Source organism: Nonomuraea sp. NPDC049421 (genome assembly GCF_040677005.1).
Taxonomy (GTDB): domain Bacteria; phylum Actinomycetota; class Actinomycetes; order Streptosporangiales; family Streptosporangiaceae; genus Nonomuraea; species Nonomuraea salmonea.
Genome location: NZ_JBFAQA010000014.1, coordinates 1 through 57,071 on the forward strand (window position 1 = coordinate 1; position 57,071 = coordinate 57,071).

Genomic DNA, 57,071 nt, shown 5'->3' on the forward strand with positions numbered 1-57,071 from the left:
GATGACCAAGCCACCGGACGAACGATCGGAAACATCCTCGCCGCCGGGCCGGCGGAGCGGTGAAACGCCTGTGGAGCTGGTGTAAGACCTCAACGAGAGTTCCTTTCCCGGGCGGGCGACCGGCGGTGAAGCAGGAAGCCCCACGGGCAACCGTGGGAATCCCCCCTCGTTCACAGGGGGGGAGGAGGTCAAGAGGTTGCTTCCTCCCAGTTGGGCTGGGCCGCGGTGCCCCCGGCGGCACGGGTGGAGAGGGTGCCGCAGGTCACGGCCACGGTCATGGCCTGCTTGAGCGGCAGGCCGCGCAGGAGCGCGGCGAGCAGGCCGGCGTTGAAGCTGTCGCCCGCGCCGACGGCGTCCACGACGGTAGCGGGGGTGGCGGGCACCTCGGCGGGCTCTCCGTCGGCGAAGGCGAGCGCGCCGAGCGCGCCGCGCTTGACGACGGGCAGCGTGCCGAGGGCGGCCATTTGCCGTACGGCCCAGAGCAGCGGATCGGGCTCGCCGTGCTCGCCGGCGGCCGGTGGGGGGCCGGCGACGGCGGTGGCGATGGCGAGGGCTTCGGCTTCGTTGGGGAGCAGGACGTCGGTGACGGGCAGGACCTCGGCGAGGCCCGCCCACCGTCCCGCCGGGTCGTCGTTGGTGTCGAGCGAGGTGGACGCCCCGGCCGCCCTGGCCAGTCCGAACAGCCCGGCGAGCCCGGCGGCGAGCCGCGGCTGGAGGAAGTACGACGACACGTGGACGTGCGCGGCCCGTTCCAGCAGCCCGCGCGGCACGTCGCCGGCGCCGAGCCGGTCGAGGCAGCCGGAGGCGGTGAGGATGGCCCGGTCGTCGCCGTCCACGAGCACCACGGTCATGGCGGTGGGCACGTCGGGGTCGACGACGCAGGCGGAGACGTCGACGCCGCCGGAGCGCAGGGCGTCCAGGACGAAGGCCCCGGCGGGGTCGTCCCCCACCCGGCCGACGAACGCGGTGCGCAGGCCGAGCCGGGCGGCGCCGTACGCGGTGATCGCACCGGAGCCGCCGAGCACCAGGCCGGCCGCGGGGACGAGTTGTTCCCGCTGGCCGAACTCGGGATGGCGAGGCGCGCCGGAGACGATCACGTCCGGGTTGGCGTCGCCGACGACAAGCAGGTCGAAGGTCGTTCTGGACACCACGGCACCGTTTCAGGTGTTGTGAAAGCTTGTCAAGCCTTGCGATTTTTCGAAGGTATTGACAAGACTTCGAAAGTAACCATGATTGGCTCCAATCATTCCGGGAGGAGCATCCACAGTGCGAAGAAGAACCGCGGCGGCCCTGGTCGCGGCGATCGTCCTGGCGGCCGGGGGCTGCGGGGGGTCGGCGCAGGAGGGCGCGAAGACGGTGGACCCGCAGGCGAAGGTGAAGCTCACCTGGTGGACGGGCCAGACGGCGGACGCCGAGAAAGTCCTGGAAGGGCTGGCGGCGAAGTTCACCCAGCAGCACCCCAACGTGACGATCGAGGTCTCCTCCGGCGCCTCGACCACCGACGACCTGCTGCAGAAGCTCTCCGCCGGCTTCGCCAGCGGCGTCTACCCCGACATCTCCTACGCTTTCGGAAGCTGGGCCTCACAACTGCAGGAGTCGGGCAAGACGCTCGACCTGACCGAGAAAGTGAAGGACCCGGCGGTCAAGTGGGCGGAGTTCCCCGAGGCGGCCCGCTCGACCGCGACGCCGAACGGGCAGGTCATCGGCTTCCCCGCGATCGTGGACAACCTCTCGCTGCTCTACAACAAGAAGCTCTTCGACGCCAAGGGCGTGGCGTACCCGACCGACGAGTGGACCTGGGACGACTTCCGCGCGGCGGCCAAGAAGCTGACCGACCCGGCGGAGAAGATCTACGGCACCGCGTACTCGGTGAGCGCCTCCGAGGACACGACCTGGCACTTCTGGCCGCTGCTGTGGCAGCGCGGCGGCAGCATCCTGTCGCAGGACCAGAAGAAGGCCGCGTTCAACTCGCAGGCCGGGGTGGACGCGCTGGAGTTCCTGCGGGCGATGGCGGTGGACGACAAGAGCGTCTACCTCGACCAGACCGACGAGCGCTACGCGCCGCTGTTCGCGGACGGCCGCATCGGCATGATCATCAACGGGCCGTGGTCGCTGTACGACCTCAAGCAGAAGAAGACCGACTACGGCGTGGCCTTCCTGCCCGGCACGAACGGCGACCACCAGACCGTCTCAGGACCCGACCTGTGGACGCTGTTCGACAACGGCGACGCCAACCGGGCCTACTGGTCGTTCGAGCTGATCAAGTGGCTCACCTCGGCCGAGGGCGACGCCCAGTGGAACCTGACGCAGGGCAACCTGCCGCTGCGCAACTCGGAGACGAAGCTGCCCGAGTACGAGAAGTACGTCAAGGAGTACCCGGGCGTCGAGAAGATGGTCGCCAACCTGGCCAACGCCAAGCAGGCCAGGCCCACGGTCAGCGGCTACGTGGAGATGTCGCGGCACGTCGGCGAGGCCATCGCCAAGGCCATGCAGGGCGCGGCGCCGCCCAAGCAGGCCCTCGACGAGGCGGCGCAGAAGTCGGCCGTCGCGCTGGCCGGGGGCTGACGATGTCGGTGTTGTTCGCCGGGCGCCGGCGACCGGCCGCCCACGTCTCGGCGCCGCCGTCCGGCAGGGTGCGGTGGCTGCACCGCACCCTGACCGGATGGGGCTTCGCCGGCCCGGCCACCGTGCTCGTGGTGGGCCTGTCGATCTTCCCGGCGGTGTGGGCGTTCCTCATCTCGCGGCAGAAGTGGAACGGCATCTCCCCCGCCAAGCCGATCGGCTGGCTGAACTACGAGCTCATGGCCCAGGACCCGGACCTGCTCGCGGCGGTGCGGCACACGCTGGTGTTCACGGTGCTGTTCGTGCCGGCGTCGATCTTCCTCGGCATGCTCGTCGCCGTCGCCCTGAACCGGCCGATCAAGCTGGTCGGCTTCTACCGTACGTGCATCTTCATCCCGTTCGTGGCGTCGGCGGCGGCCACCGGCATCCTGGCGAGCTTCGTCTTCAACCCGCAGTACGGCGCCGCCAACAGCGTCCTGCGGACGCTCGGCCTGCCGCAGCAGCAGTTCCTGGAGAGCCAGTCGCAGGCGCTCGCGGTGATCTGCCTGATCGCGCTGTGGGGGCAGGTCGGCTTCACCGTGGTGGTCTATCTGGCCGCGCTGCAGGACATCCCGAAGGACGTGGTGGAGGCGGCCCGCATGGACGGCGCCAACCGCTGGCAGGTCTTCCGGCACGTCACGATGCCGCAGCTCGGCCCGGTGACCGTCTTCACCTCCATCTGGCAGACGATCACCGCGCTGCAGTTGTTCGACCTGGTCTTCACCACCACCAGGGGCGGCCCGCTCGGCGCCACCCAGACGATCGTCTACTACGTCTACACCCAGGCGTTCAAGCTCACGAAGTTCGGCTACGGCTCGGCCGTCGCGTACGGGCTGTTCGCCGCCACCATGCTCATCACCGTCGGGATGATCCTCTACTCCCGGCGCAGCAAGATCGAGGCCTTCTGATGCGACGCCTGCCGTTCAGCCCGTGGCATCTGCTGCTGATGCCGCTGGCGCTGCTGTTCGCGCTGCCGCTGGTGCAGATGGTGCTGACCGCGTTCATGCCGGACAGCGACATCAACCGCTTCCCGCCCCGCTTCATCCCGAGCCGGCTGACCCTCGACGGGTTCGCCGGCCTGTTCAGTCAGTCGTCGGCGCTGCTGTGGCTGCTCAACACGGTGATCGTGGCCGCGGTCGGGGTGGTGTCGCACCTGGTCCTGTGCTCGATGGCCGGGTACGGCTTCGCCCGGCTGAAATTCTTCGGCAAGCAGGCCGGTTTCCTGATGATCCTGGCGACCATCATGATCCCGACGCAGCTGCTGATGATCCCGACGTACGTGATGTTCAGCCGGCTCGGCCTGATCGACACGCTGGCGGCGGCGTTCGTGCCGTGGCTGGCGTCGGCGTTCGGGATCTTCCTGATGCGGCAGTTCTTCCTGTCGCTGCCCGCCGAGCTGGAGGACGCCGCCCGCATCGACGGGTGCACGACGTTCGGCGTGTTCTGGCGGGTGGTGCTGCCGCTGGCCAAGCCCGCGCTGGCCACGCTGACCGTGTTCACGCTGCTCGGCTCGTGGAACGACCTCATCTGGCCGCTCATCGCCATCAGCGACGAGAGCAACTACACGATCCAGCTCGGCCTGGCCAACTTCCAGGGCACCAGGCACACCCAGTGGTCGCTGCTCATGGCCGGGAACGTGGTGGCGACGCTGCCGCTGATCGTCGGGTTCGTCGCGGCGCAGCGGCAGTTCGTCGCCACCATGACGTTCACGGGGCTCAAGGGCTGAGCGTTACCAGGCGACGGGGAGCGAGGTGAGGCCGTACACGATGTTGAAGGAGCGGAACTCCGCGGGCGGGCCCTCCTCGCGCAGCCCGGGGAACCGCTCGAACAGCGCCGGGAAGGCCATGCCCATCTCCATCCTGGCCAGCGGCGCGCCGAGGCAGTGGTGCACGCCGTGGCCGAAGGCGACGTGGCCCATCTCGCCGCGCGCGACGTCGAGCCGGTCGGGGTCGGGCACGAGCGCGGGGTCGCGGTTGGCGGCCGGCAGCACGCAGACCACCAGCTCGCCCTCCGGGATGCGCACGCCCGCCACCTCCACGTCCGTGGTGGTCACCTTGAACGTGCCCGAGTGCACGATGCTGAGCCAGCGCAGCAGCTCCTCGACCGCCGCGCCCCACCGCTCTGGCTCCTTGCGCAGCAGGTCGAGCTGGGCGGGGTGGCGCAGCAGCGCCAGCGTGCCGAGGCCGATCATGTTCGAGGTGGTCTCGTGGCCGGCCAGCAGGAGCAGGCCGCCGATGCCGATCAGCTCGTCGGCGGACAGGTCGTCGCCATGTTCGCGGACGAGCATGCCGAGCAGGTCGTCGCCGGGGTCCTTGAGTGCGCGGCCGACCAGCTCGGTCATGTAGGCGCGCGACTCCAGCTGGGCCGCGACCCGCTGGTCCACCGGCAGCGACAGGTCGAGCGTGGTGCCGCTGCGGCGCTGGAAGTCGTCACGGTCCTCGTACGGGACGCCGAGCAGCTCGCAGATCACCAGCGACGGGATCGGCAGCGCGAACGCCGACACCAGGTCGGCCGGCGGGCCCGCCGCCTCCATGGCGTCGAGGTGGGCGGTGACGATGTCCTTGACGCGCGGCTCCAGGCGGCGCATGCGGCGCATCGTGAACTCGGGGGTGAGCATGCGGCGCAGCCGCGTGTGCTCGGGCGGGTCGAACATCAGCAGGTTGCCCGCCCGCATGCGCCGCACCTCGTCGTCGCTGAACTCCGGCGCGCCCGGCGGCCGGTAGCCGGGCTGGCGGGCGTTGCTGAACCGCGCGGGATCGCCCAGCACCTCCCTGACGTCGGCGAACCTGGTCACCATCCAGACGTCGATGCCGAACGAGGTGCTGACCTTGCGCACGCCCTCCTCCTCGCGGATCCGCGCGAGGCCGGGATCCGGGGTGAAGGTCGAGCGGCGCATGTAGACGGGCATCTCCGCCGCGGTTTCAGTCATCAGATAGGTCTCCTCCCTGACCTCATTAAACGTCCGGGAGGCGGCGGGCGCGGCGGCGGGTCCCCGGCCGGTTCGCCCGCGGCGGCCCGCGATCCCGGCCGTGACCGGGCCCGGCCGGGATCGCTCGAAGGTTTCCTACTCGCGCGTGGCGGGGTCGCAGAACGCCACGGCGGCGGGCCGCTCGCAGGTGCTCTCGACGTCCACGGAACGGCCGGAGTGCGCCGAGGCGAGCAGCGACTCCATGACGTCCAGGACGTGGAACGCCATCGCGCCGCCCGCCCTGGGCTCCCGCTCGGACAGGAAGTCGATGAGGCCCACGCCGCGTCCCGCCTCGGCGTACCCGGCCGAGACCGGCAGCTCCCGCGCGGCCTGGTCGCCGAGCTTGGTCAGCAGCACCGGCCCGTCGAACCGGTTGGGGTCGGGGACGACGAGCGAGCCCCGCTCCCCGTGCACCTCGATGTTGGGCGCGCGGGTCGCGACCGCGTCGAAGCTCATGACCAGCGTGGACAGCACGCCCGACTCGTGCACGAGCACGCCGGTGACGTGGGTGTCCACGGTGACCGGGATCGCCTCGCCCTGGCGCGGCCCCGAGCCGATCGTGCGCTTGGCCCGCGTCCTGCTGGCCGCCCCGATGACCGTGGCCACCGGGCCGAGCATGGTGATCAGGCTGCTGATGTAGTACGGGCCCATGTCCAGGAGCGGCCCGCCGCCCGGCACGTAGTAGAAGTCGGGGTTGGGGTGCCAGCGCTCGTGGCCGGGCGTCATCATCGTCGCCGTGGCCGCGATGGGACGGCCGATGAGGCCCTCGTCGATGGCGACCCTGGCCGTCTGGACGCCGGTGCCGAGCACGGTGTCGGGCGCGCAGCCCACCCGCACCCCGGCCTGGCCGGCGGCCTCCAGCACCCGCTTGGCGTCCTCGCCCGTCGCGGCCAGCGGCTTCTCGCAGTAGACGTCCTTGCCCGCGGCGATGGCCCGCAGCGCGATCTCCGCGTGCGCGGCCGGGATGGTGAGGTTGATCACCACCTGGATGCGCGGGTCCGTGAGCAGCGCGGCCACGTCCAGCACCTCGACGCCCTCGTACGGCTCCGCCGCCGCCCGCGCCCGCTCCGGGTCGAGGTCGGCCACCGCCACCAGCCGGACCTGGGGCAGGCGGGCGATGGTCGTCAGGTATTGGGCCGAGATGGCGCCGCAGCCCACGATGCCGACGGTCAGCGGCTGGCCCACAGCATGCCCCTCTCGACGATCGTCCGCACGCTGTCCTGCTCCAGCACGTCCAGGCTGTGCCCGGGAGTCGCCACGAAGATCTTCCCCTTGCCCCAGCGGCGGGTCCAGATGGCCGGCGAGGTCACCTCGCGGTGCCACGGATCCCACGGCCGCACCTTCTGCGTCGTGGTGGCCAGCACGTCGATGTAGTCGTCGGTCAGCACCCAGTACTGCTCGGTGACCAGGTCGAAGTCCTCGATGCCCTGCGTGATCGGGTGCGCGGCCGCCTCGGGCAGCATGTTCACCGTGTACGGGACGAAGTTGTGCCGCTCGGTGCCCGCGTCGGGGTCGTCGGGGTGCTTGCCCGGGTGGCAGGCGAACTGGCCGCCGATGAGGTGCAGGTAGTCGGAGGAGTTGCGGAAGGAGTCGGCGATGCCGCCGTGCCAGCCGGCCATCCCCGTGCCCGCCTCGATGGCCGCCCGCAGGCCCTTGAGCTGGTCCGCCTCGATCGTGCCCATCGTGTAGCACTGCACGACGAGGTCGATCTCGGCCATGAGTGCGCTGTCGGCGTACGGGGCAGGGCTGTCCGCCAGCTGCACCTCGAAGCCGTTCTTCTCCAGGAAGGGCACGAAGAGGTCGGTGGCCGCCACCGGGACGTGGCCCTCCCAGCCGCCTCGTACCACGAGTACCTTGCGCGTGTGCTCGCCCGCCATGCAATCGCCAATCACTCGATGAACCATAAATCGGCCGTGCACCGCCCAATCCTCAAATAGCGGCACACTTCGCCAATTCTGTCTGACTTCCCCCAAAACCCCCACCCCCATTTTGGCGAGCCTCGCGCCCGGGCCGTCCGCCGGGGCACGAGCGACCCCCGGCGTGGCCCTCGTCAGGAGGAGCAGGCGATGATCTTCGCGATGAGGTCGCGCATCGGCGTCAGGAGGCCGGGGCAGGCGGCGGCGTCGAGCTCGTACAGGCGCAGGGCGCCGCTGCGCCGCACCCTCAGCAGGCCCGCCTGGCGCAGGATCTTCAGGTGGTGGCTGGTGGCGGGCTGCGACAGCTCCAGGTGCGCGGCGATGTCGCCGACGGTGCGCGGGGCCGCGGCCTCCAGGAGGAAGACCACGATCTCCTGGCGGCGCTCGTCGCCCAGGGCGGTGAACAGCGGCCGGGTCGTGGCGAACAGCGCCGCCACGTCAGCCGCCTCGATCGGGCCGCCGCTCATGCCGGCAGCGCGTCGCGCAGGGCGGACAGGGCGCCCACCGGCAGCGCCCTGGCCTCGCCTACGGCGATCCAGCCGGCCAGCATGAGCCGCGTCTGGGCGCGGACCTTCGTGAAGTGCGCCTCCAGGTAGCGGCGCAGGTCGAAGGGGAGCAACCAGGGCAGGACGCGCAACGCCGGCCCCACGGCCCACGACGGAACCGAGGCGGGCGCGCGCCGCCCGTGCCGGGCGGACACCACGGCGACGGCCTCCCTCACCGCGTCGCCGGCGGCGCGCAGCCGAGCCCCTTTCAGGGGCAGCCGCCAGCCGGAGATCTCCAGCGCGGCGATGTACGGGATCATGCGGGCGGCGGCCAGCTCGGCCGCACCGGCCCGCGTCACCCGCCTGGCCCGCAGGCCACCGGCGCGCAGCGCGGCGACGACCCGCGGGGCGCGCTCCCCCTCGACGCCCATCGCCGAGCCAGGCGGCACCCAGTACGCCACCCCCTGCCCCGGCACCCCACTCCCCAGGGGCGCCTGGTAGGCGAGCAGCCTGGGGATCACCTGCACGATCTGCTCCTGCGGCCAGACCTCGGCGAGGGCGTCCAGGTCGCCCGGGTCCTGACCGATGGTGACCACCGTCGCCGCGCCGGTCGCCGCGCGCAGCGCCGCCGTCCACGTGCCGCGCAGCGCGGTCGAGTCGACGCACAACCACACCATGTCCCAGTGCTCGTCGCGCGCCTCGCTCATCACCTCGTACGGTTCGAGCCGCTCGTGCACCGGCGCCCTGCCCCGCCTGAGCCGGTACAGCGAACCTCCTCCCCAGCTCTCCCGCCCCGGCCGCACGAGATACCCGACCTTGGCCCCTCCCGCGGCCAGCCGCACCCCGAACACCTGCCCCAACGCCCCGGCCCCGACGATCAGCACCTTCACCATGCTCTCCTCATCCATCCAAATATTTGGATAAACGAATGTTAGCCGAAGGTGAGGGCGCGGCGAGCGGCCGACCGCGGCCTCCTGGCGGCGCTCGCGGGTGGCGCGGCGGGCGACGACGGCCGTCCCGACCGTCCCGGGCACGACCGGCTCGGCGGGGACGGGCGTGACCTCCTCGACCGGCACCACGTACGGCTCCACGGGCCGCTTGACGAACTCCATGGCCCCGTCGCCGCGCGACCTCGGCGCGGCGCATCAGCTCATGCGGGGTGCGCGCCCCCATGGCGGCGGTCTCGTCGCGCATCCGCTCGAACGACTCCAGCGCGATCTCCAGCTTGGCCGCGGTCTTGGGCGGCGCGACGTGGTCGTTGACGCCTGGCCTTGTTCTGGGCCCGCTCGGGGCGGGGCGTCTCACGAGCCGTTCCAGGCGTCGGCGAGCAGCTCGTACGAGCGCACGCGGTCTTCGTGGTCGTGGGTAGTGGTGGTGACCAGTAGCTCGTCGGCCCCGGTCACCCGCCGCAGGGTGCGCAGCCGCTCGGCGACCTGGCCCGGCGTGCCGACGAACTGGGTGTCGACGCGGTCCTTGACCAGGGCGCGGTCCTCGCCGGTCCAGACGTGCGCGGCGGCCTCGGCGGGCGTGGCGAAGCGCATGGCGCCCCCGCCGGTCCTGATGCTGCGCCCCTCCTCCAGCGTGCCGTGCCCGGTGAAGACGCGGCGGGCCGGCTCGTACGGCTCGTTGAAGGTGGCGTTGACGGTGCCGGCCAGGCCGAGCCGGTCGGTGACGGCGGCGATAGGCGGTGCGGTCGACGGGACTGGCGCAGGCGGGGGTCCCCGTCCTGGTGGAAGGCCCGGTGTAAACGGTCACGCTCAGCTCCGGCTCAGTCTTCGGGGTGGAACCGGCCGAAGCGGCCCTGGTGGTAGAGGAGGGGCCGGCCGTCGCCGTGCGTGCGCACGTCGGCGACCAGGCCGACGACGAGCACGTGGTCGCCCACGTCGGCGGTCTCGTACGGCAGGCACACCAGGTGCGCGGAGACGTCCTGGAGCAGCGGCGCGCCGAGCGGTCCAGGCCGCCAGCGGGTGGGCGGCGCGAACCTGTCGATGCCCTTGCGGGCGAACCTGGCGGCCAGGCCGGCCTGGTCGCCGGACAGGATGTTGACGGCGAAGTGGTCGGCGGTGCGCAGCCAGGGCCAGGTGGTGGAGGACTGGTCGACGTAGAAGGAGACGAGCGGCGGTTCGAGGCTGACCGAGGAGAACGAGGTGGCGGTCATGCCGACCGGGACGCCCTCGTTCTGGGCGGTGATCACCACGACGCCGCTGGCGTGCACGGCGAGTGCCCGGCGGAACGATTCGGCGCCGACGGCGCGTCCGGGCATCGTGTCGGTCATGCCCGGCCCCTCCCTTCTCGGTCGCGGGTCGTGGTGGTCGGTGCTGGGCTGGTCGGTGCTGGGCTGGTCGGGGATGGGATCACGGGATCGTTCCTCACAGGGAAGGCGTGCGCGCGCGGCGCCCTGGCGGTGTGGTGCGCGAGCACGGTGTACGGGTTCGTCAGCGGGCGCGTGGACGGCGTCGGCCACGCCGGAGCACGAGGGGGACGAGGGAGAACGCGGCGGTACGCCGCGGGCGGTGGTCCGTGATCAGCGACACTGCGCGCCGGCGACATGGCAGAAGTCCACGTGGGGGCGCGTGGTCAGGAGGAAGCCCTGGCTCATGTCCTCGACGCTAAGCCGCATGTCCGGATAAGTCAACATTTCCTACTTGTTATGCGTGAAATATGTCAGGGAGACCCGCGTAGACCTGCCGGGCATTGCCTCCCAGCACCGCGGCGACGAGATCGGGTGTCTCGACGGGGAGCAGTGCGGCGACGTCGCGGGCGTTGGCGGCGGTGCCGGGGACGCCGGGCCAGTCGGTGCCGAAGATCCACCTGCGGGCCAGTCGGGCCAGGTCGTAGCGGGCGTAGTACTCGGGCAGCCGCTTGGGCGGCAGGCCGGACAGCTCCAGCCAGACCGTGTCGTGCGCGAGCGCGAGGAAGGCGGCGGCGTCGTACCACCAGCCGCGCCCGCCGTGCGCGAGCACCACGTGGAGCCCGGGGAAGTCGCGCAGGACCGGGATGAGGAAGGCCGGGTCTGCGTTCTCGTTGGCCGAGCCGGGGAACGTGCTGGTGCCGCAGTGCACGACCAGCGGCACGCCGCTCTCCTCCAGCACGTGGTAGGCGGGGTAGAGGGCGGCGTCGTCGCAGCGGAACCCGCCGTGCACCGGGTGCAACTTGAGCGCGGCGGCCCCAAGTGCGAGCTGGCGGCGCACCTCGGCGGCGATCGGGTAGTGCAGGTGCGGGTTGACGTTCGCGATCGGGCGGAACCTGCGCGGGTTGTGCTCGACGATCGGCAGCAGGTCCTCGAACTCCTGCGTGCCGGTCGCCTTGGGGCTGTACTCGCACATCAGCAGCGCCACGTCCACGCCCTCGGCGGCGAACAACGCGTCGAGCCTGCCCGGGCGGGGCCGGCCTGCGGCGTCCCAGACGTCGTCCAGCACGCCGTCGGCGCCGAACCGCCGGGCCCAGCCCAGCCAGGCGGGCTTGAGCGTGCCGAGCACGGGCACGTGAACGTGGGCGTCGATGAGCGGGCGGCCGTCGAGCATGTCCCGTACATTACGCTCGGCGGCGCCGGAAGATCAGCCATGACATTCGACGCCGGAAGCAGGTATCGTCAGATTTTTGTAGCAAATTGTTCCGACTGAGGAGCACACGTGGTCGAGCTTGCGAAGGCCCTGGAGATCGCGACGCCGGCGGGGCGGGCGCGCGAGGCGGCGGGGGCGCCCGCGTTGCTGCTGACGATCCTCGGCGAGTTCGTGCTGCCGCGCGGCGGCGAGGTGTGGACGGGCACGCTGGTGGCCGCGCTCGGGGCGCTCGGCGTGGAGGAGAAGTCGGCCCGGCAGGCGCTGTCGCGGACCGCCGCGCAGGGGCTGCTCTCCCCCGCCCGCCACGGGCGCAGGGTGCGCTGGAGCCTGACGCCGGCGGGCGACCGGCTGCTGCGCGAGGGCGCCGAGCGCATCTACGGCTTCATGCGCGGGCCGCACGACTGGGACGGCCGCTGGCTGGTGCTGACCGCCGGGGTGCCGGAGGCCCAGCGGCGGCTGCGCCACCGGCTGCGCACCCGGCTCACCTGGCTCGGCCTCGGCTCCCCCTCCCCCGGCCTGTGGGTGGTGCCGGACGCCTCGAAGGAGGCCGCCGTGCGCGACGTCATCACCGAGCTCGGGCTCGGCGACCGGGCCTTCTCCTGGACGGGACCCGCGACCGGCATCGGCGACCCCGCGGCGCTGATCGCCTCCGCCTGGGACCTCGACGACGTGGAGCAGCGCTACCTGGCCTTCATCGACCGCTTCACCACCCTCCGGACGGCCGACGCCGAGCAGGCGGTGTTCGCCGCGCAGGTGCAGCTCATCCAGGAGTGGCGGCGTTTCCCGTTCCTCGACCCCGACCTGCCGGCCGAGCTGCTGCGTCCCGACTGGCCGGGGCCGCGCGCCGCGGCGGTCTTCCACGACCTGCGCAACCGCTGGCACCGGCGGGCGCAGGCGGCCTGGGAGTCGATGGACGACGAGGCCGCCACCCGCACCTAGCACTACGCCGGCGCGACGCCCGACCATCGCCGTGTATCAGTTCTTGATGCTGGTGAGCGTCACCCCTTCGATGAAGTAACGCCGCAGGAAGAAGAGCACGATGATCGGCGCGATGAGGCAGCACGATCGTCCAGAACACCCGCCACGGCGACGCGCCGTCGATGCAGGCGGCCTCGTCCAGCCCGAACGGGACTGAACGGCGTGGCGGAGGTCAGGGCGTACGCCTGATACCCACTTTTTAGTGGGTACTTGCCGCTCCGGCCGTCCCCGGACGAAGCTGAGGTCATGGCGGCGGAGGGCCGCCGGGATCAGCCGGACGTTCGAGGGAGGCCGGGGCGGTGCGCGTCACGAGACCTGCCGGGTCGCGGCCAGCCTCTCGAGGCGGCGGTGGCCCCAGTCGGCGAGGGGTGCCAGCGCGTCGGCCAGGTCCTGGCCGAACGGGGTCAGCGAGTATTCGGTCTTCAGCGGCCGGACGTCGTAGACCTCCCGGTGGACGAGACCGTCGGCCTCCATCTCGCGCAGCGTCTGGGTCAGCACCTTCTCGCTGAGCCCCGGCGCCTGCCGCAGCAGCTCACCCGGCCGCCACGGGCCTGACTCCAGCAGCCACAGCAGGAGCGTCTTCCACTTGCCGTCGATCACGGCGATCGCGGCGGTCACCCCGCACACGTTCGTGTCCTGTGCCCTGCTGCGCGTCATCGCCATCCCACCTTCAGCACTTTCGTCAAGGAGTCTTCACGCATGTCCGCATCCACCCCACAGTCTGCCGTCACCGTGCTCGGTCTGGGCCCGATGGGCCGGGCGCTGGCCGGCGCCCTCCTGGACGCGGGCCTGGCCGTCACCGTCTGGAACCGTACGCCGGGCAGGGACCGCGAGCTGGTCGCCCGCGGCGCGGCGGGCGCCTCTTCCCCCGAATCGGCGGTGGCCGCGAGCCCGCTCACCGTGCTCTGCGTGGTCGACTACGACGCGGCCGACGCGATCGTAGGCAGGGAGGCGGTCACTTCCGCGCTCAAGGGCCGCACCCTGGTCAACCTGACCGCCGACACGCCCGCCCGCGCCCGGGAGACCGGCGCGTGGGCGGCCGCGCACGGCATCGGCACCCCTGACGCCGTGTTCCTGCACAGCGGGCCCGAGGAGCTCTACCGCGAGCACAAGCCGGCGCTGGACGCGCTCGGCGGCACCCACACCCACCTGGGCGCCGACATCGGCCGGGCGGCCTCCTACGACCTGGCGCTGCTCGACATCTTCTGGACCGCCATGGCCGGCTACGCCCACGCGCTGGCCCTGGCCAAGGCGGAGGGCGTCACAGCGCGGGAACTGGCGCCCTTCGCGCAGGGCATCGCCGCCATCCTGCCCCCGCTCATCGAGACAGGCGCGGAGGAGGCGGACACCGGCTCCTTCTCCGGCGACGTCAACCCGATCACCTCAGCCGCCTCCTCCATGAAGCACATCGTCCAGGCCTCGGAGGAACGCGGCATCGACGCGAGCGTGATGCGCGCGGCGGAGGGCCTGGCCCGCAGAGTGATCGGCCTCGGCCACGGCGAAGACGGCTTCCTCCGCATCACCGACCTGCTGGCTCCCCGCTGACCCGCGCGGGATGCGGTGCTCAGTCGTCGTTGACGGCTGAGGTGGGGAGGGGGATCGACGGGAAGGGGTTGTCGGGGAGGAGCACGATGCGGCGGGGGCGGTCGGGGAGGCCGGCGGCGTCGAGGTGGAGGAGGGCCGAGCCGATGCCGGCGGCCCCGACCATGTAGCCGGTGTCGGCGGTGACCTCGCCGGGGCGGAGCCGGCGGTAGGCCTGGTACCAGCGGTAGCCCTGGCCGTTGTGGTCGGTGGCGCGGCCGATCAGGTCGGCGGCGAGCGTGTAGGCGTAGTCGAGGTGGTCCCGGTGACCGGTGGCCGCCCACAGGCCGACGAACAGCTCGATCACGCCGGCCGTGCCGCAGCACTGGCAGGCGACGTTCCAGTAGCCCTCGGTGCGGCGGCGCGGCGCTCCGCTGCTGATGATGCCGCGCGCCAGCCGCTCGGCCCACTCCAGGTCGGTGGGGTCGCCGTCCACCCGGTAGAGCTCGTAGAACATCCGCGCCACGCCGGCGGAGCCGGAGCAGAAGCCGAGGTAGTGCAGGCCGCGCGCGTGCGGCACGTGGTGCGGCACGACCGCGCAGCGCCCGCTCACGACGCTGACCTCGCGGACGAAGGCGGCGCCGCTGCGCGCGGCGTGGAGGAAGCGCCGCTCGCCGGTGACGCCGTACAGGCGGGCCAGCAGGTACGCGGTGCCGGACGTGCCGGCGAGGAAGCCCGGCGTGACGGCGTCCACCGGCAGGTCGGCGCAGTCACCGAACCGGTGGCCGGGGACTGGCAGCCGGGCGACGCGCAGCCCGGCCTCCACGGCGGCCTCCTCGTACGCGGGCACGCCGAGGTGCGTGGCGGCCCGCAGCAGCCCGAGGATGATGCCGCCCTCACCGCGCTGCGCCGGATCGCGCGACCACTGGACGCCGTCGCCCCGCTCGGTGCCCTTGCGCACGATGTGGTCGGCGATGGCCGCGGCCTCGGACTCGAACGCGGGCTCGCCGAGCGTCCACCCGGCCTCCATGAGCGCGATCATCACGCCGGTGAGGCCGTGGTAGAGGGTCAGGTCGTCCTGCTCGCGCCAGGTGGCGGCGAGCCGGCGGGCGCCGGCCCTGGCGTCCTCCAGGTACGCCTCGTGCCCGGTGGCGGCGGCCAGCTCCAGGAAGAACAGCACGACCCCGGCGGCCCCCGAGTAGAGGGACCAGGGCTCGGCGGTGACGGCGGACGCGCCGCGCGTGTCGGGGTTGGCCTGCCACCACCGGCCGTGCTCGTCATCGACGGCGGCCGAGCGTACCCACCGGCCGGCCAGGATGGCGGCGGTCAGCGGCGTGTCGGCGCGGGCACTCGACGCGCGCATCTCGTCCAGGCTCATGAACTCATTTTCCCATAGATTTAGTAGGAAGACTCGGAAAGCGGGTGAAGCAGACCTGGACATGATGCTCCACCCGGCCGGGCCGCCGCTCAAGTAGCCGCGCGAGTGCGACCATCACTCCTCCCCGGTGACGCCGAGCGCCCGCAGCAGCACGGCCCTGGTCTCGGCGGGGTCGGCGGCGGAGTCGGGCCGAAGCTCCGTGGCGATGCGGCCGGAGTCGAGCACCAGGATCCGGTCGGCCAGCGCGATGGCCTCGTCCACGTCGTGGGTGACCAGCAGCACGGCCGGGCGGTGCTGCTCGAACAGGCGGCGCAGCAGCCGGTGCATCTTCAGCCTGGTCAGGGCGTCGAGCGCGCCGAACGGCTCGTCGGCGAGCAGCAGCCGGGGCTCGCGTACGAGGGACCGGGCCAGCGCGACGCGCTGCTGCTCGCCTCCCGACAGCTCGTTCGGCCAGGCCCGCTCGCGCCCGGCCAGTCCGACCTCGGCCAGGCTCTGCCGGCCGCGCTCCCCGGCCCCGGTCAGGCCGAGCACGACGTTGGGCAGCACCCGCTGCCAGGGCAGCAGCCTGGCGTCCTGGAAGACCACCGACACCTCGTCGGGCACCCGCACCGCGCCGCCGCCCGCCACGTCGCCGTCCAGGCCGGCCAGGGCACGCAGCAGCGTGCTCTTGCCCGAGCCGCTGCGGCCGAGCAGCGCGGTGAACTCGCCGGGCGCCAGCTCCAGGTCGAGGCCGTCCAGCACCTTGCGGGCGCCGTAGACGCGGGTCAGCCGCTCGACGCGGATCAGCTCGCCAACGTCCGTCGCCACGACAGCGTCCTCCTTTCGACCAGGCGGACCGCGGCGTCGGAGAACAGGCCGAGCAGGCCGTACAGGACGATGCCGACGAGGATGACGTCGGTCTGACCGTACGTGCGGGCCAGGTCCATCATGTAGCCGATGCCGCTGGTGGAGTTGATCAGCTCGGCCACCACCAGGAACAACCACGCCGTCGTGACCGCGAACCGCAGCCCCAGCAGGAATCCGGGCAGCGCCCCCGGCAGCACCACTTTCCTGATGAACGTGCCGCGCCGCAGATCGACGGTCTCGGCCAGCTCGACGTAGCGGCTGTCGATGCCGCGCAGGCCGTTGTGGGTGTGGATGTAGATGGGCACGAGGACGCCGACCGCGATGACCGTGATCTTCATGCCCTCGCCGATGCCCAGCCACAGGATGAGCAGCGGCATCAGCGCCAGCGACGGGACGGCCCGCTTGATCTGCACCGGGCCGTCGATGATCGCCTCGCCCCAGCGGCTGAGCCCGGACACCAGCGCCAGCACCGTGCCCAGCGGCACGCCGATGGCGAGGCCCGAGGCGACCCGGCCGACCGAGGTCAGCAGGTTGTCCTGGAGGCGGCCGTTCGCGATCAGGTCGCCGGCCGTGGCGACCACGGTCCACGGCGCCGACAGGAACCGGGGGTCGAGCCGGCCCGTCGCCGAGGCGAGCGCCCAGAGGGCGAGCAGCAGCAGCGGGCCCAGCAGGAAGCCCAGCCTGATCGGGCGGCCCGGCCTGAGGCGGCGGCGGGCGCGTACGCGGGCGGGCGCGGCGGGCCGGGAGGCGAGCAGCGTCATCTCACACCCTCCTTCCTGCGGATGTCCGGCGGGGGCCCGGGAGGAGGTTCGGCAGGGTGTCCGGCAGGGTGTCCGGCAGGGTGTCCGGCAGGGTGTCCGGCAGGGTGTCCGGCAGCGGCGTTCTCTGGGACGTCATCACGCACCTTCCTTCAGTGCGGCGGCGGCGATGGGCTCGAAGCGGCGGTCATAGAGGTCCTCGGCCTTGAGCGGCTCGTTGCCGGTCTCGGCGGCCAGGATGTCGATGGTCTCCTGGTGCCGGGTGACGGCCTCCGACCAGTCGGCGGGGATGTCGGGCTCGCCCGCCTGGTCCACCAGGTACTGGCCGTCGGCGGCGTTGAGGCCCTGGTCCTTGACGTAGTAGCCGTCGATCCACTCCTCGGGGTGTTCGTAGATCCAGCGGGAGGCGCGGGCCCAGGCGGCGACGTACTCGCGCAGGGCGGCCGCCTTGGCCGGGTCCTTGAGCGTCTCGGTGCGGACGTAGAGGTGGGCGGGGTCGTCACGCAGGCCGTGCCGGACGGTCGTGGCGCCGTCCTTGCCGAACTTGGCGGTGTAGCGCTTGATGTTGACGCCGCCGATGGGCGCGACGTCCACCTGGCGGGAGGCCAGCGCGTTGGGGTAGACGTCGCCGGTGCTCGGCAGCTCGATCAGCTCGACGTCGTCCTTGGTGAGCCCGGCCTTCTTCAGCACCCTGAGCACGAGCGCGCCCTGCGCCTGCCCCGGGCTGTAGGCGATCTTCTTGCCGCGCAGGTCGGCGAGGGTCCTGACGTGGGCGCCTGGGGCGACGCCGAGCTCGTACGTGGGGTGGGCGAGCGGGTCCTTGCGGAACTTCGAGGCCACGATCTTCACCGGCAGGCCGGTCCAGGTGGCGTGGATGGGCGGGATGTCGGCCACCGCGCCGACGTCGAGCGCGCCGGCCCTGAACGCCTCGCTCGTCTGCGGGCCGCCGCTGATGTTGGCCCACTCGATGGCGAACGAGAACGTCTCGATCTCGCCGGAGAGCCGCAGCGCCACCTTGGTCGCGGGGTCTCCGACGATCAGCCTGGCGCCTTGTGGGACCACTGTCGGCAGCGGCGCCTGCGCAGCCAGCTCGGGCCCGCCGGGCTCCTGGGCGGCGCTCGGGGCGCAGGCCGTCAGGAGCAGCAGGACGAGCGCGGCGAGCGTGAGTCGTAACGAGGACGTGTGGTGGGGGCCCTGGCTCATGGTCTCGAAGATACGAGCGCCGAAGCCCTAAGTCAACATTCCCTACCAAGTTTGCATGATTTTACGGTGGGCTCGGTTCAGGCTGGAACCGGAGGGGCTCAGCGGGGCCGGGCGGAGCCGGCGAGACGGCGGAAGTCGGCGAGGCTCTGGCGGTAGAAGGCGAGGTCGCTCTCCAGCTTGGCCCTGGTGAAGCGGCCGGGCTCGGCCTCGCGGGCGGACCTGCCCATCTCCGTCCAGAACGCCTCGGACGGCAGCGCGGCGGCCCCCTCGGGCAGGAACTTCAGCGCCTCGGCCACCGCGTCGGCGGCGTACGTCCAGTCGGTCTCGACGGCGCGGACCCGCTGGGGGTCGGCGGGGCCGGCGGCGTAGAAGAGGCCGCCCTCCAGGGCGCGGCTCGCGTACGTGCCGCCGATCAGCACCCACTGTCCGGCGTCCAGCAGCTCGGACCTGCCCGTGCCGAACGTGGTGCGGGCCTCCCTGGCCGCGTGCTCGCCGGCGTACGAGACCGGCATCTCCACGCCACCCGCCCGCACCAGCCACCCGTCGGGCACCTCGATGACCTCAGCGCCCGCCGACCCGCCCGAGACCGTCAGGTCGAGGTAGACGTGCGCCTCCACCAGCGAGCGCGCCATGACGGCGTCAGGCATGCCGGGCCGCCAGGTCGCGGAAGGAGTCGCGGACGATCAGCAGCCGGTCGAGCTGGAACCTGCCGGGCTCGGCCGCCCGTATCTCCCTGCCCCGCTGCGACCAGAACCCGTCGTCGGGCACCTCGTCGGCGCCCGGCGGGATGAACTTGACGACCTCCTCGACGGCCGCCGTGGCGATCGACAGCGTGCGGTGGGCCTCCGCCTCGTCGTCCACCGGCACGTTGCCCGCCGTCAGGTCGGCCACCCACAGCCACTCCCCCGCGTCGAGCAGCTGCGACGGCTCCGGGCCGCCGAACGTGGGGTAGCCCGCCGGCATCGTCGGCCGCTCGGGCACCCCGAACAGGTATTCGCGCTGCCTGCCGCAGTCGTCGCAGGCTCCCCGGTAACGCGTGGCGAGCCCGTCGTCGACGGCGACCAGGCCGCTGTCCCACGCCGTCTCGACCGAGCCGCACGCGCACGGGTGCAGGTCGAGGTAGAGATGCGCCTCATCCCTCGTCCGTGCTATCGCGAACGCCATAACCGTCCTCTCCTCGCCGTTTCTCCTATCATGCCCACACCCCGGAGACTCCTGCCGCCGTCAGCACCCCGTCGTCACTGGGCCACGAGGTGGTCGGGCACGGCGTCCTTGCGTCGGCCGCAGAAGCAGGGGCCGTCCTGCGGGCACTCGCACATGACCTCCCAGCCGCTGCCGTCGGCGAGCTCGCGGCCGCGTTGCAGGAACGTCTGCCCGTCGTCCGGCCGGGGGTCGGCGAGCATCGTTCTGAGATCGGCGGCCAGCGGGGCCGGCACCAGGTGCAGCGGCGCGGCGGCGGCCAGGTCGTGCAGGACGCCGAGCCGGGCCGGGCGCTGCGCCGGGCTCGCGGCCCGCACCTGGCGGACGGCCTCGAACAGCGCCGCCACCTCCTGGTGCGGGCCGACCTGCAGCCCGAGTGCCGCCGCCAGCGCTCCCGCGGCGGTCGCGGCGGCGGCCCGCTCGTTCGCGCCGACCGTCTTCCGCCCATCCACCTGGTACGTCACCACACCACCGTCCCCCTGCACCCCCGATCCGTTCGCCCCACCGGAGCCGTTCCCCGCGCCCGAGCCGTTCGCCGTGCCCGAGCCGTTCGCCGTGCCCGAGCCGTTCGCCGTGCTCAGGCCGTTCGCCTGCTGGGGGATGGTCACCTGGCCCGCGCCGTTCATGGGGCCGGCCAGGTCGGCGGGGCGGATCTCCATGACCAGGGGCGGGCGGCCGGGGATCCGGATGTCGAGCAGGCCGGGGCCCAGGACCCGGGCCCTGGCGCCCATGAGCGCGGCGGCCCTGCTGACCGCATGGGCGGCGGCCAGCTCGGGCAGTTCGGGCTCGCCGCGCAGCGCCGCCACGTGCTCGGGGGTCAGCTCGCCCGCCCTGGCCAGGGCCGCGATCTTGGCCGCCGCACCCGGCTGCCCGGGCGCCAGGCCGGCCTTCCTCGCCTCGGCCTGGAGCACGGCGGCCATCCCGGTGGGCGCGGACCGCCCGCCGCCGAGCGCCGCCGCGATCGACCCGCGAGCGGGGGACCGCCCGTTGAGCACACCGGCGAGGAACCCCTTGGTCCCGCCCTTGCGCCCGTCAGCGGTGGCGGCCGGCGTCCTGGCTGCGCCGCCGTTCAGAGCTGCGCCGCCATTCACGGGTGCGCCGCCGTTCAGGGCGGCTGCGATCGAGCCGTGCGTGGTGGTGCCGTTGAGGGCGTCGGCGATCGACGGGGCGGCGGGCTGACGGCCGTTGAGCGTGTCGATGAGGCCGCGCAGCTTGGCCGCGGTCGCCGCGTCCGCCGCACTGACCGCGGGAGGCGAGCCGTTCGCGTCGGCGAGGGCCGACGGGGCCGAGGTGGGCCAGGGTGGGAGCGGTGGGGTGTGGCCGCGTTTGCGGAGGTCGATGGCCAGGGCGTCGATGGCGGCCGCGATCCGCTCCCTGGCCTGCGGGTCGGTGGTCGCGTGCCACTTGCGCGACAGGTGGGCGTGCTCGTCGAGCCGGGGCGTGACGCAGTGGTCGGTGCCCTCCTCCTGGGCCGACAGCGCCCCCCTGACGATCCCGTGCCGCGTACCGGCCTGCTGCGCGGCGCGTTCCTGGGCGACGTGCGAGATCTCGTGGACCAGCACCGACGACACCAGGTCCGGGTGCACGCGACGCCCGATGCGCATCACGTGCGGCTCCTCGGCGGTGCCCGCGTACAGGTCCGTACGTCCGACGAGCCCCGCGCCCGGGTCCTCGGCCATCACCTGCACGTGCTGGTCGGCGGCCCCGGGGACCTGCACCACGAGGCGGTCGCCCCCGGTCCAGCCCAGGTGGGCGACGACGCCGCCGAAGTCGGTGACGGACACGTCCTGCGCGCGGATCTCGTCGAGGGTGAGGTCGGGGACGTCCTCGGGACGCGCGGAGGCGGACAGCGGGCTGCCGGGCAGTTCCTGGGAGGTGACCGACGGCGAGGTGGACCCCAGGAAGGTGCCGCCGCCGACGGCCGGCGTGGCCTCCTCCTCCTCGGCGATCTTCCAGACCGGTTCCGGCGGCGGCGGGAGCACACCGCGCTCGTCCAGCGCGGCGGCGACCTGGTCGGTGAAGGTGCCGGACACGGGCGAGGTGAGGAAGACCTGGCGCAGGTCGAGATCGTTCCGGTCGGCCGCGTCGAGCAGGTGGGGCGGCAGCGTGGAGAACGCCTCGGCGAAACCGGCGTCACGCTGGCTGCTGCGCGCGCTGTCGTTGCGCACGGTGCCGTCGGGGGCGGCCAGGTAGCGGTGGATGCCGTCGGACTCCCGCACGTAGACGCCGGCCACCCGGCCGCGCTCGCGGGCGGCGACCCTGGCGTCCTGGAGGATCTGGATCAGCCCTTCGCGGCCGGGATCCGGCTGGAACGTGAACTGCGGCAGATCGTCCATCGGCGCCGCGACCCGGATGCCGCGCTGCATCCTGGCGTCCAGCTCCGCGAGCACCTCACCGGGCAGCGTGATCATGGCGGTGGCGCTGGAGACGGCCGGCCGGAACTTACTGTCCTCGCGGGGCTTGACGTTGCCGTCGCCCTGCCGCTTGACCCGGGTGAAGGTCGCGTCGTAGTCCACCCGGAGGCGGACGGTGTAAAGCTTGCCGCTTTCGAACATGCTGCGCTCGCTGCGCGCGCCCTGGTGCTGGCTGACGCTCTCCGAGGCCTGGGCGCCGGCGTTGGCGCCGTAGGAGAGGCCGAGGACGCTCCAGCCGTTGCCCGTGCTCATGCCCGCGGGCTTGAGCCGGCCGCGGCCGATGGAGACGTTCTGCGCCTCGGCCCTTCTGCTGACCTCGCCCGTCTCGCCGTCGAACGGCCCGGCCACGACGGTGAGGTCCGACATGCGGGCCCTGACCGCGACGTCCACGCCCTGGGTACGGAACCTCGGCTCGGCGACCTGCGCCATCACCTGGCCGTCGGGCCCCGCGACGCGTTCCAGGCCGGTGATCATGCCGGAGTGCGACAGCCACGCGGACAGCGCTCCCGAGCGCTCCGCGGCCGCCGCGGGGCCGACCATCTCCTCCAGCTCGCGCATGAGGCCGGCGTGCAGTGTGGGCTTGTCATCGTGCTCGACCAGCACCTCGGGGAAGACGCCCGGCGGCAGCTCCACCGAGCGCGGGTCGATCACGTCGGGGGCCGGGCCCGGGTCCTGGGCGACGGGGCGCACCATGTCGCTGGGGATGCGGCGTCGCAGCGTCATGTCGTACTCGCGCCGCACCACCAGGCGCTCGACGCGCGTGGCGTCCCTCTTGGCGCGGATCTTGGCGGCCAGGCCCGGCACGTACCGCTCGAACGGGACCGGCCGCACCCGGGCGGGGCGGGTCGAGACCTCCAGGACGAGCACCTGGTCCTGCTCGATCGTGGTGTCGCCGACGAACCTCGCGATGCGCAGCAGCCGCATGACGTTGCGGATCGCGGTGCCGGCGAAGGAGCGGTTGCGCTTGGTGGACAGGCCGAACTTGCTGTCGGTGCCGTCCTGGCTGTCGCTGTAGTCGAGGCCGCCGGACCACGTGGCGCTGTACGACTCCGTGCGGGTGGCCTCCTCTCCCCTGTAGCGCTGGATGATGGTGCCCTGTTCGTCGGTCTGGCTCACCATGCGCGCCAGGCGCGGGTCGCCCGCGCTGACGGTCCGCAGGCGGATGGTGACGACCTGGGAGGCCTGTGTCTCCGAGGCGCGCTGGACGTCGTACTCGCGCTCGAACCCGCGCCGCGACCACATCTCCTCGAGGTGGACCTTCGGGCGGGCCCCGTTGAGGTCCACGCGGAGCTGCCGGTACAGGTTGGGCGTGTGCTCGGTGACGCCGGGCAGCGCCTCCTCGACGGCGTTCATCACCTCGTCGAGGATGGCGACCTGCTCCCCGCCCGGACGGTTGCGCACGACGAACGACTCGGGGACGCTGACGCCCATGCCGTGCTCGTACTGGGGTGCGACGACGACCTCTCTGAGCTGGTCGTTGACGGTCTGGGCGGCGGTCAGTGCCTCGTCCAGCCGGACCCAGCCCTTGCCGGGGTCGTGCCGCGCGGCGTCGGCGGCCGGGGTGACCGCCGGGCCGATGTCGGCGACCTTCTTGAGCGCCTCGAGCAACCGGGTCGGATAGTGCTTCTTGCCCAGGCCGATGTCCTCGCCGCGGTGGTTCGCCGCGGCGCTGACCTCGACGTACCGGTGGATCAGCGGCACCGCGACCGTGCGGTGCAGGTTCATGTGGCCGTTGAGCCAGCGCTCGACCGCGTCGGCCACGACGGGCACCGGCAGGTTCAGCTCGCCTTCGGCGAACAGCCGCAGCGCGTCGTTCTCGGGGACGACGAACACGCCCTGGCCACGGCTGCGCAGCGCGGCGCCCCGCCGCTCGCCGGCGAGGTCGAACCCGATCTGGGACGCCTGTCGGGTGGTCACCTTCGCGATGACGTCCACGGGCACCCGGATCCGGTACTTGCGGCCCACCGCGATGCCGAGGAACTCGGTGCCGAAGATGGCGACGAGCGCGGCCGCCACCGACTTGACCCGGTTGCGCCCCGGCAGTGAGACGGTCCCGCTGTCGCTCGTCGTGCCGCCGTCGTCGGCGTCGCCGACGCTGTTCGTCAGGCCGCCCAGGAAGTTGCGCGCCGAGCTCCAGCTGATGCCGGCGCTGCGCAGGGCGAGCATGATGTCGCCTGATACCGGGTCGGCGATGTCGACGAACTCCGCCTCGCCCAGCACCCCTCGCACGTCCATCCGCACGCGCGTGGGCGAGGCCCCGTTGAGGTCCAGCGCGACGTCGTTCACGACCGGGCCCTCGAAGATGTGGCCGGCGAGATGGTGGCGGCTCAGCATCGGCCAGAGCTGGACCAGCGGCGCGACGCTCTTCCGCAGTGCCTTGGGCAGCAGGTTCCTGACCTTGTCGATGTCGCCCAGCTCGCGACCGGCGTCGAAGTGCTCCAGCCTGGCGATCTCCATGAGCCGCTTCGACGGCTTGCCGATCTTGCCGCTGAAGCGCGGGCCCCCCTCATGGGACAGCAGCCCGGCGGGGACCATCAGCAGTGGCTTGATGGCACGCGGCTCGACCAGCGTCGCGACCTCGTCGCCGTGCAGGTGGTCGACCTGGATCGTCGCGTCGGTCAGGACACCGGCGGTCGGCTCCTTGTTGTCGTCCTCCGTCATGGCGACGTTGTTGACCATGCTGGAGGTGCTGGTGCCGGCCGAGAACGTGCGGTCGCCGCCGACGTTCACGCCCGCGCTGTGGGAGACCCCGTCCTGCCCCTCCCCAGGGCCGTCGGTCTTGCCCACGGAGCCGCCGAGGGCCTTCGTGACCGACCGGTTGATGCCCCGTCCTGAGGTGTCGCTGGCGATGTCGAGGTGGGTCCGCACCTTGTGGGTCTGGCCGACGCCGGTGCCGGTGTCGCCCTCGTTCTGCCGGATCACGATGTGCAGGGCGTGCAGGTCGAGGGCCCGGCCGACGCCGTGCGACTGCAGCGGGACGATGACGCCGCCCTGGGTGAGCTGGTCGAACCCGCTGCGGAGCGCGCTCTCCTGCAGGTGGGCCTTGATGTCGTCCTCGTTCAGCTGCTGGGCGGCGCGGACGAGCAGGTTGTCGCTGTAGACGCGCGCGCCGTTCTCGCCTCTGGTGGACACCAGGCCGGTGTGCTCGAGCTTGTCGATCACCTCCTGCACGAGGTCCCCCAGCTCGCGGATCTCCCGGACGTCGGTGGGACCCGCGCCGCGCAGCCGGCCCTCGCCGGCGCCGAGCCAGTCGGGCAGCCCGATCCTGCGGCCCGTGATGGGCTCCTGGGCGGGCGCGTCCGCGGGCACGGGCAGGCCGTCGGCGTCGAACCTGATCCCACCGTCGTCCCTGACGAACGCCTGGACCGGCACGGGGTCGCCGGCGTACCAGGCGTCCACCGCCTGCTGGCGTACCAGCAGCTCGGTCAGGAACGGGTCCAGCTCCCGCGTCGGCTTGCCCGCCCGCTCGATGGTGAACGTCATCTTGACCTGCTTGCGGTGCGTCACCGACATGCCGCTGCTCTTGTCCACCTGCGGGTGCACGGCGACCTCGTTGGCCGTCGAGGCGGACGACTGGGAGATCGGCACGCCGGCCTTGACCTCGGGCTTGATCGAGTCTGCGGAGTAGTCGCCGAGGGGGCCGAGCACGTCCACGTTGTTGAGGTCGTCGGAGGTGATCTTCGCGGCCACCTTGCCTTCGATGGAGCCGCCGTGCTCGATCCTGGTGGTGGAGGTGGCGGTCTCGGTGAGCACCCTCTCCTGCAGCACGTCCCGCGTCCAGCCGCCGAGCAGCTCGGTCTCCTCCTCGACGACCTCGGCGGTGGCGGTGATCCTGGTGTCGGGCATGCCCTGCACGGCGAGGTTCACCGACAGGCCGGACTCCAGCACCTGAGCGAAGCGCAGCTGCATCTCGCGGACGACGAACCTGCGCAGGTTGTCGCGGGCGCCGGTGCCGATCTGGGTGTACTCGCCGCCGAGCTCGGCGGCGAGCGCCTCCAGCGCCTCCTCCAGGCCGGTCATGCCGAGGACCGCCTGGTTCGGCACTCCGGGACGGCGCTGGTCGGCGGGGATCGTGAGGGTGCGGGTGATGTTGGGGTCGACGGCGGAGTGCCACACCCAGATGCGCTGGGTGTGGGCGTCGCCCGGCTTGCCGGAGGTGACCTCGACGGGGTCGCTCCACGTGGTGTTCCGCCCGGTGCGCACCTGCACCGTCCACTTGGCGTCGCCGTCGTACAGCGCCGCCTCCGTGCGATTGTCCGCGACCGTGCCGCCCTGCTCGAACATGCTGCCGCCGCTGGAGACCGACCAGTTACGGCTCGCGCCGGCACCGATGGCGACGCCGGCCCACCCCATCGCGTCGGCGATCGAGCCCTTGGGGAGCCACTGCGCCAGTTTCCGCGTGTCGAACTCCGCCGACGTGCCGACGCTGCCCGACTCGGTGGCGGTGTAGGACTGTCCCGTCTGGTAGAAGTTGCCCTGCGTCAGCTGGGACGCCCGCATGCCCGGGTCGGCGACCTCCACCAGGTCCGAGACCGTGAGCGCGATCCGCAGCTCGACCGCCTTGCGGCCGTGGCCCGCGACCAGCACCAGGCCGTCGCCCGCCACCACCTTGTGCCACTCGGCGCGGATGAGGGTGTCCAGCTCGCCCGTCTTGTACTGCTTGACGGCCTTCTGAGCCCTCAGCTCCTGGTTGACCTTCTCGGTCAGCTCCTCCAGGTGGGCCAGCCGGCCGGTGGGCATCGACTCGGTCAGCGACCACGGGTCGGGCCGGGTCTGGCCGACCGCCGCGTCGTACCCCATGTGGGACGCCGCGACCTCGCGCAGGGCGGCCTGCGCGAGCATGGGCAGCGAGACCTCGTCGGGCCGGGTCAGCAGCCGAGGCGCGCCGGACATCGCCTCCAGCAGCCGCGCGTACCGCTCGTGCGCCTTCCTGGCCCGGATCGCGGCGTTCAGCGCGGTCCCGTACGCGGCCGCGCGCCGCTCGTGCCGCTCCTGCCTGTCCCGCGCGGCGCGGGCCTCCTCGACGGCCGCCGCGCGCCGGCGCTCGACGCCGCTGTCCTTCTCCTTGGTGGTCTTCCTTGCGTTCTCCTCGGCCTGCCTGGCGTTGTCGCGGGCCTCCCCGGCGCTCGCCTTGTACTGCTCGCGCAGCCGCCGCAGGGTCTTCTCCGACTCCTTGAGCCGCTCGGCGGTCTGCCGCACCTCCGCGACGCTCGGGTTGTCGCCCAGGCGGGGGATGTCGAGGGTGGTCCGCTCGTGGTCGGGCCCCGCCTCCCAGGGAGCGGGCGGCACCTCGACGCCGCGGGCGCGCAGCGTGGCCAGCAGACCGTCGATGTCGACGGCCGTCGCCCGCTGCTCCGGCACCGTGTCGGCGGTGTTCCAGCGCTCGATCAGGTACGCCAGCTCGTTCTGCTGGGCGGTCACGCACTCGTCCCTGGAGTCGGCGGCGACGCCGCTCGGCAGCATCCGGCGCAGGATCCGGCGCAGCGGCCCCCTCGACATGGCCTCCTGCCGCTGGAACGTGTGCGTGATCTCGTGCAGCCAGACCCTGGTGAGCTGGTCGGTGGCGATGCGGGGGGCGAAGGTCACCAGGTGCGGCTCGGTGTCGCTGCCCGTCCGCACCCGGGTCGTCGCCATCTCCCGCTGGTCGGGCCTGCCGATGGTGAAGCGGAAGTGCTGGGGGCCGTTCGCGGTGTCCACCACCAGGACGTCGCCGTCCCAGGAGAAGCCCCGCACGTTCCCCGCGCCGTGCACGAAGTGCTCCGCGTCCAGGTTCGCGACGGCCTGCTTGATCTCGTCCGTGGTGACGTCGGCCTCGCGGCCGCTGTCGGTGACGTAGCGGGTGCCGGGGACGGGGTGCGAGGTGACCGTTCCCGGCCTGCTGGTGTGCACCTCGGGGCGGGCGGCGCCGGTGGGGGCGTCCGACGACAGATTGGGGTCGGACGCGGCGAGCACCAGTAACGCGGCGGCGTCCACCACCAGGTCGGCCTGGGCGGCCACCTCGCCGGCGCGGGCGTCCAGCACCCTGCGGACGCGGCGCATCGTGGCGTTCGGCAGGACGCGGTGTCCGCCGTCCCGCTTCGGGACGAGCACCTCGCCGCTGGGACCGATCACGGCGCCGGGGAACGTGGTGATGAGCGCTTCCTGCAACGCCGCCCGCGCCCTGATCGGCGCGCCTGCCCTGTTGAACGCCTGCCCGTCCATCTCGCCCTGGTCGGCGGTGGTCAGGCTGGTCACCGGCATGCCGGTGACCGCCTGGTCGTTCTGGGCGGCCTGGGCGGGCGTCGTCTGGGAGGTCGCGTCGCTCTGGCCGGACGTGTCGGGCTGCCGGCCGGTGTCCGTCTGGCCGGACGTGTCGGGCTGCCGGGTCGTGTCCCCAGCCGTGTCCCCGGCCGGCGTGTCAGCCCGCGTGTCAGCCGTCGTGTCCCCGCTCGTGTCGCCCGTGGCGGTGTCGCCGGTCGCCGGGTCGCCGGTCGGCGTGCTGGGCTCCTGGGTGGTGGCGGGCTGCTGGGAGGACGTGTCGGGCTGCGGCGTGGTGGCCGTCTGCGGCTCGGGCGCGGTGGCCGCCCGCGTGTCCGCCTGCTGCTCGGGGGTGGTGTCCGTCTCCGGCTCCGGAGCGGTGTCCTGGCGCGGCTCGGGGGTGGTGTTCGTGTGGTTCTGGTTGTTCGAGGTCTGCCGGGATGAGGCGTCGGCCGTGGAGGGGGCGTCGGGGGTGGCCGGGGTGGCGCGGCGCTCCGGAGTCGTCTCGGAGGTCTCGTCCGCGTTGTCGTCGGAGGCCGGGGCGGCGGCTTGCTGCTGGTCCGGGGTGCGGCGGCGGGACGAGGAGTCGGCGTCGGGCAGGCCGGGGCCGGGCCGGTTCGCCGAGGACGAACCGGCGGGCGTCGTCGTGCTCGCCGTACGCTGGGCGGGAACGTTGACCGGGTCGGCGATGCGCACCCCGCCGGAGCCGGCGGGCGACATGCCGTCGGGGCCGGTCGGCCCGTTGGCGGGACCGGTGGGACCACCGGACGGTCCGCCGGCGGGACTGCCGGCGGCGGCGCGGGCCGCGTCGGCACGGGCGGCGGCGTCGTAGGCGGAGGCGAGCGAGGTCGTCGGGTGCGCCAGCGCTGAGACCACGTCGGGATTGAACGGGCTGATCGTCCCGGTACGCCCCACGCCACCGAGGAAGGCCCCGGTCATGGACTCGGCGGTGAACGGATTCTGCCACTCGCCGTACATCAAGCCCATGCTGAGGCCGCTGCCGACCGGCGAGGCGAACGTGTTCGCCGCGCCGGTGGTCGCCGCCCGCCCGGCGAAGCCCGGCAGCACCCCGGTGACCCGCGAGATCGGCCCGGACACGACGGTCCCGGCGACGGCGCCCGTGCCGGCGCCGAGGCCGGTGGCCCCCAGCTCCTTCCAGTCCAGGTCCTTACGGGTGCCCATCTCGATCTGCTGAGACTGGGCCTTCCAGGCGATGAAGACCTCCTCGCCGATCTCCTCGATCAGCTCTCTGCCGATGGGCGAGGCCAGGAAGCGGAGCAGCAGCCCCCGGCCGGTGGGGCCCGCGAGCGCGGCCACCTGGGCCAGCCTGACCGCGCCGACCTGCTTGCCGGCCATGGCGGCGAGCCTGCTCAGGATGCGGCTGATCGCCGCCCGCGCCATGGCCGCGTACTTCCCGATCAGCGGGGTGGCGGAGGCGGCGGTGAAGAAGTTGACCAGCAACACGATGGCGATGGCGACGACCGTCACCCAGAAGGCCACGTTGATCGACAGCTTGGAGTACTGGGTCTGCACCGCGAAGTTCTGGGCCTGCAGGGCGTAGGCGTGGCCGTTGTTGCTCACGCCCGCCATGCCGCCCTCCTTGCCGTACAGCTCACGGGCCCTGCCGACGAACTTGGCGGTCGCGGGCGCCTGCCAGCCCATCACGATGGTCCGCGCGGCGGTGCCGGCGGGCTCGGCGGAGGAGAGCGCGCCGTCCGACAGCGCCGCGTAGCGGCGGGCCAGCTCCGACAGGCCGGCCTCGCTGGCCGAGGGCCACTTCTGCCCGGCCGACAGCATGGGGATCAGCCAGTGGACCACCCAGTCGGGCAGCGCCTCGGTCTCCCATACGGGCCGGACGTCGCTGTCGATGCGGACGATCTGCTTCTCGACGGATTGTCCCCCGAAGCCGGGATCGGGCCCCTGGACGTTCGTACCGCCCGTGTGCGACATGGACCCCGTCTCAGACTTCCCGCGTCATGCGGGTGAGGCCGTCCCTGATGTCCGCGTCCGTCTCCAAGGTGTTGTCGATGGCGGCGCGCAGCCGGTCGCCGGCGTCCACGACCTGCTCGGCGAGCCGCTTGCACTGGTTGATCATCTCGTAGGGCCCGCCCTCGGCGAGGTGCGCCCGGTAGAAGGCCATGCCTTCGGTGCCGTCGCCCCACGGGGCGGTGGACAGGTGCGCCTCGACGTCGGCGGCCAGCTTGGGCAGGCTCTTGCCGACCTCCTCGGCGGTGGTGGACCAGGCGGACATGCCGCGGTCCACGACGGGCTTGGCGATGAACGCGCCGCTCCAGTCCTCGTTCACCGGTCGCCTCCCATGTCGTCGATGAGCCGGGCCATCACGGCCTCCACGTCGCCTTCGAGGTGCGCCTTGAACTGGTCGGGCGGGATCACCGGCTCGAAGATCTCCATGACGCGTTCCTGGGCGGCCGCGGCGGCCCTGTGCGCGGTCTCGGCGATCGTGTCGGCGAGCGCGCGGGCGTCGGGACGCCGGTAGATGCGGGGGTCGAGGTCGAGCCTGATCAGGTCGCCGCGCGGGCCGACGGTGACCGAGACCAGGCCGTCGCGCGAGGTCTCGGTGACCTGCACGGCCCTGGCCTTGGCGTGCAGCTCCAGCCCTTCGTCCTGCAGCCGGGTGAACGTCTCGCGCAGCTCGTCGGCGTACGCCCGCATCGCGGCCACGTCCGGACCTTCCGAAGCCCCCATAGCCCCCTCGCCACTTTCGCCCATGTGACGCCACATCTACCTGAGGAGTAAGTTTCCGTCACATTAACACCAGGAAACAAGGGGCTGGCCTAAACATGTGATTTTCCGGAAGTGAGCGACACGGCCTCCTCCCGTAGCTCCGTCACCTCCGAGCGGGGCGCCCAGGCCCGCCACACGCCGCGTTCCACCCGCTCCAGCCCTAGGTCACGGGCTCGCGGCGCGGACCCGCCGAGGTATTCGAGCAGCAGCAGCCCGTCGCGTTCGTCGTGCACCTGGAACGGCTCGTCACGCCACCGGCACACGACCGTGACGAAGTGCAGCGACTCGCACTCGGTCACCGGCACCGTACGCACGTGGCAGCCGGGCTCCACCTCCTCGAATCCGTCCAGCGGTTCCTCGCTGCGCAGGCGTACCCACAGCTCCAGGGCGTGCGGCTCGGGGCTGGCCGGGAAGACCGAGCCCTGCCAGCGGGCCCGGTAGGAGTGCCACGACGTCATGACGTCCTGCTCACCAGGTACCAGCGGCGCAGGTCGCCGTGGTAGACGGCACGGCGGTGCTCGGTGCCGGCGTTGGTCAGCTCCCAGATCTGCGCGCCGTGCGGCAGGCCCACGCCGTACACCTTGTACTCGCGGACGATGGAGTGCACGTTCGGCACCAGCCCCATTCCCACGAACGGCGGCTCCTCCACCACCCAGCCGGCGACGGCCTGCCGGCCCTCCTCGTCGGTCCCCCCGTACGGCGTCCGGTAGAGCTCCAGGCCGACGGGCCGCCAGCGCAGCATGTTCAGCGAGCCCGACTCCGTGATCAGCTCCTCCTGCCCGAGTGCGGCGGCCAGCACGGCGGGGGTGGCGATGTGCGAGACGTCGAGCGCGTGGTGGCAGTATCCCGACACCCGGGGCTCGGGCGTGTCCAGCAGAGCGGGGATGTCGGCGGCGGCGAGCAGCTTCTGCATCACCGGCACGCCGGAGCCGGGGGCCAGCAGCAGGTCCTGGGTGAGGGTGGGCACGGCCAGGCGGGCGACCGTGCCGGATTCGAGCATGAACGACGCCGGCAGCCCCGGGTTGATCGCCAGCCCCCAGCGCAGGTCGGGCCAGACGGCGGCGAGCTCCGTCATCGAGGCGACCCGGTAGTGCGTGGCGGCGCCGCCGGTGGCCCGCGTCATCCCCTCGGCCGAGGTGAAGGCGATCATCCAGGTCCGCTCGGCGTCGGCGGCGGTCGCCCAGGCGGGGGGCTCCGCACCGGCCGCCGCGGCGGCGGTGATCGGCAGCGCCAGGTCGGCCTCACGCAGCAGGCTCAGGCACAACGCCTGCTGCCCGTCCTGGTAGGCGGCCCACAGCTGTTCCTCGAACGGGCCGGCCGGAAGATGATCTGCGACGGTCACGCGACAATTCTGTCCTGTTTTGCGATGGATGCACCCCGCTGCCCCGGTACCGGTGACGGCCGGCTCAGCGCGTGGGGACGGGGATGCGCGGCGGCGTGGCGCGGCTCTGGCGGCGGGCGGCGGCGCGGAGTGCGCGGTAGAGGAGCCGCGCGTCGCCCAGGCGGTGGCGCAGCAGCCGTTCGAGGCCGCCGATGGGTATGAGGTTCTGCGGGGCGCGCGGGTCCTTGTAGTCGACGCCCGCCAGCGGCGGCAGGGCGCGGGTGAGGGAGTCGGCCAGGCGTACGAGGTCGTCGAGCGGCAGGTCGGCGCTCGCCTCGCAGCGGACGACGCCCGCCCACGGCATGTCGGAGGTGGTGGGCAGCCGGAGGTACCAGGTGTGGCGGCGCCAGCTCGTCCCCATGAGGAAGACCGGGGTGCGCTGGCCGGGCAGCAGCTCCGACACGGTGGCGGCCTGCGGGGCGGGCAGGTAGGCGGTGTGGTGGGTCTTGACGTAGCCGACCGTGCGCGGCAGGTGCGTACGGCCCCGCAGCGGACCGTCCACCAGCAGCAGGTCCTCCTCCCCCACCTCGGCCCTGTGCCGGACGGCCAGCTCCACCTCCAGCTGGGTGAGGTGGCGCTGCAGGGCCAGGGTCAGCTCGTCGGCCCCCGGGCCGGGGGCGCGGCGGGCGCGGTAGGCGGCGGCGGTGGTGACGACGTCGCCGGCGTACGGGGAGGCGCTGAACAGCGACCTGCTCACCTCGACGGCGACCGGCGCGGCCCCGGCCCCCGGCGCGCAGCGGACGATCCCCGCCGCGCATGAGGCCGCGATGCCGGGCAGCGCGGTGGGGTCGCCGTCGGCGTACGTCCACAGGCGCGCGTCGATGCGGCGCACCCCGTCGGCGATCAGCAGCACCTCGGGCGGCGCGACGCCGGGGCCGGGCGTGATCGGGCGCCAGCGGGCGGCGGCCAGCTCGACGTCGAGGTCCAGCTCGGCGCTCGTGGCGTCGAGCTCGGCCAGCGCCTCGGCGTCGAGCGCGGCGGAGTAGGACGGGTCCCACGCGTCGACGGTGAACCCTGCCGTCATGCGGTCGTCCTGGACAAATGTGACCCCTTGGCGTCGCGGCTGACCTCGAAGCGTACCGGGATGCGGTCGGCCAGCGCGGGCACGTGCGTGACCACGCCGACCATGCGATCCCGGCCGGCGGCGAGGCGTTCGAGCGTGGTCGCCACCGTGTCGAGGGTGGCCGGGTCGAGGCTGCCGAAGCCCTCGTCGAGGAAGAGCGAGTCGAGACTGCGGGCGGCGGTCGCCGACAGGCCGGCGACCTGGTCGGACAGCGCCAGTGCCAGCGCGAGCGCGGCCTGGAACGTCTCGCCGCCCGACAGGGTGCGCGCGTTGCGCCGCATCCCGGCCTCGGCGTGGTCGATGACCTCGATCTCGTTCCTGGCGCCGAGCGTGAGTTCGTACTGGCCGTCGGACAGCTCGCGCAGGGTCTCGGAGGCGGCGGTGACGAGCAGGTCGAGCGCCTCGGTGCAGAGCCATCGCTCGAACGCGTCCGCCCGCAGGCACTGCGCCAGCTCCTTGGCGACCCTGGCCCGCTCCTCCTCCTTCTCGACGCGCTCGCGCAGCTCACGGGCGGCCGCCCGATTCTCCTTGACCCGGTCCAGCCACGCCTGCGCCTGCGCGACGGCCGCACTGACCGACTCCCCCAGCGCGGCGGGCCGGTCGGGTACGGCCACGTCGTGCTCGGTGAGCTGGGCGACCACCGACGTCCACAGGGCGCGGGCCTGCCGTCCGGTCTCGGCGATGCGGGCCTCCTGGCTCTCCAGCGCGGCGCGCTCGCGGCCTTCCGCCTCGTCGCGCCAGGCCAGCAGGGCCGTCCAGGCGTGGTGCAGGTCGGCACGGTCGAGCGGCGGCGCGCCGAGCGGGACCACGGTGTCGCGCGCGGCCTCGATGTCCCGCCAGAGCCGCTCGGTCCGGCCGGCCAGCTCGCCGGCCCGCTTCCTGGCCGTGGACAGCTCGGCACGGGCCTCGCGCGCGGCCCGCCGGGCCCCGGCCGCCCGCCGCTCCGCCTCCCGCCCCGCAGCCACGCGCCCTTCCAGCTCCTCTCGCCACGCGGCGATCCACTCCCGCTCGACCCGCCCGTCAAAGGGCTCCACTGCGGAGTTCTCGGGCAACAGCTCCTTGCGCAGGGTGGTGGCGCGGGTGGTGAGGTCGTCGACCGTGCGGTCGAGGTGGCGAAGCTCGGTGAGGGCTTCCGTGTGTGCGCGGCCGGCCTGGTCGGCCTCGCGGCGGGCCGTTGTGAGGCGCTTCTCGGCGGCGTGCAGGTCCGCCGTGGCCGGGTGGTGGGGCAGGGTGGTGACGGGTTGCAGGCAGGTGGGGCAGGGCTCGCCGACGACGAGGCGGCGGGCCAGGCCGGCGCCCGCGTGGGCGTCGCGGAGGCGGTCGCGGGCCTGCTCGGCTTCGGTCGCCGCGGCGTCGAGCGTACGGGAGCGGGCGGCGAGCGGCTCCAGGGCGGCGCGGGTCTCCGCGGCCTGCGCCTCGGCGGCGGCCAGGTCGGCGAGCAGGCGTTCGTACGTCTCCAGCGCCTGCAAGCGCTCCAGGAGCACGGCGGGGTCGTCGTGGGCGGCGAGCTCGTCCTCGGCGCGCCGCTCGGCGGCCTCGGCGGCGGTCACGGTCTCGGTGAGGGCGGCGGCCTCGCCTGCGGCGGCGCGGGCACTGGAGGCGAGGGTGGGGACGTCGGCGGGCAGGGCGAGCGCGGCCAGCGCGGCGAGCCGGTCGCGCAGCGCGTCGCGTTCGTCGGCGAGGCGGCGCAGTTCCTCGTCGTGGCCGCGCAGCCCCTCCAGGTCCGTCCTGATCCGCGCGTCGAGGGCGTGCAGGGCGGCGAGCCGGTCGGCGGCGGCGCGTTCGGCCGGCTCGTCGGCGTCGGTGAGCCTGGCCAGCCGCTCGCGCGCGAAACCGGCGGCCTGCGCGGCGGCCTGCTCCTCCTGGACGGCGCGCCGGCGGACGCGTTCGTAGACGTCGGCGTCGAGGAGCTGGACGAGCAGGTCCTGGCGTTCGCGCGGCTGGGCGTGCAGGAACTCGGCGAACCTGCCCTGCGGCAGCACCACGCACTGGGTGAAGAACCGGTACTCCAGCCCCGTGACGCGCTGCACCTCGCCGGTGACCGCGGCCCCCTCGGCCACGGGACGGACGACGGCGGCCAGCAGGTCCTCCAGCTCGGCCGACGCGGGCACGGACGGGTCGAGCTCGTCCAGCCGGGCCTCGGCGGTGTGCACCTTGCCCTTGGCGTCGCGCCTGAGCGCCCGCACCACGGCGAGCCTGCGTCCCGCGCTCTCGAAGACGAGCGCGACCTTGGCGGAGACGGCGGACGGCGCGAGGGCGTGGGCGATGACGTTCTCCTTGCCCCAGCGCGGCACGGTCCCGTAGAGGGCGAAGCAGATGGCGTCGATGAGCGTGCTCTTGCCCGCACCGGTGGGACCGACCAGGACGAAGTAGTCGACGCCGGAGAAGTCGACGGTGGCGGGCTCGCGGAAGCTGCCGAAGTCGTCGAGGTGCAGCCGCAGCGGGCGCATCAGCCGCTCACCTCCTCGTGCAGGCGGTCGAACAGGGCGGCGACGCGGTCGTCGTGGCGGCCTGAGGCGGCGAGGTAGTAGCGGAAGAGGTCACGGGGGCTGCGGGCGGGCCCGTCGGCGGAGGTGCGGCGGGCGTCGCGTACGGGGCGGAAGCGCTCGTGGACGGCCACCTCCAGCGCGGTGGGCAGGATCTCGCGCACGGTCTCGGCCAGCCCTGGCCTGGGCGGCTCGGTGACGACGACCCGCAGCCACGTCTCCGCCAGGCCGGGCGCCATGGCCGCCAGCTCCTCCAGCGTGCCCGTCCTGGTGGCCAGCGCGCGGGCCGAGGTGATGGGCGCCTCGCGCACCTGGGCGGGACGCCCCGGCTCGACGGTGACCAGCAGCGCGCCGGGCGTGTTGTCCTCCTCGCCGAAGTCGACGGCGAGGGGCGAGCCGCTGTACCAGATGGGGCAGGGGCCGGGGATCTGCTGGCGGCGGTGCAGGTGGCCGAGCGCGGCGTATTGGGTGGCGGGCGGGAACGCGGTGGGCTCGAAGTAGTAGGAGAAGATCGACTGGGCCCGCCGCTCGCCGCCGCCGAACCGGCCGCTCGGCAGCGTGCCGTGGGTGGTGACGAGGTTGACGGTGTCGGCGGAGAAGCCGTCGGTGAGCGCGGTGACGAGTTCGGCGATGCGGGCGGCGTAGTCGCGGTTGTGCTCGGCGGACGTGCCGGCGAGCACTTCTGCGGCGCGTACGACGTACCGGTGCGACAGGAACGGCAGCACGGCCAGCCGTACGGGCTCGCCCGACCGGGCGGTGAAGGCCAGGGTGCCGCCCTGGTCCGGACGCCGGAACGCGCCGACGACGTGGATGCCGAGCTTGCCGAGCACCGGCCGGTAGACCTCCAGCAGGTGCGGGTTGTCGTGGTTGCCGGCCAGGACCACCACGTCGCGCCCGCCCTCGTGCAGCGCCATCAGGGCGTTGAGCACCAGCGCCTGCGCCTCGGGGGTGGGGGCGCTGGTGTCGAAGAGGTCGCCTGCCACGAGCACCGCGTCGACGTCCTCGCTGCGGGCCAGCCGGACGAGGTCGCCCAGGACGGCGCGGTGCTCGTCCATGCGGTGGCGGCCCTTGAGTACCTTGCCGACGTGCCAGTCGGCGGTGTGCAGGATCTTCATGCGCTCGCCTGACCTAGAAGGGCGGGATGTCGTCGTCGGCGCCCGGCAGCCCGGCGAACGGATCGGCTTCCCGGCGCGGCGCGGGCCGCTGGGCCGCCTCGGCGGGGCGGGTGGCCCAGGCGGGGAAGGGGAAGGTGACGGCGAGCGGCACGGGGATCTCGGGCTGGGTGACGAACATGGTGCCGGGCCTCGCGATCGTGGCGCGGTCGCGGGTGGTGGCGGGCAGCCAGCCGTACTCGGGGCGGGTGGCCTCGGCCGGGTCGAGGCGGCCCGCGACGCGGACCGAGCAGTTGGCCACGATGCGCCGCTCGACCTCGGAGGCGGTCTGCTGGGCGCCGATGAGGATCACGCCGAGCGACCGGCCGCGCTCGGCGACGTCGAGCAGGATCTCCTTGATGGGCGACTCGCCGTCGCGGGGGGCGTACTTGTTGAGCTCGTCCAGCACCACGAACAGCAGCGGCTTCGCGGTGCCCGCGCTCTCCTTGCGGGCGAACTCGCCGCGCAGCGTCACGCCGACCACGAACCGCTGCGCCCGCTCGGGCAGGTTGTGCAGGTCGACGATGGAGACCTGGGCGTCGGATGTGCCGATCGCGTGCGGCCGGCCGCCGGGCAGGTCGCCGCGGACGATCGGCGACAGCGCCCTGACCGCGCCGCGCAGCCTGCGCAGGAACGCGTTGACGGTGCCCAGCGGGGTGGGCGCGCCGGTCCAGGCGGCGCGGGTGCCCTCGTCGGCGAGCTGCGCGCCGACGACGTCCACCAGGTCGCCGAACGTGCGGCAGACCGGGCCGCTCTCCTCGCCCGGGCGGCGGATCCGTACGGCGCCGCCCTCGCCCACCGGCTCGGCCCACGCCTGCAGCCGGGCCGCGACCTGGCCGACGAGCAGCGAGTACTGGGCCCGCTCGTCGTCGGCGTCGCTGAAGACGAAGCGCAGCAGCTCATCGGCGCAGAACTCGGCCAGCGTCCAGTAGTAGGCGCTGACGTCGCGGGTCCTGGCCGAGACGTCGGGCACGCCGTTGGGGTCGCGGGGGCGCGGCGGCGCGAACACGTGGACGCTGCCGAACGGCCCGGCGGGCAGGCCGAGCCGGGCGTACCGGGCCGTGGCGGCGGCGTCGAGGCGGGTGTTGGCGTGGTCGAGGAAGAGCAGGTCCTCGCCTTTCACGGAGAAGACCAGGGCTTTGGTGTTGGCGGCCTCCGCGCCCAGCACGCCGGAATTGAATATCGAATAGATGAGGAATGTGGCGAATGACGTCTTCGTCGCCACGCCGGAAACGCCGGAGATCGACACGTGGGCGCCGCGGGTGCCGTCGAGGAAATCGAAATTGACGTACATCGGCTGCCCGTCGCGGCCCAGCCCCATGGGGACGCGCCGGTCCATCACGTCGAAGTAGAGCGCCTGATCGCGCTCGCCGCTCCCGGCGCGGTAGACGGGCGCGCCGGGCAGCGGCGGCACGAAGATCTCCGGCTCGACCCGGGTGACGCGCACCTCGGCGCACTCGACCACGGCCGCCGGGAGCGCGCCGTCGGCGATGAGGAAGACGTCGGAGTCGAAGCCGGCGCCCTCGTGACGCGCCTCGACGGCCGACACCACGCCCGCGACCAGCACCGGGCCGTAGTCGGGCGTGTCGCGCCTGGTCACCACCACGTCGTCGAGCTGCACGACGCGGCCGGGCTCCAGCCCGACCCAGAACGACAGCGGGGAGGCGGCATGCGTGCCGAGCACCCTGCCGACCGCGTCACCCGACGCGGCGGTCCCGTCCGTGGGGCGGTCGACGAGGCCGCTCCGGCCGGCGGGCCCGTCGGCGCCTGCGATGGCCTGAGCCGCGGGTCCGTTGGAACCTCCTGCGGATCCGTGGGCGCCTTCTGTGGCGGGGCCGTTGGTGAGGCCGTTGGCGGCGCTCGCCTCCGTCTTCTCACTCACCGATGCTCTCCCGCCCCGGACGTTCACGTTCTCCCCGCAGAATCCTAACGACCGCTCTGCCATCTTTTGGCACTGTCGCGGGGGAAATGCGGCACGTATCAGCCGGGCGACCTGGCCTTGCCCTCTTTCGTCAAATGACGGTAAAGGAAATGCGATCAGCGGGCGTAGCGGCGGGCGTGCGGGCGGTGCTCGCCGTAGCGGCGGGCGTGGTGCAGCGCTTCCAGGAACGCGCGGGGGCCGTCGAAGTCGGGCATCTCCAGGTACGCGGCCCCGATCCCGTCCGGGTCGTGGGCGTCCGAACCCACGGTGCCGGGCAGCCCGTACGCCCGCGCCGCCCGCAGCGCGGCCCTGTTGTGGCGCTGGTCCTCGATCTTGGCGTTGAACACCTCGACGGCGTCGATCAGCCCGTCCCGGCACAGCTCGTCCAGGTGCCCGCCGAGCCCTGAGCGCTCGGGGTCGTACGGGTGGGGCGCGCACACCAGCCCACCCTGGGCGCGGATCCGCCGGATCGCCTCACGGGTGGGCAGCACGTACGGCACCCGTTCTGTCAGGAAGAGCCCGAGCACCTCGCCGGACCCCGTACGGACCTCCTCGCCCGGCACGACCCGGCACCCGACGGCCCGCGACAGGTCGTCCGCCGTGCCGGCGAGGTGGTTGTGGTCGGTGAGGAACACGACGTCGATGCGGTGCGCCGCGACCTGCTCGGCGAGCCGGCCGAGCGTCGTGACGGCGTCACCGGACGCCACGGTGTGCACGTGACAGTCCACCCGGACCCACCCATCGGGCACGGCCCGCTCAGTGGAGGGCGGCAGCGCCGGCTCGAGCGTGGGCGCACCGGACGTCACGGGGTCCGCTCCCCCGGCGAGCCCGGTGAGCCGGCCGAACCAGGCGAGCCACACGAGCCCGCCGAGCCCGCCGAACCGGTCGGCCCAGGCGCGGGCGGGCCGGCTGCGGGGGTGGCGGGCTCGGGGGTGGCAGGCTCGGGGGTGGCAGGCTCGGGGGTGGCAGGCTCGGGGGTGGCAGGCGCGGGGGCCGGGCGGGCGCGACGGCGGCGCAGGCCGCCCAGCGAGGCCAGCACCGACAGCACGGACACGACGGTCAGCACGCCGAAGGTGATCCGGTACCCGGTGACCAGCGCCCCGATGCCCTCGGGAGCCACCCGCGACAGCGTCCCAGCGAACACGGCGGGCCGCAGCGCGGCCGGCAGCGGCCCCGTGACGAGGGACAGCGCGAGCGCGGTGCTCACCACCACGCCGGAGTTCTGGATCATGAGCCGCATGGCGTTGACGATGCCGATCCGGTGGGAGGGGAGCTGGTCGAGGATGGCGGTGGCGGTGGCCGGCAGGAACATCCCGGCACCGGCCCCGAGCAGCACCATGCCCACGCACATGGGCGCGTACCCGACATCTGCGGAGACGTACCCCAGCAACACCACCAGCCCGGCGGTGCCGACGACGTTGCCGAGCAGCCCGACGAGCCGCGCCCCGAGCCAGGCGTGCAGCGGGCCCGCGCTCATCGACGCGATCATCATGGCGACCGAGAGCGGCAGCACCTTCAACCCGGCCGTCACCGGGTTCTCGCCGTGCACGGCCTGGTAGAACAGCGCGACGAGCAGCACGACCGCCGTCCGCCCGACCGTGCTGAGGAACGTGGCCAGCAGGTCGAGCGTGAACACCCGGTCGGCGAAGAGCCGTACGTCCACCACGGGGTGCGCGCTGCGCCGCTCGACCACCACGAACACCGGCATGAGCAGGACGAACAGCACCACCCCGCCGAGCACGACCGGATCGGTCCAGCCGAGGTCGGCGGCCTGCGACAGCCCGAACAGCAGCCCGCCCAGCGACACCAGCACCAGCAGGTTGCCCGGCACGTCGATGCCCCGCTCCCCCGGCCGGGCGAGCGTGCGGCGCAGCGTGACCGCGCCCCAGATCAGGCAGAGCACGCCGAGCGGCACGTTGTACCAGAACACCCACTGCCAGCCGTACCGGTGCGTCAGGAAACCGCCCAGCGTCGGGCCGACGAGCTGGGCGACGGAGAAGGAGGCGATGTAGATGCCCATGCCGCGGCCGAGGTGGCGGCGCGGGAAGGCGTCGGTGAGCAGGGCGGCGCTGTTGGTCAGCAGCATCGCGCCGCCGGCGGCCTGCACGACGCGCAGGCCGACGACGTACCATTCGCCGGGGGCGAAGCCGAGCAGGAGGCTGGCGCCGGTGTAGGTGGCCAGGCCCCACAGGTACATCGAGCGGCGGCCGAACATGTCGGCCAGGCGCCCGAACACCACCATGAGCACGGTGTTGGCCAGCATGAACGACAGCAGCATCCAGCTCGCGGCGGCGGCCGAGGCGTCGAAGTTGCGGACGACCTCGGGCAGCGCCACGTTCAGCGAGCTGCTGCCGAGCGCGGTCAGGATGCTGGCCAGGCCGACGACCGACAGGACCCGCCAGGCGTAGCGGAGCTGAGCCCGCTCATCGGGGTCGTGCGGCGCCGGTTGTCCCGGCTCGCTCATGGGAACGTGACGAGCGACCGGATCACGTCCCCCGAGCCCATGGCGGCGAACGCCTCGGCCACGCCGTCGAGCGCGATGCGCCTGCTGATCAGCCCGTCCAGGTCGAGCCGCCCGGCCCGCCACAGCCGTAGCAGGCGGGCGAAGTCGGTGCGCACGTCGCCGGAGCCGTACAGGCAGCCGAGCAGGCGGCGCTCGGTGGCGAACAGCTCGGCGGCGCTGAAGGTGACGGGGTCGTCGGCGCTGCCGGCGCCGACCACGACGGTGGTGCCGCCGCGCCGGGTCGATTTGTACGCCTGCCTGATGGTCTGGGAGCGGCCGACGACCTCGAAGGCGTAGTCGAAGCCGAGCCCGCCGGTCAGCTCGTCGGCGCCGGCCCGCAGCTCGTCGGGGGTGAAGGTGTGGGTGGCGCCGAAGGCGCGGGCGGCGGCCAGCTTCTCCGGTACGCGGTCCACCGCCACGATGGGCGCGGCGGCGGCCAGCACGGCCCCTTGGATGACGTTGATCCCGACGCCGCCGCAGCCGATCACCAGCACCGACGAGCCGGGCCGTACCTGGGCGGTGTTGACCACGGCGCCGACGCCGGTGAGCACCGCGCAGCCGACCACGGCGGCCACGTCGAACGGCACGTCCGAGGGGATGGGGATGGCCGCGCGGGCGTCCACGACCGTCTCCTCTGCGAAGCAGCCGACGCCGAGCCCGGCGTGCGCGGGCTCGCCGGCGATGCTCAGCGTGGGCTCGGCGGGCGGGCGGACGGAGGTGCACAGGTTGGGCTGCCCGCCCAGGCAGTACGCGCACCCGCCGCACGGCGGGATCCACGACAGGATGACGTGGCTGCCGACGGGCGGCCCCGACACGCCGGGGCCGAGCTCGACCACCTCACCCGCGCCCTCGTGGCCGGGCACGAGCGGCAGCCGCGCGGGCAGCCGCCCCTCGCACATCGACAGGTCGGAGTGGCAGACGCCGGCGGCCCGCAACCGCACGCGCACCTCTCCGGGGCCGGGCCGGCGGATCGTCAGCTCGTCGCTGACCTCGACCGGCTTGCCGGTTTCGCGCAGGATGACGCCTCGCATCGGTTTCGTTCTCCCCCGGGGGCTTCAGAGCTGGATGGACGTGGTGGTGAGGAACTCCTCCAGGCCGAAGCGGCCGTACTCGCGGCCGTACCCGGACTGCTTGTAGCCGCCGAAGGGGGCCAGGCCGTTGTGGGTGCCGTCGTTGACACGGATCTGCCCGGCGCGCAGCCGCCGGGCGACGCGGTAGGCGCGCTCGGGGTCGGCGCCGCGCACGCCGGCGGCCAGCCCGTACGCGGTGCCGTTGGCGATCTCGACCGCCTGGTCCTCCCCGTCGTAGGGCAGGATGACCAGGACCGGCCCGAAGATCTCCTCCTGCGCGACGCGCGACTCGGATGCGACGCCGGTGAGTACGGTCGGCCGCACGTAGAAGCCGCGTTCCAGGCCGTCGGGCGCGTCGGGGCCGCCGGTGAGCACGGTCGCGCCGTCCTCGACGGCGGAGCGCAGGTGGTCGCGTACGCGCTCGCGCTGCAGCCCCGACACCAGCGGGCCGAGCCTGGTGGCGGGGTCGCGCGGGTCGCCCACGCTGTAGGTGGCCGCCTCGTCGGCGGCGATCCGCTCGGCCTCGGCCAGCCGGTCGCGCGGGACGAGCAGCCGGGTCAGCGCCGAGCAGGTCTGTCCTGAGTTGAGGTAGCAGGCGGCGACGCCCTTGCGTACGGCGTCCTCGAAGGCGGCGTCGTCGAGGTCGTCGAGCAGCACGTTGGCGGACTTGCCGCCGAGTTCCAGCGCGGTGCGCTTGACGCCGGCTGCGGCGAGTTCGGCGACCCGCCGCCCCGCCCTGGTGGAGCCGGTGAAGGAGACCATGTCGATCTGCGGATGCCCGGCCAGCGCCTCCCCCGCCTCAGGCCCGGTGCCGGAGACCAGGTTGAACACGCCCGCCGGGAACCCGGCCTCGTGCAGCACGTCCGCCAGCACGAACGCGTTGAGCGGCGTGACCTCACTGGGCTTGAGCACCACCGTGCAGCCGGCCGTCAGGGCGGGGGCGACCTTCGCGGCGATCTGGTGCAGCGGGTAGTTCCAGGGGGTGATGGCGCCGACGACCCCGATGGGGTCGCGGTGCACGACCGAGCCGCCGAGCCGTTCCTCGACCGCGACCTCGCCGGCGACCTGCGGCATCGAGGCGAACGTGCGGATCGGCGCGCCCACCTGGATGGCCTTGGTGAGCTTGAGTGGCATGCCCAGCTCGTCCACGATCATCTCGGTCAGCTCGCCGGCGCGTTCCTGCAGGGCGGCCGCCACGCTCGCGCACAGGGCGGCCCGCTCCTCCATCGGCCTGGCCGACCAGGCGGGCAGGGCGGCGGCAGCGGCCTCCACCGCGCGGGCCACGTCCTTGACGCCGCCGCGCGGCACCTCGTCGAAGACCTCCTCGGTCGCGGGGTTCACCACCGGTATCGCGGTGCCGCCGCTCGCCTGTACCCACTCGCCGTCGACATAGATCCGATGCGGCATGACCCCACCTCAAAAGAACGGACGCTTAATTCTAGATTCGGATTCTAGATTCGCTCTCCGTTCCCGTCCAGGGCGCCGGGCGGTCAGCCGACCCGCACCGGCACCGTGCGCGGGCCGCGTACCTGGCTGGCCGCCCACGTCACCGCCGCAGGATCGGCCAGCTCGAACACCGGGATCCGCTCCAGCCACACCTCCAGCGCCACCCGCAGCTCCATCCGCGCGAGATGCGAGCCCACGCACCGGTGGATGCCCAGCCCGAACGCCGCGTGCCGGTTCTCCTCGCGGTCGATCACCACCTCATCGGCCCGCTCGAACTGCGCCGGGTCCCGGTTGGCCGCGGGGAACGACAGCAGCACCCAGTCGTCGGCCTTCATCTCCACGCCGTTCCAGGTCATGTCCTCCCTGACCAGGCGGGCCATCGTCACCGGCGCGTACGCCCGCAGGAACTCCTCCAGCGCCGTCGGCAGCAGCCCCGGCTCGGCCACCAGCCGCTCCCGGTCGGCCGGCGTCTTCGCCAGATGCCACAGCGACGCCCCGATCGCGCTCCACGTCGTGTCGATGCCCGCGATGAGCAGCAACGTCATCGTGCCCACCACGTGGATCGGGTCGAGCTTCTTGCCGTACAGCTCCGCGTTCATCAGGTACGTGGTCAGGTCGTCGCGCGGATGCTCGATGTGGTCGTGGATCTGCGCCACCAGGTAGTCCGTCAGCCGGGTGAACCCCTCGATGCGCTCGTCCTGCGGCCGGTTGATGCTCTCCAGCGCGCTCTCCACGAACGCGGCGAACTTCGGCCCGTCCTCCGGCGGGAAGCCCAGCATGTCGGCGATCACCCGCATCGGGATGTGCTGGGCGTAGTCGCCGGCCGCGTCCACCACCTCCTTGCCCTCCATCGCGTCGATGAGCGCGTGACAGTACGCCCTGGTCGCCGCCTCCCGCTTGGCCACCGCCGACTTGGTGAACGCGGGCAGCAGCAGCTTGCGGGCGTCGTGGTGGAACGGCGGATCGGAGGAGATCGGCGGCACCGCCCCCACCGGCGCCAGCTCCATGGGCGGGCGGACGTTGCTGACGATGATGGCCCGGGAGGAGAAACGGTCGGTGTCGTACGCGATCGACGCGACGTCCTCGTACCGGGTGGGCAGCCAGACCCCGCCGAACCGCTCGGTGTGCGCGATCGGGCAGCGCCGGCGCAGGTCGTCCTGGATGGGGTAGGGGTCGGCGGCCCACACGGGGTCGACGTGGGAGAAGTCGGTCGCCCAGTCGCCGACCGGATCGGTGACCGGGTCGGTGACCGTGCCGATGGGCCGGTTCTTGCGCGCCTGCTCAAGCTCCTCGCCGAAGCGATCGTCGACGGTCATCGTCCGGCTCCGCTCTGTACCTGCATGGCCTCGTTCCCGTCTGTCCTGGGGGTCTCGGTTCCTGGTACGTCCTTGAGCGAATTAAAAAATCGTTCATTTGCCCCGTCAAGCCCCTGGCCCGCCGAGGAGGTCGTCTGAGGGCCTTGCAGATGTTCAGTACGACACCAGGAAACCGATGGGCCACAATGACCCGCATGTCTGCGATGCCCGAGGCCTTCACCGCGGCCGGCTTCAACGGCGCCTCGCAACGGGACGGGAACGCTCCTTCGCGGAGAAAGGCCAGCTAGTGGCGCTGGATGAGGCTGTTGCTCGTTACACCGACATGCGTGATCGGTTCGGGACCTCGAAGGCCCCGAGCCGGCGTCCGGACCGAGTTTCTCGGACCGTTGAGTGCCTATGTCGATCTCTTCACCAGGTGCTATGACAGTGAGGAGGCGGATGCGTCAGTGGACATTGACGCAGCCTGCCTGGCCGTGGTCGAAGCCGAAAGCGGCGTTCGCCTGGATTGGGAGCTGATGAACAGTCCAGCTCCAGTCCTGTCACTCCCGAGTCCAGCAAGCACAAGGTGATCGAGGTTCTCTTCGCGCTGCTGGATGAGTCCTTCGCCGCCCGGGCAGGGTGCGTCCGCTGCGGGGTCAGTCCCAGGTGGGGAGCATGCCCTCGGGGTAGCGGGCGCCGAAGCCGCCGGTCGGGAGGATTTCGGCGATGCGCTTCAGGTCTCCGTCGTCGAGGGTGATCTCGGCGGCGGCCACGTTCTCCTCCAGTCGCTGGGGGCTGCGGGTGCCGGGGATGGGGACGATGTCGTCGCCCTGGGCCAGGAGCCAGGCCAGGGCGAGCTGGGCGACGGTGGCGTCCTTGGCCGCGGCCAGGTCGGCGAGCCGCTGGGTTGCCTCCAGGTTCTTCTCGTAGTTGCCGGGCTGGAAGCGGGCGTCCCAGCTGCGCATGTCGGTGGGGTCGTACTCGGCGCCGGGCTTGGCCTGGCCGGTGAGGAAGCCCCGGCCGAGCGGCGAGTAGGCGACGAACCCGATCCCGAGCTCGCGCAGGACGGGGAAGAGGCTCTCGACGTCCCGCTCGAACAGGGAGTATTCGGTCTGCAGAACCGAGACGGGCTGGACGGCGTGCGCGCGGCGGATGGTGTTGGCCCCCGCCTCGCTCAGCCCGAAATAGCGGACCTTGCCGGCGTCGACGAACTCCTTGACCGTCCCCGCCACGTCCTCGATGGGCACGTTGGGGTCGACGCGGTGCTGGTAGAGCACGTCGATGACGTCGACGCCGAGGCGGCGCAGGCCGGCGTCGACGACCTCGCGGATGTGCTCGGGACGGCTGTCGACACCGCCCTGCCTGGTGCCGGTGAAGTCGAAGCCGAACTTGGTCGCGATGACGACTTCGTCGCGTATCGGGGCGAGCGCGGCGCCGACGATCCGCTCGTTCTCGCCCTGCCCGTACAGCTCGGCCGTGTCGAAGAACGTCACGCCCAGCTCGTGGGCCCGGCGGATCGTCGCGATCCCCTCGTTCTCGTCCGACGGCCCATAGGCCAGGGAGATGCCCATCGCGCCGTATCCCAGCGCCGACACCGTCAGCCCCTGCCGTCCGAGTGTCCGTTGCTCCATGATGCGTTCTCATCTCCGTCGATGTAAGAGCATTCTAACATTAAGTAAGAGTACTCTAACATCGGAAAGGGAGGAGAATCGTTCGCCGTGAGCAGACCCACGCCGAAGAAACGCGGCTACCACCACGGCGACCTGCGTCAGGAGCTGATCCGCGAGAGTCTCGCGCTCCTGGCCGAATCGGGCGTCAGCGGTTTCTCCGTGGCGAAGGTCGCCGCCCGCGTCGGCGTGTCATCGGCCGCGCCGTACCGCCACTTCCCCGACCGGGAGGCGCTGCTCGCCGCCTGCGCGGCCGCCATCATCGGCGACATCACGGACGTTCTCGTCGAGGCGGCCGAGCGGGCGGGGCCCGATCCCGTGGACCGGCTCGCCGCCACGGCGGGCGCCTACACCCGCTTCGTCCTGGAGCACCGCACCGGCCTCGACCTCGTCTACTCCTACGACTTCGCCGAGCCCCACCGTCCGACCGTCCAGGAGCAGAGCCGCCGGCTCACGGCCGCCCTCATGCGCCTGACCGCGGACGTGCTGCCCGCCGACACCTCCTGGGCCGACACCGCCGAGTTCGTCTACGTGCACCTGTCCACCACGCACGGCTACGCCACGCTGCTCTTCAAGGGCACCCGCCCGCCGCAGGGCATCGACGATCACGCGGCTCGCGCCGTCACCGCGGCCCGTGACCACATCACCGGCCATCTCCTGCGCCTGCGTGACGCCCGCTGACGAACTGCTCGTTGCCGGGGTGCGGAGCCGCCGTTATCGTGATCAAACGCTCTCACCCCCCGGAGGCCACGTGAACGTGCAGCAGGCCCACATCATGCCCGGCACGGTGCGGGCGGCCCGGGTGCTCATGTGCGTACAGGTGCTCATGGAGGTCGTGCTGAGCGCCCTCGTCCTGCTTCCGCTCGCGCTGAACGGGCTCCTGGTGCTCAACTTCGTGCTCAGCGTCGCCGTGGCGGTGCTCGCCGGGGCGGTGGTCGTCCTCATGCGGACCCGCCGCAGGTGGGTGCAGTGGGTGGGCCTGGCGATCCAGGGACTGCTGGCGGCCAACGCGCTGGTGGGGCTGATGAGCACGGTCAGCGTCGGCGCGGTCGCCGGGCTCGCGCTGGCCGTGGGCGTCATCGCGCTCCTGCTGACCCCGTCGAACAACGGCTGGTTCACCGCCTGAACTCACTCCGGAGGGTGGGCCAGGATCAGGACCAGCGCGTCGAGCAGGCGTTGCCAGTCGGCTTCGCGCAGGTCCCGTTCGAGCGTGCCGGCGACGGCCGCCAGCGTGCCGACGAGCTTGGCGCGTACCGTCCGCTGATCCTCCCCCATGACGGCGGCCAGCCGCCCGACCTCCCGAGCGAAGCGGCGGCTCTTCGAGAAGTCCACGAGTGACGGCGGCGGCGCCTCGGTCGCCGGTTCCGCCGACCGGTCGGCGAGGGTGACCGTCAGGCGGGTGCCGAGCGCATCGGCCAGCCGGTCGAGTACGGCTGATGTTCAACGCCGCGACGTTGCCCGTCGCCCTGACCGCCGCCGTCCTGCTCGGGATACCGGGCGTCACCGTGGTGGTCGCCACCCACACCTGGCTGCAACGCGCCACGCCCAGGCAGCTGCTCGGCCGGGTCAGCTCGGCCTTCGTCACCGTCGAAGCCGCCGCGAACATGGCCGGAGCCCTCGCAGGTCCGGCACTGAGCACCCTGACCGGCCTCACCCCGGCGCTCAACGCGGCCTGCGCCCTCGCTTTCGTGTCCGCCCTCATCACGCTCGCGCTGATGCCCAGGAGTGTCACACCCGAGGAGTAGCTTCCGATCATGCCCGCCGACTTCACCCCGCACCGCGTGCCCTACCTCAAGCACCGCCCCGACACCTTCCGCATCCGGGAGTGGGCGGCGGCCAACGGCCACCCGGTCAGCGAGCGCGGCCGGCTCGCCCGGCACCTCATCGAGGCCTTCTTCGCCGCGCACCCGGAGCTCTACGAGCAGGCGGAGAAGGTCGAGCTGGTCCACGCCACCGCGCGCACCCCCAGCCCCTCGCCGGAGGACTACGGCTGGGTGGAGGGCAGTTCCCTGCGCGACGTCTACACCGTCGCGTTCGTCCGGGGCCTGGACGAACACGAGGTCTTACGCCGCATCGGGGCCGTCGACGCGGACATCCGCATGATCACGGACGACGATTACTCGCAGCCGGAGGGGCCGGAGATCGTCACCGTGCGGCGGGTGGGTGACTGGACGGTCGTGGTCGAGGACTGCGGGTGGCGGGCCTCCCACCTGAAGGGTCTGTGTCCTCTGTCGAGGGATGGCGGCGAGGCGGTGGCGGTGATGCGCCACGACTACGCCGCCCGGCATTCCCTCGCCTACGCCCTCGACGGCGCGTACGTCACCGACATCAACCCGAACTTCCCCCTCGAAAGGCACGGCACGGATCCCGACCGGCTCAACCGTCACCTACGCGAGCTGGGCATCGACCCGGCCGCCGACGACCACCTCGACAACCCGATCCCGGCCGCCTTCGCCGTCGCCGGCCGCGTCACCGGCGTCGTCCTCAGGCCGGAGCACCTCCGCCGCCCCGTTTTGGGAGCCGCCGTCCCCGGTGCCTACTGACGGCGAAGGACGCTGGTGAGCGCGTCCGCCGGCTGCGTTCCAGACGGTACGCGAGGCCGAGCAGCGCGCCGGCGGAAAGGAAGCGGCTGAGGGAGACCAGCGTGCTCATGGCACCTGCCTGGGTCTGCCGCCGGAGGGAAGCCCGCCGGTCCGGACCGGGGTGTAGCGGTGCTGATCGCGTATGGTTTCCCGGCCCTGTCACGTGCGGGCGTTCTTGCGGGAGCGGTAGTTCGCCACCTTGACGCGGTTGCCGCATTCCTCCATGCCGCACCACTGCCGGTTGCCGCCTCGGGAGCGGTCGACGAACAGGCGGGTGCAGTCGTCGTAGGCGCATTCTTTGACGCGCAACTGAGCCTGTTCGGCGAGTAGTTCGGCGGCTGAGCGGGACACTGCGGCGGCCAGTGCGGTGGGGTCGCCTGTGCGGACGAGGCCCGCAGCCGTCAGGCGCAGTTCCGGGGGTGCGCCGGCGGCCTCCTGGTTGACGACGTGCAGGTCGTCCTCCGGCCAGGGGCGGTCGTTCATGCCCTCGATGACGAGGCGGTAGATGGCCTCGCGCAGTGTGCGCAGTCGAACCAGATCCGCTTCGTCGGCCGACGGCGGCTCGGTGGTCACGCCGGATTCGACGGCCCATCGGGACAGGTCGGCGGGGGTGGCGAGGAGCTCTTCCTGGTCGCTGCGGCGCCACTTGAGCGTGCCGGCGAAGTCGAGGGCGAGGTTGCCGCTGACGAAGACGAAACCCACGACACCATCTTGACCGGTTACAGCTCCATGTCGCAAGGTGTACACCAGCTGAGACGGTTACGAGCTTGGAGGGGCATCTGGTGATCACCGAGGACGAGTACCTCTACTACGTCGATCGTGCTCTTGACGGGATGGCCGCGATCGTCGCCGAGCTGGGCGACGAGAAGGCCAACATCAGGCCGCTGCCCGGCGCCAACTCCCCGTACGCGCTGCTCACCCACTGCCTCGGCGTGACCTCGTACTGGGCGGGGACGCTCGTGTCGGGACGCGAGGTGGCCCGGGACCGCGACGCCGAGTTCGTCAGCTCGGGACCCGTCGGGCCGCTGCTGGAGAAGGTGAGGGAGGTGCGGGCGAAGCTGGCCGACGACGTACGGGCGGCCGTCCCCGCCGACCCGCTGCGCGGCACGCCGCCGGACGGCTTCCTCGGCCCCGACGACGTCCAGACGCAGGGATCGGCGCTGCTGCACGTGTACGAGGAGCTCGCCCAGCACCACGGCCAGATGGAGGTCCTGCGCGACGCGATCCACGCCGGGGCGGCGGCGTGAGCGGCCCGTTCGAGACCATCGACGTCGAACGCCTGCGCTCCGGCCACGGCGTCAAGTGGGGCTCCCTGCCGCCGGGCACCATCGGCGCATGGGTGGCCGACATGGACTTCGGCATCCCGCCCGCGGTCCGCGAGAGCCTTCTTGAGGTCACCGACCGCGCGGACTTCGGCTACCCGTACTGGCCGGGCGAGGACCCGGTGGTCGCGGCGTTCGAGGAGCGCATGGCCGCCCGCCACGGCTGGCGCCCCCGCCCCGGACGGGCGCGCGTCTTCACCGACCTGCTGCAGATCCTGCAGGTCATGATCGAGTACGCCACCGCGCCAGGCGACGGCGTCGCGATCCACGTGCCCGCCTACCCTCCGTTCCTGGCCAGCATCGCCAGGGCGGGACGACGGATCGTCCCGCTGCCCATGACCGGCGACGCGACCGGCTGGCATCCCCCGGCCGGAGACCTGACGGCCCTGCTGCGGGAGCAGGGCTGCCGGCTGCTCGTGCTCGTCAACCCGCACAACCCGACCGGCCGCGTCCTGACGTCCGACGAGCTGCGCGCGTGCGCCGACGCCGCCGAGGAGCTGGATCTGGTGGTGCTGGCCGACGAGATCCACGCCGACCTGGTGTTCGCGCCGCACCGGCACGTGCCGTTCGCCTCCGTCGGTACGGCCGCCGCCCGCACGGTCACGGCCACGTCGGCGACCAAGGCGTTCAACATCGCCGGCCTGCGCTGCGCCGTCGCGCACGTCGGCCCCGACCGGCTGCACGACGCGCTGGCCGCCGCGCCGCTCGACTTCTTCGGCACGCCGAGCACGCTCAGCCGGGTGGCCACCCTGGCCGCGTGGCGGCGTTCGGACGGCTGGCTGGCGGAGCTGACGCGCACCCTGGAACGCAACCGCCGGCTGATCGAGGAGTGGGCGGCGGGCCTGCCGTGGGACGCGCGCTACCACTCGCCGCAGGGCACGTACCTGAGCTGGTTCGACTTCACCGACAGCCCGATCGGGGGCCGCGCGCCCGCCGCCCGGCTGGAACGGCTGGCGCGGGTCAAGCTCAGCGAGGGGGCCGAGTTCGCCCAGAACACCGCGGTGGACACCGCCGCGTTCGCCCGGCTCAACTTCGCCACCAGCACCGCCACGCTCACCGAGATCCTCGACCGCCTGGCCGCCGCCCGCGAGTGAACGGGCACGTTACGTACGCGTCACTGCGGTGAGCACTATGGTGCAGGCGTATTGCCGCCGCGTCACCGCGATGGAACCGCCCGCTGTGACCCTCCTGACAACCGCACCCGGAGGGAAGGTCACCATGGCGTCCATCTTCGACCAGATCGGCGGCGCGAGCGCGGTTTCGGCGGTGGTCGACGAGTTCTACGAGCGGGTCATGGCCGACCCGCGGCTCGGCGGCCGCTTCACCGGCACCGACATGGGCAAACTCAAGGCGCACCAGCGCAGTTTCGTGGCGGCCGCACTGGGCGGGCCGCAGGAGTACCGGGGCAAGACGATGGACGAGGCCCACGCCGGCCTGGGCATCACCGGCGAGGACTTCGACGCGGTGGTCGGCCACCTGGCCGGCGCGCTGACGCACTGCGACGTGCCGCAGGACACCATCGCGACGATCGCCGGCGCCCTCGCCCCGCTCCGCGACCAGGTGGTGGACGGGGAGGTGCCCGTGGCCTGACCACCACGGGCCGTGGCAGGTGTCGACGAGCCCGACCGTCAGGACGAGGCGCGGACCGAGTCGGCCGCCGGACTTCGGTGGTCGAGACGCGGCCGGTCAGCAACCGGCGCGGATCCCCAGGAACCGGCGAGCAGGGGCTCGGCGACGGCCGTGGCGTGGTGATCATGGGGCTGAGCTGGGCTTCCGTCCGGTTCAGCCCGTTGCACCGCGAGCGCTGATCCGGGGCGCGAATCGACATGGCTTCCACCATAGTGCTATGAATATAGATAAATGGAGGAAGTTGTGATCGAGTTCTATCTGGACGGCCGCTCGGGGCTGTCGCCGTACCTGCAGCTCGTCCAGCAGGTACGTCACGCCCTGCGCCTCGGCCTGCTCCGCGAGGGCGACCAGTTGCCCACGGTCAAGGACGTGGTGGCGCGGCTGGCGATCAACCCCAACACCGTGCTCAAGGCCTACCGCGAGCTCGAACACGACGGGCTGGTCACCGCCCGTCCCGGTGTGGGGACGTTCGTGACCAGGACGCTGGCCGACACCACGCTGGCCGCGCACGGCCCCCTGCGGCAGGAGTTGCGGCGCTGGCTGTCCCGCGCCAGGAAGGCCGGGCTGGACGACGAGAGCATCGAGGCGCTGTTCATGACCACCTTTCGCAGCGTCGCCCAGGAGGACATAGCGTGAGCGCGCCCCCCGTGACGGCGCCGAGGCGGCCCACATGAGCGTGCGGGCGCGGGCGCTCACCAAGAGGTTCGGACGCCGTACGGCGCTGACCGGCTGCACCCTCGACATCCCGGCCGGGCACGTGACCGGCCTCGTCGGCCCCAACGGCGCGGGCAAGTCGACCCTGCTGAGCCTGGCCGCCGGGATGCTGACCCCCACCTCGGGCACGATCGAGGTGTGCGGCGGCCGTCCTGGCAGCGGCCCCGAGCAGCTCACCAAGGTCGGGTACGTCGCGCAGGACGCCCCCGTCTACGCCGCCCTCACCGTCGCCGACCACCTCGAGCTGGGCGCCCGGCTCAACACCGGCTGGGACGACCCCTTCGCCCGCGCCCGGGTCGAGCGGCTCGGGCTCGACCCCAGGCAGCGGGCCGGGAAGCTGTCGGGCGGCGAGCGTGCCCAGCTCGCCTTGACGATGGGCCTGGCCAAGCGGCCCGAGCTGCTGCTGCTCGACGAGCCGGTGGCGACGCTCGATCCGCTCGCGCGCCGCGAGTTCCTCCAGGACCTCATGGAGGCGGTCGTCGAGCACGGGCTCGGCGTCGTGCTCTCCTCCCACCTGGTCGCCGACCTGGAACGCGTCTGCGACCGGGTGATCGTCCTGGCGGGCGGCGAGGTCAGGCTCGACGGCGACGTCGATGAGCTGCTGGCGGTGCACCACCGGCTCAGCGGGCCCCGCCGCGACAGCCTTCCCGCCGACCAGCACGTGGTCACCGCCGCGCACACCGAGCGGCAGAGCACGCTGATCGTCCGTACGGAGGCGCCGATCCTCGACCCCGCCTGGGCCGTCGGCGCCCTCACCCTGGAGGACCTCGTTCTCGCCTACATGAGCCCGCCCGCCGAACCCGCCGGATCCGGCACACATGGGCCCGGCGCGGAAGGGCCCGGGGAGCGGCCGGCGCTGGAGATCGTCCGATGATCTGGTTGACCTGGCGCCAGTTCCGTCCCCATGCCCTGATCGCGGTCGCCCTCCTGGTCGCCGTCGCCGTCGCCCTGGCGGTCACCGGCCCGCCCCTGCGGCAGCTCTCCTGGGTGACCCCCACCGACGAGACCCTGTTCTACGCCGGCGCGACGCTCGTCCACCTCCTGCCCGCCCTCATCGGCGCCTTCTGGGGCGCCCCGCTGATCGCCCGCGAGCTGGAGACGGGCACCCACCGCCTGGCGTGGAACCAGGGCGTCACCCGCACCCGCTGGCTGGCCGTCAAGCTGACGGTCGCCGGATCGGCGGCCGTGGCCGCGTCCGGGCTGCTCAGCCTGGCCGTCACCTGGTGGGCGGGCCCGCTCGACGCGCTCGCCGGCACGACCGTGCCCACCACCTGGTGGGCCGACGCCACCGTGCTCCCCGTCGGCATGGAGGACCCTGGCCTCCTCTCGCGGGTCGATCCCCGGCTGTTCGGCGCTCGCGGCGTGGCGCCGATCGGGTACGCCGCGTTCGCCTTCATGGTCGGCGTCGCCGCAGGAGCCGTCATCCGCAGGACCGTGCCGGCGATGGCGGTCACGCTCGCCGTCGTCGCGCTGGTCCAGCTCGCCGTGCCCCTGGCGGTCCGTCCGCACCTGCTGCCGGCCGAGCAGCGCACGGTCCCGATCACGGCGGCGAACGTCCGCTCGTTCGACCCCACCGTCCCCCGCCTGACCGTCGCGGGACCGCCGGGAGCGTGGCTGCTGGCCAACGACACCCTGGACGCCCGCGGCCGCCCCGTCACCGCCCTGCCCGCATGGACCCGCGAGTGCTCGCCACCGCCCCCCACGTCGGGGCAGCCCGCGCCCTCGCGGATCGGCCTGCCGGCCGTGCAGGCGTGCTTCGCCAAGCTCAGCGATCTCGGCTACCGGCAGCGGTTCGCGTACCACCCGCTCAGCGCCTTCTGGCCGCTCCAATGGGTGGAGACCGTGCTGTTCCTGGTCCTGTCGGCGCTGCTCGCCGGCTTCTGCCTCCGCTGGACCCGCCACCGCCTGCCCTGAGACAAGAACGCTCACCCCCGCCACGGGGTCACTGAACCCTGCCGGAAAACAAGAAGGGACACCGTCATGAGTCATGCCCGCATACGGTTCAAGCGCGGAATGGCCGTCGCCGCGAGCCTGCTCGCCCTGGCTGCGCCGGCCGTTACCGCAACGCCCGCGTCGGCGGCGGCGCCCCCCGCGCCCGCCCTGCCCAAGCCGACCGGCTCCAGCCCGGTCGGCGTCACGTCCCTGCACCTGAAGGACACCTCACGCGCCGACCCATGGGTGCCGTCGGTGACGTTCAGGGAGCTCATGGTGTCGGTGTGGTATCCGGCGAGGTCGCCGGGCCGCAAGCGGGCGCCGTACATGACGCCCAAGGAGTCCGAGCTGCTGCTGAGGAGCGGGAAGATCACCACCGTCCCCGCCGACATCCTCAGCAAGACCAGGACCAACGCCTTCACCGACGCCAAGCCGGCCGGCCGCAAGCGCGGCCTGCCGCTCGTCGTGCTCTCCCCCGGCCACGGCAAGCCCCGTTCCGAGCTCACCGGGCTGGCGGAGGAGCTGGCGAGCAGGGGGTACGTGGTGGCCGCGATCGACCACACGTACGAGAGCGTCGCGACGACCTTCCCCGACGGGCGGGTCACCGAGTGCGTCACCTGCGAGATCGACAAGAACCCCGACTGGTGGGTGGGGCTGGTCAAGAGCCGGGCGCGCGACGTGTCCTTCGTCCTCGACCGGCTGACCGGGCCCCGGCCGGCCTGGAAGGGTTCCAGCCTCATCGACCCGTCCAGGATCGCGATGGCCGGGCACTCCGTCGGAGGCGCCAGCACCATCCCGACCCTGCTGAGCGACTCCCGCGTCCGCGCCGGCATCGACATCGACGGCACCACCGACATGGCGGTCCCGGACAGCGGGCTGAAGCGGCCGTTCCTGTTCCTGGGCAAGCCGGCCACCTACACCCCTGGCCAGGGTGAGGCCGCCGCCACCTGGGAGCGCGACTGGAAGCACCTCACCGGATGGAAGCGCTGGCTGCTGCTCACCGGGGCCGAGCACCTGTCGTTCACGGACCTCGGCGTGCTGGTGGACCAGCTCGGCATCGATGTCGGCGCCGACATCGCCGGGGCCCGCGCCATGACGATCACCCGCAGCTACGTGACGGCCTTCCTCGACCAGCATCTGCGCAAGAAGCACCGCCCTCAGCTGGACAAGCCGTCCCCCCGCTTCCCCGAGATCAAGCACTGCGCCCCTGAGAGCAAGACCTGCAGGTAGGAGCACGGCGGCGCGCGCATTTCCAAGATCCAGTAGAGGTCTTGAGCATTTCCGCGCGCCGCCCCTAGCGTCGTGGTCATGCGACAGATCGACGACCTGGACATGCTCAGGGTGCTGACGAACCGGTTCAGGATGAAGATGTACGGGCTGCTGTTCCGGATCGGTCCCGTCACGGTGAGCGAGCTGGCCAGGCGGATGGACGCCGACCCCGGCCAGGTGAGCTACCACCTGCGGCAGCTGCAGCGCTACGACATGATCGAGGACGTGCCCGAGCTGGCCAGGGACAGCAGGGAGCGCTGGGTGCGGACGGCCATGCGCGGCTGGCGGTTCGACACCGACCTCGAAGGTCCTGACGCCGAGGCCGTGATCAGAGCATGGACCGCGCAGTGGGTGATCGACCAGTTCGAGCGGCTGCGCGACTTCGAACGCAACCTCACGGCGCTGCCCGAGGAGTGGCGGGACGCGGGCTTCGGCAGCAGCCGCCACCTGCGGCTCACCAGGGACGAGATGGCGCACCTCGCCGAGCAGCTCGATGCCGTGGTGGAGCCGTTTCGGCAGCTGACCGCCGCGCGACTGGAGACGAGCGAGAGGCCGCCGGACAGCTCGCCGGTGTTCCTCTTCTACCACGCCTTTCCGGAGTTGCCGTGAGGCGGCCTTCCCCGTACGGCATCCACGAGGAGTTCGCCCGCGCCTACCTCGCCGAACGGCACGCCGAGGCCGACCGTTCCCGCATGATCCCGCCCCGCCCGCCCAGCCGGGCGCGCGTCCGGCTCGCGGACGCCTTACGCCGCCTGGCCGACCGCCTCGAGCCCGCCCTGCCGCCCGCCCTGCCGCCCGCCCTGCCGCCCGCCCTGCCGCCTGTTCGC

Annotated in this window: 51 protein-coding genes (1 of these 51 running past the window's edge); 18 read left to right on the forward strand and 33 right to left on the reverse strand. The window is 72.6% G+C overall.

Going from position 1 to position 57,071, the window contains the following annotated elements:
• Positions 1-188: 188 nt before the first annotated feature.
• Entirely contained in the window at positions 189-1,148 is a 960-nt protein-coding gene (locus AB0K18_RS23825) for a carbohydrate kinase family protein (protein WP_364917738.1), read from the reverse strand.
• Positions 1,149-1,266: 118 nt separating this feature from the next.
• Here AB0K18_RS23825 and AB0K18_RS23830 point away from each other — a divergent pair, with 118 nt between their 5' ends.
• The 3 genes from AB0K18_RS23830 to AB0K18_RS23840 are packed head-to-tail and all read left to right on the forward strand — an operon-like array spanning position 1,267 to position 4,327.
• A complete protein-coding gene (locus AB0K18_RS23830; protein WP_364917740.1) occupies positions 1,267-2,565 on the forward strand; it encodes an ABC transporter substrate-binding protein in 1,299 nt (432 codons plus the stop codon).
• A gap of 2 nt (positions 2,566-2,567) precedes the next feature.
• Positions 2,568-3,509, forward strand: coding sequence for a sugar ABC transporter permease (locus AB0K18_RS23835; RefSeq protein ID WP_364917743.1), 942 nt, complete (start codon positions 2,568-2,570; stop codon positions 3,507-3,509).
• On the forward strand, positions 3,509-4,327 hold the full coding sequence (locus AB0K18_RS23840; RefSeq protein WP_364917746.1) for a carbohydrate ABC transporter permease: 819 nt from the start codon (positions 3,509-3,511) through the stop codon (positions 4,325-4,327). The genes AB0K18_RS23835 and AB0K18_RS23840 overlap by 1 nt, the downstream gene beginning before the upstream one ends.
• A 3-nt stretch (positions 4,328-4,330) precedes the next feature.
• Here AB0K18_RS23840 and AB0K18_RS23845 read toward each other — a convergent pair whose 3' ends face one another.
• The 8 genes from AB0K18_RS23845 to AB0K18_RS23880 all read right to left on the reverse strand — a co-directional run bounded on the left by AB0K18_RS23845 (position 4,331) and on the right by AB0K18_RS23880 (position 11,494).
• Positions 4,331-5,530, reverse strand: a complete 1,200-nt coding sequence (locus AB0K18_RS23845) for a cytochrome P450 (protein ID WP_364917748.1) — start codon at positions 5,528-5,530, stop codon at positions 4,331-4,333.
• Positions 5,531-5,665: 135 nt separating this feature from the next.
• Positions 5,666-6,754, reverse strand: coding sequence for a Gfo/Idh/MocA family oxidoreductase (locus tag AB0K18_RS23850; protein ID WP_364917751.1), 1,089 nt, complete (start codon positions 6,752-6,754; stop codon positions 5,666-5,668).
• Positions 6,739-7,461: a ThuA domain-containing protein gene (locus AB0K18_RS23855; protein ID WP_364917754.1), complete on the reverse strand. Its 723-nt coding sequence runs from the start codon at positions 7,459-7,461 to the stop codon at positions 6,739-6,741. The genes AB0K18_RS23850 and AB0K18_RS23855 overlap by 16 nt, the downstream gene beginning before the upstream one ends.
• Before the next feature lie 158 nt (positions 7,462-7,619).
• On the reverse strand, positions 7,620-7,952 hold the full coding sequence (locus AB0K18_RS23860) for a metalloregulator ArsR/SmtB family transcription factor (protein ID WP_364917756.1): 333 nt from the start codon (positions 7,950-7,952) through the stop codon (positions 7,620-7,622).
• Positions 7,949-9,082 (reverse strand): 2-dehydropantoate 2-reductase N-terminal domain-containing protein, encoded by a 1,134-nt coding sequence (locus AB0K18_RS23865; RefSeq protein WP_364917759.1) that lies wholly within the window; start codon positions 9,080-9,082, stop codon positions 7,949-7,951. The genes AB0K18_RS23860 and AB0K18_RS23865 overlap by 4 nt, the downstream gene beginning before the upstream one ends.
• A 189-nt stretch (positions 9,083-9,271) precedes the next feature.
• Positions 9,272-9,511, reverse strand: a complete 240-nt coding sequence (locus tag AB0K18_RS23870; protein WP_364917761.1) for a hypothetical protein — start codon at positions 9,509-9,511, stop codon at positions 9,272-9,274.
• Between the two features lie 227 nt (positions 9,512-9,738).
• Positions 9,739-10,245, reverse strand: coding sequence for a flavin reductase family protein (locus tag AB0K18_RS23875; RefSeq protein ID WP_364917764.1), 507 nt, complete (start codon positions 10,243-10,245; stop codon positions 9,739-9,741).
• A 373-nt stretch (positions 10,246-10,618) separates the two neighbouring features.
• A complete protein-coding gene (locus AB0K18_RS23880) occupies positions 10,619-11,494 on the reverse strand; it encodes an amidohydrolase family protein (RefSeq protein WP_364917766.1) in 876 nt (291 codons plus the stop codon).
• A 108-nt stretch (positions 11,495-11,602) separates the two neighbouring features.
• Here AB0K18_RS23880 and AB0K18_RS23885 point away from each other — a divergent pair, with 108 nt between their 5' ends.
• A complete protein-coding gene (locus AB0K18_RS23885; protein WP_364917769.1) occupies positions 11,603-12,472 on the forward strand; it encodes a PaaX family transcriptional regulator C-terminal domain-containing protein in 870 nt (289 codons plus the stop codon).
• A 345-nt stretch (positions 12,473-12,817) separates the two neighbouring features.
• Here AB0K18_RS23885 and AB0K18_RS23890 read toward each other — a convergent pair whose 3' ends face one another.
• On the reverse strand, positions 12,818-13,168 hold the full coding sequence (locus AB0K18_RS23890) for a helix-turn-helix domain-containing protein (protein WP_364917772.1): 351 nt from the start codon (positions 13,166-13,168) through the stop codon (positions 12,818-12,820).
• Between AB0K18_RS23890 and AB0K18_RS23895 the strand changes: the two genes are divergently transcribed.
• Positions 13,148-14,056, forward strand: coding sequence for an NAD(P)-binding domain-containing protein (locus tag AB0K18_RS23895; RefSeq protein WP_364918308.1), 909 nt, complete (start codon positions 13,148-13,150; stop codon positions 14,054-14,056). The genes AB0K18_RS23890 and AB0K18_RS23895 overlap by 21 nt on opposite strands.
• A gap of 19 nt (positions 14,057-14,075) precedes the next feature.
• Here AB0K18_RS23895 and AB0K18_RS23900 read toward each other — a convergent pair whose 3' ends face one another.
• The 21 genes from AB0K18_RS23900 to AB0K18_RS24000 all read right to left on the reverse strand — a co-directional run bounded on the left by AB0K18_RS23900 (position 14,076) and on the right by AB0K18_RS24000 (position 46,760).
• The gene (locus AB0K18_RS23900; RefSeq protein WP_364917775.1) at positions 14,076-15,410 is read right to left on the reverse strand and encodes a lanthionine synthetase LanC family protein; all 1,335 of its coding nucleotides are present in this window, start codon (positions 15,408-15,410) and stop codon (positions 14,076-14,078) included.
• A 114-nt stretch (positions 15,411-15,524) separates the two neighbouring features.
• Positions 15,525-16,217 carry an ABC transporter ATP-binding protein gene (locus AB0K18_RS23905; RefSeq protein WP_364917778.1) on the reverse strand — a complete coding sequence of 231 codons (693 nt, stop codon included), beginning with the start codon at positions 16,215-16,217 and terminating at the stop codon, positions 15,525-15,527.
• The gene (locus tag AB0K18_RS23910) at positions 16,193-17,017 is read right to left on the reverse strand and encodes an ABC transporter permease (RefSeq protein WP_364917781.1); all 825 of its coding nucleotides are present in this window, start codon (positions 17,015-17,017) and stop codon (positions 16,193-16,195) included. The genes AB0K18_RS23905 and AB0K18_RS23910 overlap by 25 nt, the downstream gene beginning before the upstream one ends.
• Positions 17,018-17,152: 135 nt before the next feature.
• On the reverse strand, positions 17,153-18,217 hold the full coding sequence (locus AB0K18_RS23915) for an ABC transporter substrate-binding protein (RefSeq protein WP_364917784.1): 1,065 nt from the start codon (positions 18,215-18,217) through the stop codon (positions 17,153-17,155).
• Positions 18,218-18,315: 98 nt separating this feature from the next.
• Positions 18,316-18,864: a hypothetical protein gene (locus AB0K18_RS23920; protein ID WP_364917787.1), complete on the reverse strand. Its 549-nt coding sequence runs from the start codon at positions 18,862-18,864 to the stop codon at positions 18,316-18,318.
• A complete protein-coding gene (locus tag AB0K18_RS23925; protein WP_364917790.1) occupies positions 18,857-19,381 on the reverse strand; it encodes a hypothetical protein in 525 nt (174 codons plus the stop codon). The genes AB0K18_RS23920 and AB0K18_RS23925 overlap by 8 nt, the downstream gene beginning before the upstream one ends.
• 74 nt (positions 19,382-19,455) lie before the next feature.
• A complete protein-coding gene (locus AB0K18_RS23930; RefSeq protein WP_364917793.1) occupies positions 19,456-30,018 on the reverse strand; it encodes a hypothetical protein in 10,563 nt (3,520 codons plus the stop codon).
• 10 nt (positions 30,019-30,028) lie between these two features.
• Positions 30,029-30,373: a hypothetical protein gene (locus tag AB0K18_RS23935; RefSeq protein WP_364917796.1), complete on the reverse strand. Its 345-nt coding sequence runs from the start codon at positions 30,371-30,373 to the stop codon at positions 30,029-30,031.
• Positions 30,370-30,741 carry a YbaB/EbfC family nucleoid-associated protein gene (locus AB0K18_RS23940; RefSeq protein ID WP_345404298.1) on the reverse strand — a complete coding sequence of 124 codons (372 nt, stop codon included), beginning with the start codon at positions 30,739-30,741 and terminating at the stop codon, positions 30,370-30,372. The genes AB0K18_RS23935 and AB0K18_RS23940 overlap by 4 nt, the downstream gene beginning before the upstream one ends.
• A gap of 122 nt (positions 30,742-30,863) precedes the next feature.
• Positions 30,864-31,271: a hypothetical protein gene (locus AB0K18_RS23945; RefSeq protein ID WP_364917798.1), complete on the reverse strand. Its 408-nt coding sequence runs from the start codon at positions 31,269-31,271 to the stop codon at positions 30,864-30,866.
• Positions 31,268-32,155, reverse strand: a complete 888-nt coding sequence (locus AB0K18_RS23950; RefSeq protein ID WP_364917801.1) for an SseB family protein — start codon at positions 32,153-32,155, stop codon at positions 31,268-31,270. The genes AB0K18_RS23945 and AB0K18_RS23950 overlap by 4 nt, the downstream gene beginning before the upstream one ends.
• 64 nt (positions 32,156-32,219) lie before the next feature.
• Entirely contained in the window at positions 32,220-33,218 is a 999-nt protein-coding gene (locus tag AB0K18_RS23955) for a hypothetical protein (protein WP_364917803.1), read from the reverse strand.
• A complete protein-coding gene (locus AB0K18_RS23960) occupies positions 33,215-35,707 on the reverse strand; it encodes an SMC family ATPase (RefSeq protein ID WP_364917806.1) in 2,493 nt (830 codons plus the stop codon). The genes AB0K18_RS23955 and AB0K18_RS23960 overlap by 4 nt, the downstream gene beginning before the upstream one ends.
• Positions 35,707-36,858 carry an exonuclease SbcCD subunit D gene (locus tag AB0K18_RS23965; RefSeq protein ID WP_364917809.1) on the reverse strand — a complete coding sequence of 384 codons (1,152 nt, stop codon included), beginning with the start codon at positions 36,856-36,858 and terminating at the stop codon, positions 35,707-35,709. The genes AB0K18_RS23960 and AB0K18_RS23965 overlap by 1 nt, the downstream gene beginning before the upstream one ends.
• 13 nt (positions 36,859-36,871) lie before the next feature.
• Positions 36,872-38,776 (reverse strand): ATP-binding protein, encoded by a 1,905-nt coding sequence (locus AB0K18_RS23970; protein ID WP_364917814.1) that lies wholly within the window; start codon positions 38,774-38,776, stop codon positions 36,872-36,874.
• 155 nt (positions 38,777-38,931) lie between these two features.
• Positions 38,932-39,621, reverse strand: a complete 690-nt coding sequence (locus AB0K18_RS23975) for a CehA/McbA family metallohydrolase (protein ID WP_364917817.1) — start codon at positions 39,619-39,621, stop codon at positions 38,932-38,934.
• A complete protein-coding gene (locus AB0K18_RS23980; protein WP_364917820.1) occupies positions 39,618-41,279 on the reverse strand; it encodes an MFS transporter in 1,662 nt (553 codons plus the stop codon). Before AB0K18_RS23980 ends, AB0K18_RS23975 begins: the two co-directional genes overlap by 4 nt.
• Positions 41,276-42,349, reverse strand: a complete 1,074-nt coding sequence (locus tag AB0K18_RS23985) for a Zn-dependent alcohol dehydrogenase (RefSeq protein ID WP_364917822.1) — start codon at positions 42,347-42,349, stop codon at positions 41,276-41,278. The genes AB0K18_RS23980 and AB0K18_RS23985 overlap by 4 nt, the downstream gene beginning before the upstream one ends.
• 24 nt (positions 42,350-42,373) lie before the next feature.
• A complete protein-coding gene (locus AB0K18_RS23990; protein ID WP_364917824.1) occupies positions 42,374-43,795 on the reverse strand; it encodes an aldehyde dehydrogenase family protein in 1,422 nt (473 codons plus the stop codon).
• A gap of 83 nt (positions 43,796-43,878) precedes the next feature.
• Complete coding sequence (locus AB0K18_RS23995) at positions 43,879-45,150, reverse strand: cytochrome P450 (RefSeq protein ID WP_364917826.1); 1,272 nt, start codon at positions 45,148-45,150, stop codon at positions 43,879-43,881.
• Between the two features lie 635 nt (positions 45,151-45,785).
• The gene (locus tag AB0K18_RS24000; protein WP_364917829.1) at positions 45,786-46,760 is read right to left on the reverse strand and encodes an aldo/keto reductase; all 975 of its coding nucleotides are present in this window, start codon (positions 46,758-46,760) and stop codon (positions 45,786-45,788) included.
• 87 nt (positions 46,761-46,847) lie between these two features.
• On the opposite strand from AB0K18_RS24000, the gene AB0K18_RS24005 reads away from it, so the two are divergent.
• Both AB0K18_RS24005 and AB0K18_RS24010 read left to right on the forward strand, forming a co-directional pair.
• Positions 46,848-47,477, forward strand: coding sequence for a TetR/AcrR family transcriptional regulator (locus AB0K18_RS24005; protein WP_364917831.1), 630 nt, complete (start codon positions 46,848-46,850; stop codon positions 47,475-47,477).
• Positions 47,478-47,547: 70 nt separating this feature from the next.
• Positions 47,548-47,922, forward strand: coding sequence for a hypothetical protein (locus AB0K18_RS24010; RefSeq protein WP_364917833.1), 375 nt, complete (start codon positions 47,548-47,550; stop codon positions 47,920-47,922).
• A 2-nt stretch (positions 47,923-47,924) separates the two neighbouring features.
• Here AB0K18_RS24010 and AB0K18_RS24015 read toward each other — a convergent pair whose 3' ends face one another.
• A complete protein-coding gene (locus tag AB0K18_RS24015) occupies positions 47,925-48,128 on the reverse strand; it encodes a hypothetical protein (protein ID WP_364917835.1) in 204 nt (67 codons plus the stop codon).
• A gap of 104 nt (positions 48,129-48,232) precedes the next feature.
• Between AB0K18_RS24015 and AB0K18_RS24020 the strand changes: the two genes are divergently transcribed.
• Together AB0K18_RS24020 and AB0K18_RS24025 are read left to right on the forward strand one after the other, a co-directional pair.
• Positions 48,233-48,541, forward strand: coding sequence for a hypothetical protein (locus AB0K18_RS24020; RefSeq protein ID WP_364917837.1), 309 nt, complete (start codon positions 48,233-48,235; stop codon positions 48,539-48,541).
• A gap of 9 nt (positions 48,542-48,550) precedes the next feature.
• Positions 48,551-49,339, forward strand: coding sequence for a histone-like nucleoid-structuring protein Lsr2 (locus tag AB0K18_RS24025; protein WP_364917840.1), 789 nt, complete (start codon positions 48,551-48,553; stop codon positions 49,337-49,339).
• Positions 49,340-49,537: 198 nt separating this feature from the next.
• Here the strand turns inward: AB0K18_RS24025 and AB0K18_RS24030 are convergent, their stop codons facing one another.
• The gene (locus AB0K18_RS24030) at positions 49,538-50,080 is read right to left on the reverse strand and encodes an ABATE domain-containing protein (protein WP_364917842.1); all 543 of its coding nucleotides are present in this window, start codon (positions 50,078-50,080) and stop codon (positions 49,538-49,540) included.
• A gap of 65 nt (positions 50,081-50,145) precedes the next feature.
• Between AB0K18_RS24030 and AB0K18_RS24035 the strand changes: the two genes are divergently transcribed.
• The 9 genes from AB0K18_RS24035 to AB0K18_RS24075 all read left to right on the forward strand — a co-directional run.
• Complete coding sequence (locus AB0K18_RS24035) at positions 50,146-50,625, forward strand: DinB family protein (RefSeq protein ID WP_364917845.1); 480 nt, start codon at positions 50,146-50,148, stop codon at positions 50,623-50,625.
• A complete protein-coding gene (locus AB0K18_RS24040; RefSeq protein WP_364917847.1) occupies positions 50,622-51,794 on the forward strand; it encodes an aminotransferase class I/II-fold pyridoxal phosphate-dependent enzyme in 1,173 nt (390 codons plus the stop codon). Before AB0K18_RS24035 ends, AB0K18_RS24040 begins: the two co-directional genes overlap by 4 nt.
• 124 nt (positions 51,795-51,918) lie before the next feature.
• Positions 51,919-52,290 (forward strand): group 1 truncated hemoglobin, encoded by a 372-nt coding sequence (locus AB0K18_RS24045; protein ID WP_364917850.1) that lies wholly within the window; start codon positions 51,919-51,921, stop codon positions 52,288-52,290.
• Positions 52,291-52,572: 282 nt separating this feature from the next.
• Entirely contained in the window at positions 52,573-52,965 is a 393-nt protein-coding gene (locus AB0K18_RS24050; RefSeq protein ID WP_364917853.1) for a GntR family transcriptional regulator, read from the forward strand.
• A 34-nt stretch (positions 52,966-52,999) separates the two neighbouring features.
• Positions 53,000-53,917 (forward strand): ABC transporter ATP-binding protein, encoded by a 918-nt coding sequence (locus AB0K18_RS24055; protein ID WP_364917855.1) that lies wholly within the window; start codon positions 53,000-53,002, stop codon positions 53,915-53,917.
• Positions 53,914-54,957 carry an ABC transporter permease subunit gene (locus AB0K18_RS24060; protein ID WP_364917858.1) on the forward strand — a complete coding sequence of 348 codons (1,044 nt, stop codon included), beginning with the start codon at positions 53,914-53,916 and terminating at the stop codon, positions 54,955-54,957. Before AB0K18_RS24055 ends, AB0K18_RS24060 begins: the two co-directional genes overlap by 4 nt.
• Before the next feature lie 66 nt (positions 54,958-55,023).
• Complete coding sequence (locus AB0K18_RS24065; RefSeq protein ID WP_364917860.1) at positions 55,024-56,205, forward strand: alpha/beta hydrolase; 1,182 nt, start codon at positions 55,024-55,026, stop codon at positions 56,203-56,205.
• 78 nt (positions 56,206-56,283) lie between these two features.
• Complete coding sequence (locus AB0K18_RS24070) at positions 56,284-56,853, forward strand: helix-turn-helix domain-containing protein (protein ID WP_364917863.1); 570 nt, start codon at positions 56,284-56,286, stop codon at positions 56,851-56,853.
• Positions 56,850-57,071: the 5' portion of a hypothetical protein gene (locus AB0K18_RS24075; RefSeq protein WP_364917865.1), read on the forward strand. Its footprint extends 27 nt past the window's final position; 222 of the gene's 249 nt are visible here — the first part of the coding sequence; it begins with the start codon at positions 56,850-56,852; the stop codon falls past the right edge of the window. Before AB0K18_RS24070 ends, AB0K18_RS24075 begins: the two co-directional genes overlap by 4 nt.

Bases quoted from the DNA above. Each gene is read 5' to 3' on its own strand.
- AB0K18_RS23980 (WP_364917820.1), bottom strand. From the start codon at position 41,279: ATGAGCGAGCCGGGACAACCGGCGCCGCACGACCCCGATGAGCGGGCT.
- AB0K18_RS23990 (WP_364917824.1), bottom strand. From the start codon at position 43,795: ATGCCGCATCGGATCTATGTCGACGGCGAGTGGGTACAGGCGAGCGGC.
- AB0K18_RS24000 (WP_364917829.1), bottom strand. From the start codon at position 46,760: ATGGAGCAACGGACACTCGGACGGCAGGGGCTGACGGTGTCGGCGCTG.
- AB0K18_RS23890 (WP_364917772.1), bottom strand. From the start codon at position 13,168: ATGACGCGCAGCAGGGCACAGGACACGAACGTGTGCGGGGTGACCGCC.
- AB0K18_RS23930 (WP_364917793.1), bottom strand. From the start codon at position 30,018: ATGTCGCACACGGGCGGTACGAACGTCCAGGGGCCCGATCCCGGCTTC.
- AB0K18_RS23910 (WP_364917781.1), bottom strand. From the start codon at position 17,017: ATGACGCTGCTCGCCTCCCGGCCCGCCGCGCCCGCCCGCGTACGCGCC.
- AB0K18_RS23880 (WP_364917766.1), bottom strand. From the start codon at position 11,494: ATGCTCGACGGCCGCCCGCTCATCGACGCCCACGTTCACGTGCCCGTG.
- AB0K18_RS23870 (WP_364917761.1), bottom strand. From the start codon at position 9,511: ATGCGCTTCGCCACGCCCGCCGAGGCCGCCGCGCACGTCTGGACCGGC.
- AB0K18_RS24045 (WP_364917850.1), top strand. From the start codon at position 51,919: ATGGCGTCCATCTTCGACCAGATCGGCGGCGCGAGCGCGGTTTCGGCG.
- AB0K18_RS23845 (WP_364917748.1), bottom strand. From the start codon at position 5,530: ATGACTGAAACCGCGGCGGAGATGCCCGTCTACATGCGCCGCTCGACC.
- AB0K18_RS24055 (WP_364917855.1), top strand. From the start codon at position 53,000: ATGAGCGTGCGGGCGCGGGCGCTCACCAAGAGGTTCGGACGCCGTACG.
- AB0K18_RS23835 (WP_364917743.1), top strand. From the start codon at position 2,568: ATGTCGGTGTTGTTCGCCGGGCGCCGGCGACCGGCCGCCCACGTCTCG.
- AB0K18_RS23940 (WP_345404298.1), bottom strand. From the start codon at position 30,741: ATGCGGGCGTACGCCGACGAGCTGCGCGAGACGTTCACCCGGCTGCAG.
- AB0K18_RS23945 (WP_364917798.1), bottom strand. From the start codon at position 31,271: ATGACGTCGTGGCACTCCTACCGGGCCCGCTGGCAGGGCTCGGTCTTC.
- AB0K18_RS23915 (WP_364917784.1), bottom strand. From the start codon at position 18,217: ATGAGCCAGGGCCCCCACCACACGTCCTCGTTACGACTCACGCTCGCC.
- AB0K18_RS23960 (WP_364917806.1), bottom strand. From the start codon at position 35,707: ATGCGCCCGCTGCGGCTGCACCTCGACGACTTCGGCAGCTTCCGCGAG.
- AB0K18_RS23840 (WP_364917746.1), top strand. From the start codon at position 3,509: ATGCGACGCCTGCCGTTCAGCCCGTGGCATCTGCTGCTGATGCCGCTG.
- AB0K18_RS23985 (WP_364917822.1), bottom strand. From the start codon at position 42,349: ATGCGAGGCGTCATCCTGCGCGAAACCGGCAAGCCGGTCGAGGTCAGC.
- AB0K18_RS23900 (WP_364917775.1), bottom strand. From the start codon at position 15,410: ATGAGCCTGGACGAGATGCGCGCGTCGAGTGCCCGCGCCGACACGCCG.
- AB0K18_RS23925 (WP_364917790.1), bottom strand. From the start codon at position 19,381: ATGGCGTTCGCGATAGCACGGACGAGGGATGAGGCGCATCTCTACCTC.
- AB0K18_RS24065 (WP_364917860.1), top strand. From the start codon at position 55,024: ATGAGTCATGCCCGCATACGGTTCAAGCGCGGAATGGCCGTCGCCGCG.
- AB0K18_RS23860 (WP_364917756.1), bottom strand. From the start codon at position 7,952: ATGAGCGGCGGCCCGATCGAGGCGGCTGACGTGGCGGCGCTGTTCGCC.
- AB0K18_RS24070 (WP_364917863.1), top strand. From the start codon at position 56,284: ATGCGACAGATCGACGACCTGGACATGCTCAGGGTGCTGACGAACCGG.
- AB0K18_RS23995 (WP_364917826.1), bottom strand. From the start codon at position 45,150: ATGACCGTCGACGATCGCTTCGGCGAGGAGCTTGAGCAGGCGCGCAAG.
- AB0K18_RS23920 (WP_364917787.1), bottom strand. From the start codon at position 18,864: ATGCCTGACGCCGTCATGGCGCGCTCGCTGGTGGAGGCGCACGTCTAC.
- AB0K18_RS24025 (WP_364917840.1), top strand. From the start codon at position 48,551: ATGCCCGCCGACTTCACCCCGCACCGCGTGCCCTACCTCAAGCACCGC.
- AB0K18_RS23865 (WP_364917759.1), bottom strand. From the start codon at position 9,082: ATGGAGTTCGTCAAGCGGCCCGTGGAGCCGTACGTGGTGCCGGTCGAG.
- AB0K18_RS23955 (WP_364917803.1), bottom strand. From the start codon at position 33,218: ATGACGGCAGGGTTCACCGTCGACGCGTGGGACCCGTCCTACTCCGCC.
- AB0K18_RS24060 (WP_364917858.1), top strand. From the start codon at position 53,914: ATGATCTGGTTGACCTGGCGCCAGTTCCGTCCCCATGCCCTGATCGCG.
- AB0K18_RS23875 (WP_364917764.1), bottom strand. From the start codon at position 10,245: ATGACCGACACGATGCCCGGACGCGCCGTCGGCGCCGAATCGTTCCGC.
- AB0K18_RS24020 (WP_364917837.1), top strand. From the start codon at position 48,233: ATGTTCAACGCCGCGACGTTGCCCGTCGCCCTGACCGCCGCCGTCCTG.
- AB0K18_RS23965 (WP_364917809.1), bottom strand. From the start codon at position 36,858: ATGAAGATCCTGCACACCGCCGACTGGCACGTCGGCAAGGTACTCAAG.